Annotated in this window: 46 protein-coding genes, 1 pseudogene and 3 riboswitches (1 of these 50 running past the window's edge); of the genes and pseudogenes, 19 read left to right on the top strand and 28 right to left on the bottom strand. The window is 69.2% G+C overall.

Annotated elements, in window-relative coordinates:
• The 5 genes from ODE13_RS07895 to ODE13_RS07875 all read right to left on the bottom strand — a co-directional run.
• A protein-coding gene (locus ODE13_RS07895) for an amidase (RefSeq protein WP_322478782.1) crosses the window boundary here: on the bottom strand, positions 1 to 1,253 show its 5' portion. The gene continues 268 nt to the left of window position 1, outside the view; 1,253 of the gene's 1,521 nt are visible here — the first part of the coding sequence; its start codon is at positions 1,251 to 1,253; its stop codon lies beyond the left edge, outside the window.
• Positions 1,250 to 2,599 (bottom strand): M20 family metallo-hydrolase, encoded by a 1,350-nt coding sequence (locus ODE13_RS07890; RefSeq protein ID WP_322478781.1) that lies wholly within the window; start codon positions 2,597 to 2,599, stop codon positions 1,250 to 1,252. Before ODE13_RS07890 ends, ODE13_RS07895 begins: the two co-directional genes overlap by 4 nt.
• A gap of 96 nt (positions 2,600 to 2,695) precedes the next feature.
• Positions 2,696 to 4,210, bottom strand: a complete 1,515-nt coding sequence (locus ODE13_RS07885; protein WP_322478780.1) for a sodium:solute symporter family protein — start codon at positions 4,208 to 4,210, stop codon at positions 2,696 to 2,698.
• The gene (locus ODE13_RS07880; protein WP_322478779.1) at positions 4,210 to 4,491 is read right to left on the bottom strand and encodes a hypothetical protein; all 282 of its coding nucleotides are present in this window, start codon (positions 4,489 to 4,491) and stop codon (positions 4,210 to 4,212) included. The genes ODE13_RS07885 and ODE13_RS07880 overlap by 1 nt, the downstream gene beginning before the upstream one ends.
• Before the next feature lie 252 nt (positions 4,492 to 4,743).
• Positions 4,744 to 5,661 carry a LysR family transcriptional regulator gene (locus ODE13_RS07875; RefSeq protein WP_322478778.1) on the bottom strand — a complete coding sequence of 306 codons (918 nt, stop codon included), beginning with the start codon at positions 5,659 to 5,661 and terminating at the stop codon, positions 4,744 to 4,746.
• 137 nt (positions 5,662 to 5,798) lie between these two features.
• On the opposite strand from ODE13_RS07875, the gene mmsB reads away from it, so the two are divergent.
• The 4 genes from mmsB to ODE13_RS07855 all read left to right on the top strand — a co-directional run bounded on the left by mmsB (position 5,799) and on the right by ODE13_RS07855 (position 10,652).
• A complete protein-coding gene (mmsB, locus tag ODE13_RS07870; RefSeq protein ID WP_322478777.1) occupies positions 5,799 to 6,788 on the top strand; it encodes a 3-hydroxyisobutyrate dehydrogenase in 990 nt (329 codons plus the stop codon).
• 5 nt (positions 6,789 to 6,793) lie between these two features.
• Complete coding sequence (locus tag ODE13_RS07865) at positions 6,794 to 8,335, top strand: CoA-acylating methylmalonate-semialdehyde dehydrogenase (RefSeq protein ID WP_322478776.1); 1,542 nt, start codon at positions 6,794 to 6,796, stop codon at positions 8,333 to 8,335.
• A gap of 74 nt (positions 8,336 to 8,409) precedes the next feature.
• Entirely contained in the window at positions 8,410 to 9,951 is a 1,542-nt protein-coding gene (locus tag ODE13_RS07860; protein ID WP_322478775.1) for a GntP family permease, read from the top strand.
• 296 nt (positions 9,952 to 10,247) lie between these two features.
• On the top strand, positions 10,248 to 10,652 hold the full coding sequence (locus ODE13_RS07855) for a hypothetical protein (protein WP_322478774.1): 405 nt from the start codon (positions 10,248 to 10,250) through the stop codon (positions 10,650 to 10,652).
• A 69-nt stretch (positions 10,653 to 10,721) separates the two neighbouring features.
• Here ODE13_RS07855 and ODE13_RS07850 read toward each other — a convergent pair whose 3' ends face one another.
• A complete protein-coding gene (locus ODE13_RS07850; protein WP_322478773.1) occupies positions 10,722 to 12,152 on the bottom strand; it encodes an LLM class flavin-dependent oxidoreductase in 1,431 nt (476 codons plus the stop codon).
• A gap of 338 nt (positions 12,153 to 12,490) precedes the next feature.
• Here ODE13_RS07850 and ODE13_RS07845 point away from each other — a divergent pair, with 338 nt between their 5' ends.
• Genes ODE13_RS07845 through ODE13_RS07835 form a run of 3 tightly spaced genes read left to right on the top strand, consistent with a single transcriptional unit; the run spans position 12,491 to position 15,303 of the window.
• The gene (locus tag ODE13_RS07845) at positions 12,491 to 13,633 is read left to right on the top strand and encodes a hypothetical protein (RefSeq protein ID WP_322478772.1); all 1,143 of its coding nucleotides are present in this window, start codon (positions 12,491 to 12,493) and stop codon (positions 13,631 to 13,633) included.
• Positions 13,634 to 13,649: 16 nt separating this feature from the next.
• On the top strand, positions 13,650 to 14,801 hold the full coding sequence (locus ODE13_RS07840; RefSeq protein WP_322478771.1) for a hypothetical protein: 1,152 nt from the start codon (positions 13,650 to 13,652) through the stop codon (positions 14,799 to 14,801).
• 22 nt (positions 14,802 to 14,823) lie between these two features.
• A complete protein-coding gene (locus tag ODE13_RS07835; protein WP_322478770.1) occupies positions 14,824 to 15,303 on the top strand; it encodes a GNAT family N-acetyltransferase in 480 nt (159 codons plus the stop codon).
• 107 nt (positions 15,304 to 15,410) lie between these two features.
• Here ODE13_RS07835 and ODE13_RS07830 read toward each other — a convergent pair whose 3' ends face one another.
• From ODE13_RS07830 to ODE13_RS07800, 7 genes are read right to left on the bottom strand one after another with little or no spacing between them, the layout of a single operon-like run.
• Positions 15,411 to 16,805, bottom strand: coding sequence for an LLM class flavin-dependent oxidoreductase (locus ODE13_RS07830; RefSeq protein WP_322478769.1), 1,395 nt, complete (start codon positions 16,803 to 16,805; stop codon positions 15,411 to 15,413).
• Positions 16,802 to 18,094: an acyl-CoA dehydrogenase family protein gene (locus ODE13_RS07825; protein ID WP_322478768.1), complete on the bottom strand. Its 1,293-nt coding sequence runs from the start codon at positions 18,092 to 18,094 to the stop codon at positions 16,802 to 16,804. Before ODE13_RS07825 ends, ODE13_RS07830 begins: the two co-directional genes overlap by 4 nt.
• Positions 18,091 to 19,017 carry a MetQ/NlpA family ABC transporter substrate-binding protein gene (locus ODE13_RS07820; RefSeq protein ID WP_322478767.1) on the bottom strand — a complete coding sequence of 309 codons (927 nt, stop codon included), beginning with the start codon at positions 19,015 to 19,017 and terminating at the stop codon, positions 18,091 to 18,093. Before ODE13_RS07820 ends, ODE13_RS07825 begins: the two co-directional genes overlap by 4 nt.
• Positions 19,014 to 19,913, bottom strand: a complete 900-nt coding sequence (locus ODE13_RS07815; RefSeq protein ID WP_322478766.1) for a MetQ/NlpA family ABC transporter substrate-binding protein — start codon at positions 19,911 to 19,913, stop codon at positions 19,014 to 19,016. The genes ODE13_RS07820 and ODE13_RS07815 overlap by 4 nt, the downstream gene beginning before the upstream one ends.
• On the bottom strand, positions 19,910 to 20,866 hold the full coding sequence (locus ODE13_RS07810; RefSeq protein ID WP_322478765.1) for a MetQ/NlpA family ABC transporter substrate-binding protein: 957 nt from the start codon (positions 20,864 to 20,866) through the stop codon (positions 19,910 to 19,912). Before ODE13_RS07810 ends, ODE13_RS07815 begins: the two co-directional genes overlap by 4 nt.
• 60 nt (positions 20,867 to 20,926) lie before the next feature.
• Positions 20,927 to 21,589, bottom strand: a complete 663-nt coding sequence (locus tag ODE13_RS07805; RefSeq protein ID WP_179541762.1) for a methionine ABC transporter permease — start codon at positions 21,587 to 21,589, stop codon at positions 20,927 to 20,929.
• Positions 21,589 to 22,521, bottom strand: coding sequence for a methionine ABC transporter ATP-binding protein (locus tag ODE13_RS07800; RefSeq protein WP_322478764.1), 933 nt, complete (start codon positions 22,519 to 22,521; stop codon positions 21,589 to 21,591). Before ODE13_RS07800 ends, ODE13_RS07805 begins: the two co-directional genes overlap by 1 nt.
• Before the next feature lie 7 nt (positions 22,522 to 22,528).
• Positions 22,529 to 22,643, bottom strand: a riboswitch (SAM riboswitch).
• Positions 22,644 to 22,845: 202 nt separating this feature from the next.
• A riboswitch (SAM riboswitch) is annotated at positions 22,846 to 22,962 on the top strand.
• Positions 22,963 to 22,972: 10 nt separating this feature from the next.
• On the opposite strand from ODE13_RS07800, the gene ODE13_RS07795 reads away from it, so the two are divergent.
• The 7 genes from ODE13_RS07795 (at position 22,973) to ODE13_RS07765 (ending at position 30,940) form a co-directional block, all read left to right on the top strand.
• Positions 22,973 to 23,578 (top strand): flavin reductase family protein, encoded by a 606-nt coding sequence (locus ODE13_RS07795; protein WP_322478763.1) that lies wholly within the window; start codon positions 22,973 to 22,975, stop codon positions 23,576 to 23,578.
• A gap of 121 nt (positions 23,579 to 23,699) precedes the next feature.
• A riboswitch (SAM riboswitch) is annotated at positions 23,700 to 23,819 on the top strand.
• 10 nt (positions 23,820 to 23,829) lie between these two features.
• Positions 23,830 to 24,702 (top strand): ABC transporter ATP-binding protein, encoded by an 873-nt coding sequence (locus tag ODE13_RS07790; protein WP_322478762.1) that lies wholly within the window; start codon positions 23,830 to 23,832, stop codon positions 24,700 to 24,702.
• A gap of 146 nt (positions 24,703 to 24,848) precedes the next feature.
• Positions 24,849 to 25,940 carry an aliphatic sulfonate ABC transporter substrate-binding protein gene (locus ODE13_RS07785; RefSeq protein WP_322478761.1) on the top strand — a complete coding sequence of 364 codons (1,092 nt, stop codon included), beginning with the start codon at positions 24,849 to 24,851 and terminating at the stop codon, positions 25,938 to 25,940.
• Positions 25,940 to 26,851, top strand: a complete 912-nt coding sequence (locus tag ODE13_RS07780; RefSeq protein ID WP_322478760.1) for an ABC transporter permease — start codon at positions 25,940 to 25,942, stop codon at positions 26,849 to 26,851. The genes ODE13_RS07785 and ODE13_RS07780 overlap by 1 nt, the downstream gene beginning before the upstream one ends.
• Before the next feature lie 83 nt (positions 26,852 to 26,934).
• Positions 26,935 to 29,025, top strand: coding sequence for an acetate--CoA ligase (gene acs / locus ODE13_RS07775; protein WP_322478759.1), 2,091 nt, complete (start codon positions 26,935 to 26,937; stop codon positions 29,023 to 29,025).
• The gene (locus ODE13_RS07770; RefSeq protein WP_322478758.1) at positions 29,022 to 30,395 is read left to right on the top strand and encodes an O-acetylhomoserine aminocarboxypropyltransferase/cysteine synthase family protein; all 1,374 of its coding nucleotides are present in this window, start codon (positions 29,022 to 29,024) and stop codon (positions 30,393 to 30,395) included. The genes acs and ODE13_RS07770 overlap by 4 nt, the downstream gene beginning before the upstream one ends.
• A complete protein-coding gene (locus tag ODE13_RS07765; protein ID WP_322478757.1) occupies positions 30,395 to 30,940 on the top strand; it encodes a CoA-binding protein in 546 nt (181 codons plus the stop codon). The genes ODE13_RS07770 and ODE13_RS07765 overlap by 1 nt, the downstream gene beginning before the upstream one ends.
• 19 nt (positions 30,941 to 30,959) lie before the next feature.
• On the opposite strand, the gene ODE13_RS07760 is transcribed toward ODE13_RS07765, so the two are convergent.
• From ODE13_RS07760 to ODE13_RS07715, 10 genes are all read right to left on the bottom strand, one after another.
• A complete protein-coding gene (locus ODE13_RS07760; protein WP_322478756.1) occupies positions 30,960 to 32,153 on the bottom strand; it encodes a hypothetical protein in 1,194 nt (397 codons plus the stop codon).
• A gap of 26 nt (positions 32,154 to 32,179) precedes the next feature.
• Positions 32,180 to 33,661: a Wzz/FepE/Etk N-terminal domain-containing protein gene (locus ODE13_RS07755; protein WP_322478755.1), complete on the bottom strand. Its 1,482-nt coding sequence runs from the start codon at positions 33,659 to 33,661 to the stop codon at positions 32,180 to 32,182.
• The gene (locus ODE13_RS07750) at positions 33,658 to 35,040 is read right to left on the bottom strand and encodes a HEPN domain-containing protein (protein ID WP_322478754.1); all 1,383 of its coding nucleotides are present in this window, start codon (positions 35,038 to 35,040) and stop codon (positions 33,658 to 33,660) included. Before ODE13_RS07750 ends, ODE13_RS07755 begins: the two co-directional genes overlap by 4 nt.
• Positions 35,041 to 35,138: 98 nt before the next feature.
• Positions 35,139 to 36,716, bottom strand: a complete 1,578-nt coding sequence (locus ODE13_RS07745; RefSeq protein ID WP_322478753.1) for a sugar transferase — start codon at positions 36,714 to 36,716, stop codon at positions 35,139 to 35,141.
• Positions 36,713 to 37,570, bottom strand: a complete 858-nt coding sequence (locus ODE13_RS07740) for an ATP-grasp fold amidoligase family protein (RefSeq protein ID WP_322478752.1) — start codon at positions 37,568 to 37,570, stop codon at positions 36,713 to 36,715. Before ODE13_RS07740 ends, ODE13_RS07745 begins: the two co-directional genes overlap by 4 nt.
• Positions 37,567 to 38,925 carry a hypothetical protein gene (locus ODE13_RS07735; protein ID WP_322478751.1) on the bottom strand — a complete coding sequence of 453 codons (1,359 nt, stop codon included), beginning with the start codon at positions 38,923 to 38,925 and terminating at the stop codon, positions 37,567 to 37,569. Before ODE13_RS07735 ends, ODE13_RS07740 begins: the two co-directional genes overlap by 4 nt.
• Complete coding sequence (locus ODE13_RS07730) at positions 38,918 to 39,904, bottom strand: glycosyltransferase family 2 protein (RefSeq protein ID WP_322478750.1); 987 nt, start codon at positions 39,902 to 39,904, stop codon at positions 38,918 to 38,920. The genes ODE13_RS07735 and ODE13_RS07730 overlap by 8 nt, the downstream gene beginning before the upstream one ends.
• A complete protein-coding gene (locus ODE13_RS07725; RefSeq protein WP_322478749.1) occupies positions 39,901 to 40,620 on the bottom strand; it encodes a WecB/TagA/CpsF family glycosyltransferase in 720 nt (239 codons plus the stop codon). Before ODE13_RS07725 ends, ODE13_RS07730 begins: the two co-directional genes overlap by 4 nt.
• A gap of 379 nt (positions 40,621 to 40,999) precedes the next feature.
• Entirely contained in the window at positions 41,000 to 43,516 is a 2,517-nt protein-coding gene (locus ODE13_RS07720) for a LuxR C-terminal-related transcriptional regulator (RefSeq protein ID WP_322478748.1), read from the bottom strand.
• On the bottom strand, positions 43,513 to 46,053 hold the full coding sequence (locus ODE13_RS07715) for a helix-turn-helix transcriptional regulator (RefSeq protein WP_322478747.1): 2,541 nt from the start codon (positions 46,051 to 46,053) through the stop codon (positions 43,513 to 43,515). Before ODE13_RS07715 ends, ODE13_RS07720 begins: the two co-directional genes overlap by 4 nt.
• 603 nt (positions 46,054 to 46,656) lie before the next feature.
• On the opposite strand from ODE13_RS07715, the gene ODE13_RS07710 reads away from it, so the two are divergent.
• From ODE13_RS07710 to ODE13_RS07690, 5 genes are all read left to right on the top strand, one after another.
• The gene (locus ODE13_RS07710) at positions 46,657 to 47,976 is read left to right on the top strand and encodes a HEPN domain-containing protein (RefSeq protein WP_322478746.1); all 1,320 of its coding nucleotides are present in this window, start codon (positions 46,657 to 46,659) and stop codon (positions 47,974 to 47,976) included.
• Positions 47,977 to 48,109: 133 nt separating this feature from the next.
• The gene (locus tag ODE13_RS07705; RefSeq protein ID WP_322478745.1) at positions 48,110 to 48,742 is read left to right on the top strand and encodes a SipW-dependent-type signal peptide-containing protein; all 633 of its coding nucleotides are present in this window, start codon (positions 48,110 to 48,112) and stop codon (positions 48,740 to 48,742) included.
• Complete coding sequence (locus ODE13_RS07700) at positions 48,739 to 49,377, top strand: SipW-dependent-type signal peptide-containing protein (RefSeq protein WP_322478744.1); 639 nt, start codon at positions 48,739 to 48,741, stop codon at positions 49,375 to 49,377. Before ODE13_RS07705 ends, ODE13_RS07700 begins: the two co-directional genes overlap by 4 nt.
• Before the next feature lie 5 nt (positions 49,378 to 49,382).
• Positions 49,383 to 50,777 (top strand): signal peptidase I, encoded by a 1,395-nt coding sequence (locus ODE13_RS07695; protein ID WP_322478743.1) that lies wholly within the window; start codon positions 49,383 to 49,385, stop codon positions 50,775 to 50,777.
• Complete coding sequence (locus ODE13_RS07690) at positions 50,774 to 51,244, top strand: hypothetical protein (protein WP_322478742.1); 471 nt, start codon at positions 50,774 to 50,776, stop codon at positions 51,242 to 51,244. Before ODE13_RS07695 ends, ODE13_RS07690 begins: the two co-directional genes overlap by 4 nt.
• A 345-nt stretch (positions 51,245 to 51,589) precedes the next feature.
• Here the strand turns inward: ODE13_RS07690 and ODE13_RS07685 are convergent, their stop codons facing one another.
• The 5 genes and pseudogenes from ODE13_RS07685 to ODE13_RS07665 all read right to left on the bottom strand — a co-directional run.
• The gene (locus ODE13_RS07685; protein ID WP_322478741.1) at positions 51,590 to 52,807 is read right to left on the bottom strand and encodes an HTTM domain-containing protein; all 1,218 of its coding nucleotides are present in this window, start codon (positions 52,805 to 52,807) and stop codon (positions 51,590 to 51,592) included.
• A complete protein-coding gene (locus tag ODE13_RS07680) occupies positions 52,804 to 53,616 on the bottom strand; it encodes a DUF5819 family protein (protein WP_322478740.1) in 813 nt (270 codons plus the stop codon). The genes ODE13_RS07685 and ODE13_RS07680 overlap by 4 nt, the downstream gene beginning before the upstream one ends.
• A 123-nt stretch (positions 53,617 to 53,739) precedes the next feature.
• Entirely contained in the window at positions 53,740 to 54,885 is a 1,146-nt protein-coding gene (locus ODE13_RS07675) for an HTTM domain-containing protein (protein WP_322478739.1), read from the bottom strand.
• A 1-nt stretch (position 54,886) separates the two neighbouring features.
• The gene (locus ODE13_RS07670) at positions 54,887 to 55,714 is read right to left on the bottom strand and encodes a DUF5819 family protein (RefSeq protein ID WP_322478738.1); all 828 of its coding nucleotides are present in this window, start codon (positions 55,712 to 55,714) and stop codon (positions 54,887 to 54,889) included.
• 117 nt (positions 55,715 to 55,831) lie between these two features.
• Positions 55,832 to 56,855 (bottom strand): annotated as a pseudogene (locus ODE13_RS07665) (hypothetical protein); the annotation flags it as partial.

Genomic DNA, 56,855 nt, shown 5'->3' with positions numbered 1-56,855 from the left:
GCTGTCGCGGGGAGGGACGCGATCGCCGAGACCGGGGCGACCAGGGCGTCCGTCCCGGCCATGGCGGAGTGCAGCTGCTCCTGCATGAGGCGCTCCCGGTCCACAGACTCGAACAGGGAGATCCGGCGCGCCTGCCGACACGCGTCCTCCATGAACCGCAGGGTGTAGTCCTCTGCAGTGTCCTCCCGACCCCGGAGCAGCTGCCCCATGCCGTCGGCGAGAAGGTGCCCGAAATGCGCCATCGTCACCTCACGGATCTCCGCCGTCGTCCACGGCAGCTCGACCTCGACGATCTCCGCCCCTGCCGACTCCATGGCGGCCACGGCCTCATCGACCTGCCGCCGCACACCGCGCTGGACGGGATAGTCGCCCAGCGACGGCGAGTAGACGATCCTCCGCCCGCGCAGATCCTCCGGGGCCTGCTCGAGCGTCATGGTGGGGACCGCACGGGTGGGCACCGTCGCGTGGTCGGAGGGATGCGGCCCGCGCATCACCTCGGTGAGGAGCGCGACGTCACTGACCGTCCGGGCCATCGGGCCGTCCCCGCGATACCAGTCTGCAGCGAAGGGACCGGCCCCCGGCACAGCTCCGTACGGTGGCTTGTAGCCGACCACGCCGGCGAAGGCGGCCGGGAGGCGGGTGGAGCCGGCGATGTCAGAGGCGGTCGCCAGCGGTGCCATCCCCGCGGCGAGCGCCGCGGAGGCGCCGCCCGAGGAGCCTCCCGGGCTCAGCTCCCGGTCCCAGGGGTTTCGTGTCACGCCCCAGAGCCGAGTGTGGGTGAAAGTCGCGCAGGAGAACTCCGGCGAGGCTGTCCGGCCGTGGACGATGCCACCATGACGGCGGATCCGTTGCACCACAGGATGGTCCGAGTCGGCGATGACGTCGGCGTAGGCTCGCATGCCCTGGCTGTGGGACCTGCCCGCCAGAGCATGCTTCTCCTTGGTGGCCACGGGCAGTCCGAGGAGACGACGGTCGCCTGATGGGCCGCCGGGGCCCTGCTCCGACGGGGTGCGCAGATAATGGCGGTCCGCCTCCTGCGCCAGCTGGCGAGCCTCCTCGTGGAGCACCTCGGTGAAGGCGTTCACGGGCCGGGGCTCGGCCTCGTCGTCCTGGATCCGCCGGAGCAGATGCTCCAGGTACTCGCTCGGCGCCAGCTCTCGACGAGCGAAGCGTCGCAGCACCTCCACGGCGGAGACGAGGCCCAGCTCCTCGGAGTCGTCCACCGTCGTCGGGCTGGGACTCTCTGCCGTCATCCTCGTCCGTCCTCCCGGTCATCCGCCGCGCCGCCGCTCTCATCGGAGCCGCCGGGCGCCGTATCGGCCAGCTCTCCGGCCACGAGGCGTGTCACGACACCGGTCAGCACCCGCAGGCCGGTCACCAAGTCTTCGTCGGAGGTGAACTCCCGCTCGCAGTGGGAGACCCCATCGGCTGAGGGGACGAAGAGCATCACCGAGGGCACGATGCGGTTCATCGGAACGGAGTCGTGACCGGCCAAGGTCGCCAGCACGGTGGAGTCGACGCCCTGGTCGCGGCTAGCCTTCTCGGCCAGCTCCACGCCGTCGGCGGGGAACCTCTGCACTGGGCGGACGTCGAAGTCCTGGGCCTCGATCTCGACGTCCCGGCGGCGAGCGATCCCCTGGAGGCGCTCCAGGAGCAGACCGCGTGCTCGGTCGACGTCGCTCGCCCGGTCCGCCCGCAGATCGACGACGAGGTCGACCTGACGCGGCACGACGATCGGAGAGTTGGGCTGGACGTCGAACTTCCCCACCGAGGTCACAATGGTCTCCGGCTCGAACTCCTCGACCACCTCCTCCACGGCCACCACGACGTGCGAGGCGGCGATCAGGGCATCGCGGCGATCAGCCATCAGCGTCGCGCCGGTGTGTGACTGCTCTCCGATGACGCTGACCAGTAGCTTCTGGGTGTGCCAGCTCCGGTCGACGATCCCGATCGGCACGCCCGAACGCTCGAGGCGTCGCCCCTGCTCGATGTGGATCTCCGCATAGGCGGCGGCCTGCGGGGCGGGGTCGACCCCCCGGCGGCCGGTGGCCTCCAGGGCCTGGGCGACGGTGACCCCCTGAGGATCCGTGGTCTGCAGGGCGACCTCAAGGTCCAGGATCCCCGCGTGGACCGAGCTCCCCATGATGGACGGGGCGAATCGGGCACCCTCCTCGTTGAACCAGTCCACTGCGGCCACGTTGTACCGCGGATCCAGAAGTCCTACGGAGACTGCGGCATCAGCTGCGGCCACCGCATGCAGGGCCGCGACGACGCCGTAGGTCCCGTCGAAGCGCCCGCCCCGAGGCTGACTGTCCAGATGGGACCCCACGAGGACGAACGGAGCGCCGGGCACCCACTCACGGAGTGCATAGATAGTGCCGATCGCGTCGGTGACCACGCTGAGCCCCAGCTGGCCGGCGCGCTCCTCGAACCAGCGACGCACCTGGCCGTGCTCTGCGGTGCCCGCCTGGCGGTCGATCCCACCGGCCGGCGTCGCGCCATAGCGGGACGTGTGGTGGAAATCCCTCAGGAACTCTCGATCCTGTGGTCTCACAGAGGGGTCGCCGGAATCGGCTCCCGCTGCCGGCAGGTGCGCCATGGGTCTCATCGTCCTTTCCCGTGCATGCGCGGTGCATGCGGTGGTTGCGAGCAGTTCTCGTCCTGCGGCCGGTGCGCGGCCCGCGCCTCCCGGCGGTCAGCGGCGCACGAGCTCCTCCTGCGGTGAGTCGGAGTCCCAGCGTCCTCGATCGAAGTCGCGGGTGCGCGCCGCGAGCCTCGCCAGGATGCCGGTCTCGCGGGGTCGGGTCACGAGGCTGACTCCGATGAAGACCACGAGGTTCAGCAGCAGGGAGAGCAGGCCCCCACCTCCGTTGGCGAAGGGGCCCGGAACCGTGGCCGGCAGCGCGGTGAACAGCACCAGGCTGCCGACGCCGACGACGAGCCCCACGGAGGCGCCGGTGACGCTGGCCCGCTTCCAGAACAGCGCACCCAGGGTGGGAATGATGACCTGCGCCAGACCGGCGAAGGCGACCAGCCCGATGGTGACCAGCAGCCCTGGCACGTAGAGGGTCATCACGTAGGCGATCGCGGAGAAGACCAGGATGGCCCAGCGCCCCACCCAGACCCGTTTGTTCTCGGGGAGGTCCTTCTGCACGTACCTCTCGTGGAAGTCGATCGTGTAGCTCGCCGCCATGGCATGGACCTGGGAGTTGGCGGTGGACATCGCCGCCGCCGCACCACAGGCGATCAGCACCAGGGCGAGGACCACCGGAGCGTACTCGAGAAGCATGACGGGCAGCACCTGATCCGCCTGCTCGACGTCGGGATCGAGGACCACGGCGGAGTTGCCGATGAGCATGGAGCCGACATAGCTGATGGCCGCCACCGCCAGAAGGAAGGGCATCAGGTCGAACAACCGTGGTGACCGGGTGGCGTACATGCGGGTCCACATCTGGGGGCCCATGAAGGCGCCGAGCGGTGTCACCACGAACATGGCGATCCAGGCCATCCAGGCTCCGTCGGCGAGGATGAGGTTCTCCGGCTGGATCTGCTCGATCTCATCGAACATGGTCCCCATACCGCCGACCTCGCCGACCAGGAAGATGCCGGCGGTGATCATCCCGAGGAACAAGAGCACCCCGTAGAACACGTCGGTCCAGGCCACTGCGCGGAGCCCGCCGGACCAGACGTAGATGATGATGACCAGGTAGAAGAGGAGGCCGGCGAGCCAGAACGGAAGCGCCCCGTCGGAGGCGACCTCCATCAGGTACGCGCCGCCGGTCAGCTGGATCTGCAGATGCGGAAGCGTGAACACCAGCAGGATGACGGCGATGAAGGTGCCCAGCCTGCGTGAGCCGTAGAGGTCGACGAAGAAGTCCCGCGGAGTGACGTAACCTCCGCGCTTGCCGTGGAACCAGATCCTCTTGCCCACGACGTAGTACATGACCCCGAAGAAGATATTCCAGGCGATGGCGGTCCAGTACAGCGGCCCGTCCAGATAGAAGCTGGCGTTCGACCCGAGGAACGCGAAGGCGCTCCACCATGTGGCGGCCACGGTGAAGAACACCGCCACGGATCCCATGGCCCGCCCCTGGAGGAAGAAGTCCTCCGCCGTGGCCGTCGACTTCCGTGAGGCGAAGGCGCCCATGGCCAGGGGGACGAGGAGGAAGGCGGCGATGACGATCAGTCCGGCGATCTCAGTGGCGGACATCAGCGTGCACCTCCGGTCGGCTCGGCAGCGGGGTCCGGGGCATCCGATTCATCGTCCTCCGACGCGGCACGACGACCCCAGTGGGTTCGGTACCCGATGAACAAGACCACACACATGAACGCCCAGATGACGACGTTGAAGCCGTAGATGAAAGGCATGCCGAAGATGCGGGGCTCCACCATGTCATGGAAGAAGAGCACCCCCGGGAACTCCATGAGGGCGAAACCGGCCAGGATGCAGGTCCACAGGACCACAGCCAGCCGGGTGGGCTTCTTGATCATCTGCTCGGGCCTCCTTCGATAGGTCTGACGCTCATCACCGCTTCAGGTCTACGCGATGCCCATGACTTCCTTGTTGAGGACTCATGACGTGAGGGTTTCCCGGCCTGCGCCCGAGCGCGAGCGGTGCCGACGCCGCACCGGGAGCAGCTCTGTGAGCCATGCCACCATGCTCCCCCCGCCCGGGCGGGACCGAGGGGGAGCAGACTGTCAGGTGAACCGCCTCTGCGCCTTACACGTTGTCATTCCGCGGCGTCAGCGGCTCAGCTCGTCCTCCATGCGCTGACCGCGCTGGCGCAGCGCGGCATAGACAGCCTGCACCGCGGGGTTGCGCAGCGCCTCCTGTCGACCGACCGCCCAGTACGACAGGTCGTGGGCGTACTCCTCAGCGAGCAGCCTCCGCAGCCGAGGCTCATGGTCGGCCACATAGTTGGGCAGCAGCCCGACACCGGCCCCCGCGGTGGTGGCGGTGACGTGGGAGAGCACATTGGTGGAGGCGATGCCTCGGCGCATGGCGGGAAGCGCCTCGGTGGCCCGGTCCAGGTCGTCGATGGTCAGCACGGCTTCGACATAGTAGTTGAGCCGATGTCCGGCCAGCTCAGCGATGCTGCGCGGCCGGCCGTGCCGCTGCAGGTAGTCCTCGGTGGCGTAGAGGCCCAGGGCGTAGTCCATCACCAGCTCCGCCTGGGCCCGGTGGACCTGCGGCCGACCGACCACGATCTCCAGGTCCAGTCCCGAGCGGGTCTGCCGGGCCCGTTGGGTGGCGCTGATGAGCTCGATGGCGAGGTTCGGGCTGGCACGCTGCAGCCCCGCCAGCGCCGGGGTCGCCACGTGGACGGCGAAGGCATCCGGGGAGCCGAGGCGGACCACTCCGGAGATCCGACCGGCCTGCTCCCCGTCGCCGGACAGCGAGGCCAGGGCGTCCTCCACCCGCTCGGCCGCGGCCAGGACCCGCTGCCCCAGGGCCGTGACCTCCCAGCCGGAGGGGGTGCGCGCCAGCACACGGCCGCCGAGCGAGCGCTCCAGCGCGGCGATGCGCCGGGAGACCGTGGAGTGGTTGACCCGCAGCACGTCGGCGGCGGCGGTGTAGCGGCCCAGCCGGGCCACGTGCAGGAAGGTCATCAGGGGCTCGAGGTGCTGGTGCGGCGGCTCCGCGGCCTGCTGGTCACGCATGCCCGAGTGTGCACCAACGCACATCGGTCGTGCAATCTTGCCGCTCCCTCGTGCATTGAAGTCGAGACTTCAGACTCCTAGTGTGATCCACGACACATACCCGCCCTGCGGGGTGCCCGCCACTCGAGGAGGAACACATGGCCGTATACGGATGGATCGGACTGGGAAACATGGGCGGGCCGATGACGAGGAACCTGGTGGCCGCCGGCCACACGGTCCGGGGCTTCGACCTGGACTCCGAGGCGGTCTCCGAGGCCGCCGCGCACGGCGTGGAGACCGTGGGCAGCATCGCCGAGGTCGTTGCCGGCGCCGACGTCGTGTTCACCATGCTCCCCCGCGGCGAGCACGTCCGCGCGGTCTTCGGCGCGGAGGACGGCATCTGGGCCACTGCTGAGACCCGCACGCTGCTGGTGGACTCCTCCACCGTGGACGTCGAGACCTCCCAGCACTGCCATGACCTCTCCGCACAGCACGGATTCCGCTTCGTGGACGCCCCGGTCTCCGGAGGCATCTCCGGAGCGACCGCCGCCACCCTGGCCTTCATGGTCGGCGGCGAGGACGAGGCCGTGCGGGAGGCCACCGCGCACATCCAGCCGATGGCCGGCACGATCATCGCCGCCGGGGCGGCCACCGCCGGCATCGCCGCGAAGATCTGCAACAACATGATGCTGTTCATCGATCTGATGGCCGCCTCGGAAGGGTCCCAGCTGGCCGAGCAGCTCAGCCTGGACCCGAAGGTCTTCTGGGAGATCGCCTCGGTCTCCTCCGGGCGCTCCTGGGCGCAGCAGACCTGGTACCCGATGCCCGGGATCGTGGAGTCCTCGGCCGCCAACCGGAACTATGACGCCACCTTCCGCGCCGATCTGGCGCTCAAGGACGTCAGCCTGGCCCTCGATGCCGGGGAGAGGACCGGAGTGAAGCTGCAGGCCGCCCAGCTGGCCCAGCAGAGGTTCGAGCAGCTCATCGACGAAGGCTTCGCGGACAAGGACTGCTCGCTGATCGTGAAGTACTCCTCCCCCGACGGCGGCGCCCCCGGCTGGGACGGCAGCGGCACCTCCACGACCCCGTCCAGCTCATCATCCAGCACAGCTCAGGCCGCACCCGCGGCCCAGACCGGAAAGGCCTGACCACCATGACACCTTCCTCCCCCGCCGGCTCTCCCACCGGAGCCGCCCGCGGCATCGACGGCGAGCTGCCCGTCATCGGGCACCACATCGGCGGCGAGACCATCTCTGCGGGCCAACGTCACTCCCCGGTCCGCAATCCGGCCACGGGACGGGAGACCGGGCGACTCGCACTGGCCGACGCGGACCAGGTCCGCGCCGCCGTCGTCGTCGCCGCCGAGGCGCAGCAGGCCTGGCGGCGGACCGGGCTGTCCCGACGGACCCAGATCATGTTCCGCGCCCGGCAGATCCTCGAGGAGCGGCGGGCCGAGCTGGCGGCCACGATCACCGCCGAGCACGGCAAGGTGCTCTCCGACGCCGACGGCGAGATCACCCGCGGACTCGAGAACGTGGATTTCTGCACCGGGCTGATGCATCACCTCAAGGGCGAGTACGCGGAGCAGGTCTCCACCGGCGTGGACGTCCACCAGGTGCGCCAGCCGCTGGGGGTCGTCGCCTGCATCACCCCCTTCAACTTCCCGGTGATGGTCCCGCTCTGGATGGTCACCACCGCCATCGCCGCTGGCAACGCGGTGATCCTCAAGCCCTCCGAGCGCGACCCCTCGGCCTCGCTGCTGATCGCGCAGGCCTTCCGCGACGCCGGGCTGCCCGACGGCATCCTCAACGTGGTCCACGGGGACAAGGAGGCCGTGGACGAGCTCCTGGTCCACCCGGAGATCTCGGCGGTGTCCTTCGTGGGCTCCACGCCGATCGCCAAGCACATCTACGCCACCAGTGCGGTCCATGGGAAACGGGTCCAGGCGCTCGGCGGGGCGAAGAACCACATGGTGGTCATGCCCGACGCCGACCTGGACTCCGCCGCCGACGCCGCGGTCTCTGCGGCCTACGGCTCCGCCGGGGAACGCTGCATGGCGATCTCGGTGGTGGTCGCCGTCGGAGACGTCGCCGACGGCCTGGTCGAGCGGATCCGCTCCCGAGCCCAGGGGCTGAGCATCGGCGACGGGGCCGACCCGGCGTCCGAGATGGGCCCGCTGATCACTCCTGAAGCCCTGGAACGGGTCACCGGTTATGTGGCAGGCGCCACCGCAGAGGGGGCCACCGTGGTGCTCGACGGCCGCGAGCAGACGTTCGACGGCGAGGGGTACTTCATCGGTGCCTCACTGATCGACCACGTCACCCCCGGCATGAAGGTCTACGACGACGAAATCTTCGGCCCGGTGCTCTCCGTGGTGCGCGTGGACAGCTACGACGCCGCCGTCGACCTGATCAACGCCAGCCGATACGCCAACGGCACTGCGGTGTTCACCCGCGACGGCAAGACCGCCCGTGAGTTCGAGTTCGACATCGAGGTCGGCATGGTCGGGGTCAATGTGCCGATCCCGGTGCCGGTGGGCGCCTTCAGCTTCGGCGGCTGGAAGGACTCGCTGTTCGGCGACACCCACATGTACGGCCCGGAGGCGTTCAACTTCTACACCCGCCGCAAGGTGGTCAGCAGCCGCTGGCCCGAGCCCAGCGAGTCGCAGATCAGCCTGGGCTTCCCCACCCATTGACCCGTCCGGCGCGCGTTCCCGACCCTGCCTGGCGGGGCGAGAACGTGCCCGGACCCTGACCCTCGGGAGAACCTGTGACCCTCGGACTCGTCGGCATCCTCGTCTCGCTGGTGCTGCTGATCACCCTGGCCTATCGCGGAGTGACGATCGTGGTGGCTGCCCCGATCTCCGCACTGGTGGCGATGGTGTTCTCCGGTGCGCCGATCCTGGCCAACTACACCGAGATCTTCATGCCGGCGCTGGCGAACTTCATCGGTCAGTACTTCCCGATGTTCCTCACCGGAGCGATCTTCGGGAAGCTCATGACGATGGCGGGATATGCCACCGACATCGCTCGGGTCGTCACCCGATGGCTGGGCCCGAACCGGGCGCTGCTGGCCACCGTGCTGACCACCGCCCTGCTGACCTACGGCGGAATCAGCGTCTTCGTGGTGGTCTTCGTGATGTTCCCGCTGGCCAGGGAGCTGTTCCGCGCCGCGGACATTCCGCGGCGGCTGATCCCCGGCGCCATCGCCCATGGCATGCTCACCTTCACCATGACGGCGCTGCCGGGTTCTCCGCAGGTGCAGAACATCATCCCCGGGCAGGCGTTCCAGACGAACACCTTCGCCGCGCCGGGGGTGGGCATTCTGGGAGGGACGGTCATCTTCATCCTGGGCATGCTATGGCTGGAGCATCGGAAACGGCAGCTCGCGGCACGCGGCGAGCACTTCACCGATCCCACCGCCCTGGAGCTGCGCAACGGCGCAGGTGCGGACATGGGTGCGGGCGCCGCGGAGATGTCGGTGGGTGATGGATCGTCCCCGGGCTCCTCCGCCGGGCAGACGAGGACCTCGCACGGGCCGGGTGCCGCAGTTGCCCACACGACCGACAGCACCTCTCCGGCCCCGACGGGCACGCCCGGCATGCTCACCCCGCCGAACCATGTCTTCCCCTTCATCCCGGTGCTGCTGGTCTTCGCCCTCAACTTCGGCTGCACGATGCTGCTGTTCCCTGCGATGGACTGGGGGCACCTGCAGGAGGACAAGTACGGAGGGATCGGGCTGGATGACCGGACCGGGTCCTGGGCGGTGCTGTGTGCGCTGGCCGGTGCGATCGTGGTGATCCTGCTGATGAACGTCCGTCATCTGCGCTGGATCCTACGTGGGATCACCGACGGGGCGCGCAACGCACTGCTGCCGATCTTCAACACCGCCTCCGAGGTCGGGTACGGCGCCGTCGTCGCCTCCCTGGCAGCCTTCATGGTGATCCGCGACGGCATCTTCGGCGTCAGCGAGAATGCCCTGGTGGCCTCGGCGCTGTCGACCTCAACCATCTCCGGGGTGACCGGCTCGGCCTCCGGCGGGATGACGATCGCGCTCAACGCGCTGGGTGAGGAGCTGCGCGACCTCGCGGTGGACCAGGGGATCAGCCTGGAGGCGATGCACCGGATCACCGCCATGGCCTCCGGCGGGCTGGACTCGATGCCGCACAACGGCGCGGTGATCACGCTGATCATCGTCTGCGGGATGACCCACCGAGAGTCCTATAAGGACGTCGGGGTGGTCTCCCTGGTGATCCCCGTGCTGGTGACCGCCGCACTCATCCCGGTGGTGCTCGCCGTCGGCAGCTTCTGAGGCGCACGGGCCCGGACGGCACCGAGGACCCCACCGAGGACCCCACCGAGGACCCCACCGTGGATCCCATCAGGGATCACAGGGCTCTCGGCGCAGGCTGATCAGGGTGGTGTCAGGGTCGAATCCGGGTCGGATCCGGGTCGTGACCTGGTGACACGACCCCGCCCTCGCCAGTAGTTTCGAAGGACCGGCGGGGCCGGAGGGCCGCCGGATCGGCACGCACGACACGCACGACGCCGAGACCGGCATCTCCTCCCCGCACCGACCAAGGTCATGACGGAGCGAAGGAGTTGACGATGGGACTGCTCTCACTGGGTGTCGGCATGGCCGTGGGCTATGTGATCGGCACGAAGACCGGCAGGGAAGGCTTCGAGAAGGCGCGCAGGTCCGCCTCGGAGGCCTGGAACGACCCCGACCTGCAGGAGAAGATCCAGGACGGCGTCGCCTCGGCGACGGACACTGCCAGCAAGGTGGCCCAGGATGTCGCCGAGACGGCCAAGCGCGCCGCCACCGCGGCCGCGGAGGCCGTCAAACAGGGCACCGCCGAGGCGACGGAGATCTTCGACGAGGAGTTCCACGCCCCGGAGACCGTCCCCACCAGCCATGGCGACGTCGACAGCGACCCCGGGCTGAGCACCGAGAAGGACGGCAGCGACTGGGCGCAGGAGGGTGGCAGCCCCGGCACCCGCGAGGGCGGCTGACCGGGACCGGGCCTCTCCGACCCGCCTCCCCCGCCCGACGCGTTGACTCCGGCGTGGGGAGGCGGAGCCTCAGACCTGCGCGGTGTGGCGACGGCGCAGCTGGAACTGTGCGCCGTGGTGGCGCTCCGGCAGGTGATCCCCAGCGCCGAAGAGCTTGTTCCGCAGGGTTCCCGGGGCGTACTCGGTCTTGTACCGGCCCAGCTTCTGCAGCTCCGGGACCACGAACTCCACGATGTCCTCGAAGGTCCCCGGGGTGATGTGGTACGCCAGGTTGAACCCGTCGATGTCGGTCTCGTCCTGCCACTCGGCCAGCTGCCGGGCCGCAGACTCGCCACCGCCGACGATCACCGGGCCGAACCCTCCGACGCCGACCCACTCGGCCAGCTGCCGCACGGTCCACGGCTCCCCCTCCCGACCGGAGGCCTTCTGGAAGGTCTCCACCGTGGACTGGATCGCATTGGACTCCACATCCCCGATCGGCTGGTCGAGGTCGAACTGGCTCAGGTCCAGACCCATCCACCCCGACATCAGCACCAGGCCGCCGATCGGATCGATGTACCGGGTGAGCTCCTCATACTTGGCCTGCGCAGCGGCGTCGTCGGCTCCGGTGACCACTGTCTGCATGGCGAAGATGCGCACGCTGTAGGGGTCCCGGCCGGCGTCGACCACGCTCTGGCGGATCCGCTGCACCGACTGGCGGGTCAGCTCCTTGGTCGGCGAATTGATGAACACGGCCTCGGCGTGCTTGCCGGCGAAGGCGCGTCCACGGGTGGAGGCCCCAGCCTGGTAGACCACCGGCATCCGCTGCGGAGAAGGCTCCACCACGGAGATGCCCGGAGTCTTGAAATGCTGGCCCTCATGCTCGATCCGGTGCACTTTGGAGGCATCGGTGAACACGCCGGTGGACTTGTCCGCGACGACGGCGTCGTCCTCCCAGGAGCCCTCCAGCAGCTTGTAGACCACGTCCATGTACTCGTCGGCGTGGTCGTAGCGGGCGTCGTGCTCCAGCTGATCGTCCTGGCCCATGTTCTGCGCCGCCGAGGGCAGGTAACCGGTGACCACGTTCCACCCGACACGGCCCCCGGTGAGGTGGTCCAGGGTGCCCAGTCGGCGGGCGAACGGGTACGGGTGCTCGTAGGCTGTGCCGGCGGTGAGCCCGAAGCCGAGGTTCTCGGTGACAGCGGCCATCGCGGAGACCAGCAGGAACGGGTCGTTCACCGGAACCTGGGCCCCGGAATGGAGGGCGGCGTCGGGGTCGGCGGCGAAGACGTCATAAGGGCCCAGCACGTCAGCGATGAACAGGCCGTCGAAGAGGCCCTTCTCGAGGATCTGGGCGACGTCGGTCCAATACCTGAGCGTGTTGTACTCCCGAGCGCGGTCCTCCGGGTGGCGCCACAGCCCGGGAGACTGGTGCACCACGCAGTTCATGTCGAAGGCGTTGAACAGGATCTCGCGTCGCCCGGCGGGCGTCGTCGGCGGCTGGATCTGGTGGTCGGTCATGCGTTCCTCCTCGTGGCTCGCCGATGCAGCACTCGAGACAGTGCACCCTGCGCGTCGGATGCGCGCAGGAGAGGAGTCCTCCATCGGTCCTGGCATGAGCACCCCGGCGCTCCGGAGCCCGCCCCGTGGGACGCCCGACGGCGATGCCGCGAGCTGGGGCCGGGCCCGGACCGCCTGTGTCACCGTGACGGTCGGGTTGCTGCGGCGTCGTAGAGCCAGGTCTCTCAGCCGCTCTGGATGGTACGGCTCGCACTCTACCGTCCAGGCCGGGAGCACGGGGAGGACGCTTCACATTTCGACGCCGTGCATGTGCCCGGCCGGGGGATATCCTGGTGCGCATGGCCAGCCACGGGAACGCCTCGCAGTCGACCTCCGACGCCACCACCGACGTCACCTCCGACGCCGATGCCGGGCCGGCCGGCGTCGTGCTCGGTGAGGACCCCACCGCTCTGGAGCGGTTCATCGCCCATCAGGTGGAGCCGCGCGCCGAGGAGCTGCGCGAGGTCTCCCAGGTCCCCGGGCACCTGGCGCTGCTGCGGCATGAGCTGGCCCGGCGCAGCGTCAGCGTCCGCGACGTCGGCGAGAAGAACTCGGTGCTCCTCTTCGGAGGGGTCGTCGTGGGAGGCATGGACCACACGATGACCACGCTGGTCAGCGCGAACGCGCGGCGGATCTCCCGCAACAAGGCGCTGACCCGACGCCACCTCGAGCTCCAGGAGCTTCCTGTGCCCGCCGGGCGCACGTTCAGGGAGGACGAGATCACCGAGGCCGCCAAGTACCTGGGATCGCTGCCCGGGATGGGGGTGCTCAAACCGGTGACCGGACGATCCGGGCACGGGATCAGCACGCACCTGAGCAATGCCGACGATCTGCAGCGCGCCTGGCCGCTGGCCCTGGAGGCCCGGCTGACCCAGGATGCGCCCAGCAGGAAGCTGCTCGTGGAACTGTTCCACGACGGCCTGGACCTGCGGGCGTTCGTCGTCGGGGACAAGCTCATCTCCGCGATCGTGCGAGTTCCGCTGTACGTGGTCGGCGACGGGTCCTCCGAGCTGCGCACCGTGCTGGAACGCACCTTCTCCCGACGCCAGCGCCACCGCAGCCTGGCCGAGAACATCCCGGAAGTCCGGGGGGAGGACCTGCACCCGATGGGACTCTCGCTCTCCACCATCCTGGAGGAGGGCCAGCTGGTGATCCTGAACCAGGCGGCGAACCTCCGCGCTGGGGGTATCCCGGTGGATGTCACCGATCAGCTCAGCGAGGAGATCGCCGACCTCGCCGTCGACGCCCTGTGGTCGATCCCGGGGCTGCACGCGGCGGGCATCGACCTGCTGGTGCCGGACCTGGGCACCACCGAGGGCGCCGTGGTGCTGGAGGCCACCGTCGGCGCAAGCCTCACCCCGCACCATTTCCCCGCCTACGGACGCCCCCGGAACGTGGCCGGGGCGATCGCCGAGCAGATCCTGCTGACCGCCTCACGGTGAGGATATCCTGAGAGCCATGTCCTCTGACTCCTCCTCCCGTGCGGTCAGCCCTGCCTCCGAGCACGCGGTGCCCGAGGCCGCCGCACGCCGCCCGGCGCGGCCCGCACCAGTGCTCTCCGGCTCCGCCGACGTCGTCGAACGCTTCATCGCCGAGCAGGTGGAGCCCCGGGCGGATCAGCTGCGCACCTGGAGCAGCACCTCCCAGCATGACCAGCTGCTGGCCGCGGCCGCCAAGCGCAGGAAGATCACCGTCAAGACGATCAGCGACTCGAACCGCCTGCTGTTCCTCTCCGGCGTGGTCATCGGTGGGATGGACTCCATCATCACTTCCCTGGTCAGCCACCAGGCGCGGCGCGTCTCCCGGTCGAAGCAGATGACCAAAAAGTACCTGATGGCCTCGGAGGTGCCCACCCCGCAGGGTCGGGCGATCAGCCCGACCGAGTTCTCCCGCGCGGTGAAGTACATGAAGGCCCTGGGCGGCCCGGTGGCGGTGAAGCCCTCCGCCGGGCGTGCCGGCAAGGGCATCAGCACCGCCGTGCGCACCGAGCCGGAGCTGCGCCAGGCCTGGCAGCGGGCGATGGCCTCACGCTCGGCCACCGCGGACTCGAAGTATCAGATGATCGTCGAGGAGCATCACCCGGGACTGGACGTCCGTGTCTACGTGGTGGGAGAGAAGGTCGCGGGAGCGATCGTGCGGGTGCCGTTCCATGTGGTCGGCGACGGCGTCTCCACGGTGGGCGAGCTGGCAGAGGCGGAGATCAGCCGACGCGGGGACAACGCCTACCTGCGCCCCCGGCAGCCGAAGGTCACCGACGAGTTCCTCGAACCGATGGGCCTGACCAGGGACGCCGTGCTGGAGTCCGGGCGAATCCAGCGGCTCACCGAGATCGCCGACACCTCTCGTGGAGGCGGCCTGGCAGTGGACGTGACCGATGAGCTGCCCGAGACGCTGCGCGAGCTCGCCGTGGACGGGCTCTGGTCCATCCCCGGGCTGAGCGCCGCCGCCGTCGACCTGCTGGTCCCTGACCTGGAGTCGGGCGAGGGCGCGGTGGTCCTGGACGTCAACCCGTACGCGAACCTCATGCAGTTCCGCTACCCGGCCTACGGACAGCCGCGCATGGTCCACGACGCCATCATCGAGCAGATCCTGCACCGCGCCTCGAAGTGAGGCGCTGAGGGGAAGTCCGGGGATGAACGACGACGGCGCCCAGGTGCGGCGGGCGGGACCGGAGGACGCTGACGTCCTCGCCCGACTGCTCGACGCCTTCAACACCGAGTTCGGCTCCCCCACACCTGGCACGGCGGTGCTGGCCCACCGGCTGCGGCGGCTGCTCGCCACGGAGCAGACCCGCGCCTGGCTGGTGGCGGAGCAGGCCTCCGGGCGCCAGGCGGGCCTCGCCCTGGTCACTCGGCGTCCGAACGTATGGTGCGACGGCCCGGTGGATCTGCTCGATGAGCTCTACGTGGCCCCCGCGCAGCGTTCCTCAGGGCTCGGAAGCCTGCTGATCCAGGCGGTTCTGGACGACGCCCGGGCCGGTGGAGCCGACCTGGTGGAGGTTCCGGTGGACGCGCCCGACGTGGACGCCCGCCGCTTCTACCGCCGGCACGGATTCCAGGAGATCGACCCGGACACCGGCGATCTGGCCCTGTTGATCTGGCAGGAGCTCTGAGCGCTCGGCCCGCATCCAGCCGTGATGAAGGCTCCCGACGCCGGCCACGCGGCCATGCCCAGTGAAACCACGGGGCCGACGTCGGGAGAGTCTCTGTGGTGCTCGGCTCAGCGGGCGAGCGCCTCTCCGGCCGGGGTCGCAGCCGGGATCACAGCCCGGCGCGCCGGGTGGTCCTCGGCCAGGTGAGGCCCGGCCCCGCCGAGCTGCTCGCGCAGCGTCACCGGCTCGTGCGGCCGTTCGGCCAGCAGCCCGCGACGGTGCAGCTCGGGGGTGACCAGATCCCGGAAGCGTTCGAAGTCGGCCGGTCGCACTGCGGCGGAGACGTTGAACCCGTCCACTCCGGTGATCTGCTGCCAGCGTTCGAGCTCGTCGACCACCTGGGTCGGATCCCCGACGATCAGCGGCCCGCGGCCACCGATGGAGATGAACTCCGCGGCGTCCCGGACGGTCCACCGCTGGGTGGGGTCCTTGGTGAACATGGCCAGCGCGGACTGGTTGGCCTCGGTCTGCACGTCGGCGATGACGTCGTCCTCCTGAAGCCCGGAGAGGTCGACGCCGGTCCAGCCGCCGAAGAGCGTGAGCGCGGCCTCGGTGTCCACGTGCTCGCGATACTCCTGGAGCCGGTCCTGAGCCTGGTCCTCGGTCTCGGCGACCACGATGGTCACCATGGCGAAGAACTGCACGGACTCCGGGTCTCGACCGGCCGCCGCGAGGGCCTCACGCGTGGCGGTGACCTGCTGGGCCAGCTTCTCCGGACGGGAGCTGATGACGAAGATCGCCTCGGCGTGGTCCACCGCGAACTGCTGGCCGCGGGACGAGGAGCCGGCCTGGAACAGCAGCGGGGTGCGCTGCGGCCCCGGGTGGGTGAGCATCTCCCCGGGCACCGAGAACCAGCGGCCCTCGTGCGCCACCGGGTGCACCTTCTCCGGGTCCACGAACACTCCCCGCTCGGCGTCGGCGACGACGGCGTCGTCCTCCACCGAGTGCTCGAAGAGCCGGTACATGACCTCCATGTACTCGTCGGCGCGGTCGTAGCGCTCGTCATGCGGGATCTGCCCCTGCATCCCGAGGTTCCGGGCCGCGGAGTCCTGGTAGCTTGTGACGATGTTCCAGGCGATCCGTCCGCCGGTGAGGTGATCGAGGGTGGCGAAGCGCCGGGCCAGCAGGTACGGCGCCTCGTAGGTCACCGAGGCTGTGACCCCGAAGCCCAGGTGGGTGGTGGCCGCTGCGAGTGCGGGGACGATCACCTGCGGGTCCAGCAGCGGGTACTGCACTCCCCCGCGGGCTGCGGCCTCGGCGCTGTCGCCGTAGACGTCATAGATCCCGGGCACGTCGGCCAGGAACAGGCAGGAGAAGCCGGCGTCCTCCACCGTGCGGGAGAGCTCGGTCCAGTACTCGAGGGTGTCGAACTGGGTGATGCGCGAGTCCGGGTGGCGCCACAGCCCCGGCGATTGGTGGACGGGGACGAGCATGTCGAAGGCGTTGAAGATCATAGTGTTCATCGTCGTGCCCCCGTGGCCTCACCGATCGCGTTGAGCCCTTCGGGCAGGGTTCCGTTGATCTCCCAGTCCCCGATGGACCGGGCACGGAAGACGATGGGGTTGTGGGTGGCGATGGTCTGGGCGTTGCGCCAGTGCCGGTCCAGGGCTTTGGTGCGCAGGGTGGCCGAGGCGCCGACGGTCTGGAACAGCTCCTGGGTCACCCCGATGACGATCTCCGGGACGGTGACCTGGGCCTGCTCCACGGCGATCTCAGCCGCATAGACGGCCTGCGGCAGCTCGTCCTCGAAGGCTGCCTCATGGGTACCCACGGCGAAGCCCGCTTCCAGAGAGCGGTCATGGATCCGGGCGACCTCCAGCACGGTGGCCTCCGCGGCGAAGGCCTTGGCGGACATCGTGCCGATGATCTGCTGGATCAGCGGGTCCTCGCGGAACAGCTGCCCGGAGCCGGAGGTGTTGAAGGTCCGGGTCCGCTTGGCCACCAGCGCGACGGCGTCGGCGACGGCGGCACGGGCGATGCCCACCTGCACGGCGAGCAGGTACAGCTGGAAGAAGGCGGCCTCATGGATCGCTTCGTGGGAGCCGGGCACCCGGTCCAACACCGCGACGTCCTCGACCGGAGTCCCGTGGAACCGGGTGGTGCCGGTGCCGGTGAGCTTCTGCCCGAAGCCGTCCCAGTCGTCGATGATCTCCACACCCTCCGCGTCGGTCGCGACGACGGCGAACCGGCGGCCCTCCTGACCGGCCCGGGAGGCGGAGACCCGCGTGTAGTCGGAGAAGATGGTGCCGGTGGAGTAGAACTTCTCCCCGTCGAGGCGCCAGCAGCCGTCGTCGTCCTGGGTGAGCACCGTGTTCAGCGTCCCCAGGGCGTTGCCGCCCTTCTCGGTGGAGGCGTTGCCCACCGTGCCGCCGGCCAAGACGCGTGGATACCAGGCCTGCTGGATCTCGGCGGGCTGGAAGCGCAGAGAGTCCACGAAGCCGAAGTGTCCGCGGTAGAGGTGTGCCACGTTGGAGTCCGCCGCCGCCAGGCGGATCACCTGCCGGACCAGGTCCTCCACGGTGCCACCGGGCCCGCCGAACTCTCGCGGGACCCGCAGCGCCCCGAAGCGGGCCTCATCGAGCTGTCGGACGGGCTCGAAGGGCAGCTCGCGCTCCAGCTCGCGGTGGACCGTGCCGGCGGCGATGGTCTGCAGCAGCTGATCGGTCAGCTCGGCGCCGGGCAGCGCGGCCTCACGGGCCGCGGGTCCGGTGTGGGTGATGGTGTCGGTGGTGGTGTCGTTGGTGGTGCTCATCGGCTGTTCACGTCCTCCCAGGCGGAGTGGATGTCGCGGTCGAAGGCGGGGGTGAGGATCCCGTCCAGGTAGTCGCCGTACCAGGCGGCGATCTCCTCGTCGTGGAAGGCGCTGGTCAGCGCCTCGAGCTTCTCAGGCTCCTCCTCGGCGAAGCCAGGGCGGGCGCAGACCGCCAGGGCGAAGGGCAGCGCCTCCTCGGAGGACTCCATGATGAGGACCTCCTCGGGCATGACGTTCACCTCGGCGAGCAGCCGGGCGAAGCCGAACACGGCGTCCACGTCCGGGTAGATCTGCCCGACCGACTGCTGGTCCACCTCCACGAACTCCAGGTCCAGCGGGTTGGCGGTGATGTCATGCACCGAGAGGGCGGCCACATGCGTGGACTCGTCGATCTCGATGAGTCCCCCGCGGGCCAGCAGCCGGATGCCCCGGCCGTTCGTCGCGGTGTCCACCGGCAGCGCGATGCGCGCTCCGGCAGGGATGTCCTCGAGGGTGTCGTGGAAGGCCGAGTAGATCCCGGAGGGCTGTTCGAACATGAAGAACAGCGGCTGGATGTCGAGGTCGTTGTCCTCGTTGAACTGCCGCAGGTAGCTGATGTTCTGGAAGAAGTTCACGTCGTACTCGCCGTTGCTCACCGCATGGTTGGGCTGGATGATGTCGGTGACGTAGGTGACCGAGACGTCCCAGCCGTCCTGCTCCAGGATCTGCTCAGCGAGCTTCGTCGGCTCCTGGAACGGCGCGGACTCGGTGACGATCAGCCGCAGGGGGCGGTCGTTCCCGAGTGCGCCGGCGATCCCGCAGCCGGAGGTGAGACTCCCGACGCCGGCCAGGGCGGCCATGCCCAGTGAACCGCTCAGCAGCCGGCGCCGGGAGAGTCTGGTGTCCCCGTCCCCCGTCGGGGTCCGGGTGGGGCGGTCACTCATCCGGCCAGCTCCGCCCAGGCCTCATCGACATCGACGTCGAAGGCGGGGTCGAGCACGCCGTCGAGGTAGTCAGCGAACCAGTCGCGGACCTCCTCGAATTGGTAGGCCCGTTCGAGCGCCTCGGCGGCCTCCGTGCCGGCGAAGTCCGGGGCGGCGGCGACCACACAGGTGAAGGGCAGCGCCACGTCCTCGTCTTCTAGCGCGAGGGTGTCCTCGGGCCCGAGGCCGATCTCGGAGGCCAGCCGCAGGAAGGCGAAGGCGGCGTCGACGTCCTCGATGCTCTGCGCCACGGACTGCTGGTCGACCTCCACGAACTCGAAGTCGTGCGGGTTGTCCTGGATGTCCCGCTGGGAGAGTTCGGTGACGGCGACCGACTCGTCGATCTCCAGCAGGCCCGCGTCCGCGAGGAGCTTCAGTCCGCGCCCGTTGTTGGCCGTGTCCACCGGCAGGGCGATCTGGGCTCCGTCGGGCAGGTCGGTCAGCTCCTCATGCTGGGTGGAGAACAGCCCGCCGGGGGCCTCGTAGACGGCGAAGACCGGTTCGATGTCCAGTCCGTGGTCGGCATTGAACTGGTTCAGGTAGGCGAAGTTCTGGAAGAAGTTGGCGTCGTACTCCCCCTGGGCCACCACCTGGTTGGGCTGGATGATGTCGGTGACGTAGGTGGTCTCCAGCTCCCAGCCTTCCTCGGCCAGCAGCTCCTTGGCGATCTCGGTGGGCTCCTGGAAGGGCGCCGACTCGGTGACGATGATGCTGATGGTGCGGTCCTCCTCGCCGCCGTCGGCCAGTCCGCAGGAGGTGAGGCTCCCGACGGCGGCCAGCACGGCGATGCCCAGTGCACCGTGCCGGGCCCGCCGTCGGGAGGGAGCGGGGGTCCGGGAGATCGGGTCGTGGCTCATGCGGAGAAGTCCTCCCAGACGGCGTCGACAGAGTCGACGGTGAAGTCATCGGTGAAGTCCAGGGATCCCTCGAGGTACTCGTCGAACCAATGCTGGACCTCCGCGGACTGGAAGGCCTCCTGCAGGGCGGCGGCCTTCTCCGTGTCCCGGAAGCCGGGCGCCCCGGCGACCACGCAGGTGAAGGGGATGCGGACGTCGTCGTCCTGCTCCAGGATCAGCGCGGTCTCGTCGACGTCGTGACCAGCCTCGGCCACCAGCCGGGCGAAGGCGAAGCCGGCGTCGACGTCGGGCAGGGTCTGGGAGGTGGACTGCTGGTCCACCTCGATGAACTCGAAGTCCTTCGGGTTGGCCGTGATGTCCCGCTGGGAGAGCTCGGTGACGTCCTTGGAGTCGTCGATCTCGATGGCGCCGGCGTCGGCGAGCAGCTTGATCCCGCGGCCGTTGTTGGCGGTGTCCACGGCCAGCGCGATCTGGGCGCCCTCGGGCAGATCCTCGATGCTGTCATGCTGCAGCGAGAAGATGCCGCTGGGCGCGTAGTAGACGGAGAAGGCCGGTTCGACGTCGGTGCCGTTGTCCTCGTTGAACTGGCGCAGATAGGCCAAGTGCTGGAAGAAGTTGGCGTCGAACTCACCCTGGGCCACGACCTGGTTGGGCTGGATGATGTCGGTGACGTAGGTGGTCTCCAGGGTCCAGCCGTCCTCGGCGAGGATGTCCTTCACGATCTCGGTGGGGTCCTGGAAGGGTGCCGACTCGGTGACGATCATGCTGATCGTCCGGTCATCCTCTCCGACGGCCTCGGCGAGTCCGCAGGAGGTCAGGGCGAAGGTCCCGACGGCGGCGAGGCCGCTGAGCAGCAGGCTGCGGCGGGCGAGGCCGGAGGAGGCCAGGGAGCCGGAGCTGGTGATCGATCCGGACACTCCGGGAGATCCGAAGGTCGTCAGTGTGCTGGGCATCGTGGAGTCTTTCATCTCAGAGGTGCAGGTGTTCTGCGGAGGAATGGGACAGGGGCGCCGTCAGGCGCGCTTGTCGGTCAGCCGCGCGACGCGGGTGCCGCTGAACTGGACGAAGGTGACCAGGGCGATCATCAGCACGATGGCGACCATCATCACGGCGGTCTCGTAGCGGTAGTAGCCGTAGCGGATGGCGAAGTCGCCGATGCCTCCGCCGCCGACCAGCCCGACCATGGCCGAGTAGGAGATGAAGCTGACGGTGGTGATGGTGATCGAGCCGATGATCGCCGGCTTGGCGTCGACCAGCAGCACGTTGCGGATGATCTGGCCGCGCGTGGCTCCCATGGCACGGGAGGCCTCCACGGCCCCGGAGCCGAGCTGAGTGATGTTCTGCTCCACCAGCCGGGCGAAGTACGGGATGGCGTTGATGGTCAGCGGGACGATCGCCGCCGCGGTGCCCACGGTGGTGCCCACGATCAGCCGCGTGAAGGGGATGATCGCGATCAGCAGGATCAGGAACGGGAAGGACCGAACCATGTTGACGATTCCGCTGACCACCGCGTGGGTGCGCGGCGTCGGGGCGATACCGCCGGGAGCGTGGAGAAAGAGCCAGATCCCCAGCGGGGTGCCGAAGAGCACCGCCAGCGGGATGGCCACGCCGATCATGACGAAGGTCTCCAGCATGGCCTGGACCAGCTCGGGCTGCAGCTCGATGAGGCGTTCCATCAGCGGGGACCCCCTTCGGACGAGGCTGTCGCGGCGACCAGCCCGGAGGCGGTCCTGGCTTCCTGCCCGGACGCCGGCGGATCAGCGCCAGGTCCCTGGTCGGCACCTTGATCGGCGCCTGGGTCAGCAGCGGGCAGCTCGGAGCCGGCGCGCACGCCGCCGCCCCGACGGTCCACGGAGATCCCGTCGCTGACCAGGTAGCGACCGATGGAGGTCCGCGGGGCGAAGCCCTCACGCCGCAGCTCGGCGGCGTGGAACTGCTCGACCACTCGGCCGGACTCCATGACCGCAACGTGGTCGGCCAGGGCCTTGATGACCTCCATCTCATGGGTCACGATGACCACGGTGATGCCGAGCTCGCGGTTCACATCGGCGAGGTACTGCAGCACGGTGGCCGTGGTGATGGGGTCCAGGGCCGAGGTGGGCTCGTCGCAGAGCAGCACCTCCGGGCGGGTGGCCAGCGCGCGGGCGATGGCCACGCGCTGCTTCTGCCCGCCGGAGAGCTGTGCGGGGTAGACCTTCGCCTTCTCGGTGATGTCGACGATCTCCAGCGCCTCCGCGGCGCGCTCTCGACGCACCCTGCGGTCCCTCTCCCCCGCGAACTTCAGGGAGAGCTCCACGTTCTGCGCGACGGTCAGGTTGTTCACGAGGTTGAAGCCCTGGAAGATCATGCCGATCTGGTGACGAGCGCGGCGCAGCGCCTCGCCTCCGAGCCCGGTGAGCTCCGTGCCGCCCACGCGCACCTCCCCGGAGGTGGGGCGCTCGAGCAGGTTGATGTTGCGCAGCAGGGTGGACTTGCCGGCCCCGGAGAATCCGATGATGCCCTGGATGCTTCCGCGGGGGATCTCCAGGCTGACGTCGTCGACGGCATGGATGGGGTCCTTGCCCCGTGCGGCGGGGAAGGTCGTGGACACATGGCGCAGTGAGATCATCGGGCATTCTCCATCGTCTCTGGCGTTAGCACCGTTCCCCGGTCCGCGCCGTGATGGCGTGGCTGCTCGGGAGGTTGCTGCGACGTCGTCGAGCCAGATCTCTCAGTCGCTCTGGATGGTGTGGCGAGCACCAGACTACGCGCTGTCGATGAACACTCGTCAAATCTCATCGATAAGTTCATGTCACGAGGCGTAAGAATGTACGGACATCTGCGAGGTCACCGGATCTGCGACGGCGCGGGTCGCCGGTCCTGATGTCTCCATGTGTCACTCCCCGAACATCCCTTTGATCGTGCTGTGCTGCGCGCGTACCCTGGAGCGACGAAACCATCCCGAGCGGCCGAGAGATCTGGCTCGACGACGCCGCAGCAACCTTCGGATGTGCTCCGCCTCTCCCGGCGGACGCCTCAGAAAAGGTGCTACCGCCAGGGCCGATGGGAGTTGATCAGCCATGAGCACAGCACTGGCCACCGACGAGAGCCACCCGATCACCGTGGAGGCCGCCGTGCACCACACCACCGCCGACGCCGCAGCCCGCCGCGTGCCCACCAGCCTGGTCGGCATCGATCCGCTGGAGCTCCGTGAGGCCTTCGGCCACTTTCCCCAGGGGGTGGTCGTGGTGGCCGCAGAGGTGGACGGACGCCCTGAGGGCCTCGTCGCCTCCACGTTCACCGTCGGGGTGTCCCTGGAGCCGCCGCTGGTGACCGTGGCGGTGCAGCACAGCTCGACCACCTGGCCGAAGCTGGCCGGTGCCGGCGCCGAGCTGGGGATCTCCCTGGTAGGCCACGGGCAGTCCGCCCTGTGCCGGAAGATCGCCTCGAAGGACCGGGAGAACCGCTTCACCGGCCTCCGCGTGACCACCGGCGAGGGCGGTGCGGTCACCCTCGACGGCGCCCCGGTCACCTTCACCACCCGCATCCACGATCAGGTCCGCGCGGGTGATCACGACATCATCGTGCTCGAGCTGCTGGACCTCGCCGTGGAGGACCGGTCGCAGGCGCTGGTGTTCCATCAGAGCGAGTTCAAGGCCCTCGGTCCGCTCGACGCCGACGCCTGAGCCGCGGGCCGCACCGTGCCGCGCCTCTGCGGCTCCCCTCCTCCGGCGACGTCTCAGTGATGTCTCATACTGTGACATCGCCGTTGCCCAGGCGGCGCGGTTGTGCGTAGGGTTGAAACTGCCACCATCCCGAGCGGCTGAGAGATCTGGCTCGACGACGCCGCAGCAACCTTCGGATGTGCCGATCGGCCGTTTGTGCCCGGCGCATCAGAAAAGGTGCTACCGCCAGGATCGATGGGAGAGATATTCCTATGGGTTCCTCTGCACCCACACTCGCAGCACGCGAGTCTGACCTGCACACCTCGGCACACTCCGGCGGCACCGCCGTGCTGGACCGCCCCGCCGCCGCGCCCACCCACTCGCTGGACGTGCAGCTGCGTGGAGTGGGACGCAGCTTCGACGGCCGCACCGTGCTGCGCGACGTCGACCTGCACATCTCCCCCGGTGAGGTGGTCGCCATCCTGGGCGCCTCCGGCTGCGGGAAGTCCACCCTGCTGCGCGCCGTGGGCGGCCTCGACGCCGGCTTCTCCGGCGAGGTCGTCATCGACGGCGCCGGGGTGCACACCTATGACGAGCGGACCGCCGTCGGCTTCCAGGAGCCGCGCCTGCTGCCGTGGCGCTCGGTGCATCGCAACGTCTCACTGGGTCTGCCCCGCACGGTGTCCAAGGCGGAGGGCCGGGCCCGGGTGGACGAGCTGCTCGAGCTCGTCGGCCTGGCCGACCGTGCCCAGCTGCGCCCCCGGGAGATCTCCGGAGGGATGGCCCAACGCGCCTCGCTGGCCCGGGCCCTGGCCCGCCGCCCCGGAGTGCTGCTGCTCGACGAGCCCTTCGGCGCCCTGGACGCACTGACGCGCCTGAAGATGCAGGACCTGCTGCTCGACGTCCACGCCCAGACCGGCACCACGGTGCTGCTGGTGACCCACGACGTCGACGAGGCTCTGCAGCTCGCCGACCGCATCCTGCTGCTCGGCCCGGATCCCTCCGGCGTTGCCCGCGAGGGGGCCACCGTCTCGCGGCTGCTCACCGTTCCGGGCAGCCGCCCGCGAGATCGCGCCTCCGCCGAGCTGGCCGCCCTGCGCGGCGAGCTGCTCACCGGCCTCGGCGTCGACGCCCACGCCCACTGACCCCTGCCCCGAGCTCCGGGAGCCTCCGGAGATGACCCACGCTCGGCCGCACCAGTCCGGCCCCAGCCGGGTGGACCCTGCCGGGTCCGCCGGTCGGGAAGCGGACGGAGCGGCACCCGACACCGCACGAAAGGCCGCTTCATCACATGCCCAGTCTGACCAGCACCTCCCCCAGCCCTGCCCGCGCCACCATCGGCCGCACCTCCCGCGCTGCGGTCGCCGGCCTCGCCGTCACCCTGATGGCGGCCGGCTGCGTGGAGGGCGAGGGCTCCGGCGACGCCGCTGACGGCGAACTGGCGACCCTCAGCATCGACTTCGCCACCTACAACCCGCTCAGCCTGGTGATGATGGAGCACGGCTGGCTCGAGGAGGAGCTGGCTGATGCCGGCACCGAGGTCGAGTGGATCCAGTCCCACGGCTCCAACGACGCCAACGAGAAGCTGCGCGCCCAGGCCATCGACATCGGATCCACCGCCGGCTCTGCGGCGCTGCTGGCCCGGGCCAACGGCACCGAGATCCACACGATCCTCGTCGAGAACCAGCCCGAGTGGGCCGCGCTGGTCACCTCGCCGGATTCCGGGATCTCCTCGGTCGAGGATCTGGACGGCGCTTCCGTGGCCGCGACGCTGGGCACCGACCCCTACTTCTTCCTCGTCCAATCCCTGCAGGAGGCCGGCCTGGAGATCAGCGACGTCGACGTCCAGAACCTCCAGCACGCCGACGGACGGTCCGCCCTGGGCAACGGGGACGTCGACGCCTGGGCCGGTCTGGACCCGATCATGGCCGGCGCAGAGGCCGACGGCGAGGAGCTCTTCTACCGGAACGTGGACTTCAACACCTACAGCGTCATCAACGCCACCGAGCCCTTCATCGAGGATCACCCTGAGGTCGCCCAGACCGTCGTGGACGTCTACGAGCAGGCTCGGCAGTGGGCGCTGGAGAACCCCGAGGAGACCGCGGAGATCCTCGCCGAGTACGGCAACATCGATCAGGAGGTGGCCGAGACGGTCATCCAGGAGCGCTCCAGCTTCGACGTCGACCCCGTCCCGGGCCAGGCCCAGCACGACGTGCTGGAAGAGGTCGGCCCCATCTTCCTGGACACCGGGGACGTCTCCACCCAGGAGAGCATCGACGAGGCGCTGGAGAGCCTGTTCCACCCGGAGTTCGCAGAGAATCGTGAGGCCACCGAGGCAGAGGGAGCCGAAGGCGAGGCGACCATCATCGAGGATGATGAGTGATGAGCCAGACCCTGCCCGATGATGCCCGGACCCGGACCGAGGCGGGCCGTTTCCAGGAGGAGGCGCCGGCACAGGTCGTCGGTGAGCGCGGCTCCTCGGCGCCCCGGCCGGTGACCGGCCCGGAGAGCCCCCGCGCAGGGGTCCCGGCTCGGGTGCGCCGGATCCCAGGCGGCCGGTTCCTGCTCGGCGCGCTGGTGCCGATCGCTCTGCTGGGTCTCTGGTACGGCGTCGCCGCGGCCGGGGTGTTCTCCGCCGTGCAGCTGCCGGCCCCGCAGACGGTGCTCAGCGCCGGGGCGGAGCTCTTCGAACGCGGCGAGCTCTACCAGCACATCGCGATCTCCGTGCAGCGTGTGCTGATCGGCTTCGGCATCGGCGCCGGCCTGGGCCTGGCGCTCGGCTCGGTGCTGGGGCTCTCCAAGGTCGCCGACACCCTGCTGCACCCCACCATCGGGGCGTTCCGCGCCGTCCCCTCGCTGGCATGGGTGCCGCTGCTGATCCTGTGGATGGGCATCTACGAGGACTCGAAGGTCACGCTGATCGCGATCGGCGCCTTCTTCCCGGTCTTCACCGCCGTGCATTCCGCGCTGCGCCATGTGGACCCGCACCTGGTGGAGGCCGGCCGCGCGTTCGGCTACCACGGACTGCGGCTGCTGGTCACCGTCCAGCTGCCTGCGGTGGTGCCCAGCGTGTTCTCCGGGCTCCGCCTGGCGCTGGCGCAGGCCTGGCTGTTCCTGGTGGCCGCCGAACTCATCGCCTCCTCCATGGGGCTGGGCTTCCTGCTGACCGATTCGCAGAACAACGGACGCACCGACCGGCTCCTGCTGGCGATCATCCTCCTGGCGGTGCTGGGCAAGCTCACCGACGCCCTGCTGGGCGTGGTGGAGAGGAAGGCGCTGAAGACATGGGCCTGAGCACCACTCCCCGCATCGAGCGGTCAATTCGGAGCGATATCGAGGCCTCAGACGCCTCAGAATCCCTCCGAATCGACCACTCGATGCCGCTGCACCCTCTGAACGCCGATGTGCACAGCTGGGCCGACCCGGCCACAGAGGCCGAACGGCTGAGCTTCTGGTCCCGGGCCGCCTCCCTGCTGGACTGGGAGACCCCCTGGCACACCACCCATTCCTGGACGGATCCGGACCCGGTCACCCGCCGCGGCCCGGACATCCGCTGGTTCGACGGCGGCACGCTCAACGCCGCCGTGAACTGTGTGGACCGACACGTCGACGCCGGGCGCGGAGACGTCGTCGCCCTGCATTTCGAAGGCGAGCCGGGGGACCGAGAAGACGTCACCTACGCCCAGCTGCAGCAGAAGGTGAACCAGGCGGCGAACGCGCTGACCACCCTCGGGGTGGGCCGCGGAGACCGAGTGGTGATCTACCTGCCGGTGCTGGTGGAGACTGTGGTCATCACCCTGGCCTGTGCCCGCATCGGGGCCGTCCATTCGCTGGTCTTCGGCGGATTCTCCGCCGAGGCGCTGCGCTTCCGGGTGGAGGACACCGGCGCCAAGCTGCTGGTCACCACCGATGGCCAGTTCCGCCGCGGGAAGGCCGTGCCGGTGAAGCAGCAGGCCGATGCGGCCGTGTCCGGGCTGTCTGCGGCAGAGGGCGGCAGCCTCGCCCATGTGCTGGTCATCCGTCGCACCGGCTCGGAGATCACCTGGACCGACGAAGACCTCGCCGGTGACGGGATCGGCCGGGACGTGTGGTGGCACGAGGTCGTTGAGACAGCCTCCACCGCGCACACCCCCGAGTTCTTCGAGGCCGAGCAGGACCTGTTCATCATGTACACCTCCGGCACCACGGGGAAGCCCAAGGGCCTGGTGCACACCACCGGCGGGTACCTGACCGGGGCGCTGTTCACCTACCTGCGGCTCTTCGCCCACCCTGATCCGGCCCGCCGGGCGCAGGACGTCCACTGGTGCACCGCCGACCTGGCCTGGGTCACCGCGCACACCTATGAGATCTATGGGCCGCTGGCCGCCGGCGCCACCCAGGTGATCTTCGAGGGCACTCCGAACACCCCGCATCCGGGCCGGCACTTCGAGATCATCCAGCGTCACCGGGTCACCACCTACTACACCGCGCCCACCCTGGTGCGCTCCCTGGTGGGATGGTTCCCCGAGGGCGTGCCGGAGGAGTACGACCTCTCCTCTCTGCGCCTGCTGGGCACCGTGGGCGAGGCCGTGAATCCGGAGGCCTGGACCTGGCTGCGCACCCAGCTCGGCCGCGACACCCTCGACGACGACGGCGCCCCAGCCGTCCCGATGGTGGACACCTGGTGGCAGTCGGAGTCCGGCTCCACAGTGCTCAGCCCTCGCCCGGAGGACAGCGGGCTCAAACCGGGCTGCGCGACGCGGGCGATGCCGGGAGTGTCGGTGGAGGTCGTTGACTCCGGGGGCCATCCCGTCGCGCAGGACGTCCAGGGTGAGATCGTGCTGACCAGCACGGGCCCTTCCATGGCACGCACCGTATGGGGCGACCCGGAGCGGTACTACACCTCCTACTGGGAGAAGCACGCCGCTCGAGGCTGGTTCCTCGCCGGCGACGGCGCCAAGCGTGACGCCGACGGCGACATCTGGATCCTGGGCCGCATCGATGACGTCATCAACATCTCCGGACACCGGCTCTCCACCATCGAGATCGAGTCCGCCCTGGTGGCCCACCCGGAGGTGGTGGAGGCGGGAGTGTGCCCCGTGCCCGACGCGACCACCGGACACGCCGCCGTCGCGTTCACGGTGCTCACCGGCCCCGCCCGTGCGCGGCTCACCGGGGAGGACGGCGTGGTGGACGCTGCGGCCGAAAGCGCGCTCCTGACCGCACTGCGCTCCCATGTGGGAGAGGTGATCGGCCCCGTGGCGAAACCGCGCACGGTGATCCCGGTGCCGGAGGTGCCGAAGACCCGCTCCGGGAAGATCATGCGCCGACTGCTGACCCAGCTGCATGAGGGCGATGCCCTCGGCGACACCACCAGCCTGCAGAACGAGCACTGCGTGCCGCAGATCGCACAGATCTGCCAGGAGCGCGACACCGCGGCTCCCCTGAACCATCCATCAACCCACCCCTCGACCCAGGAGCTTCCATGAGCGATCGACAGTTCGGGTTCCGCACCCGGGCCCTGCATGCCGGGGCCGTGCCGGATGCCGTCTACGGCAGCCGGGCGGTGCCGATCCACCAGTCCACCTCCTTCGTCTTCAAGGACACCGACGACGCCGCCAACCTTTTCGCGCTGCAGAAGTTCGGCAACATCTACTCCCGCATCGGCAACCCCACGGTGGCCGCCCTGGAGGAGCGCCTGGCCTCCTTGGAGGGTGGCATCGGGGCAGTGGCGACCGCCTCGGGAATGAGCGCGGAGTTCCTGGTCTTCGCGGCGCTGTGCGGCCAGGGCGACCACATCGTGGCCTCCTCGAAGCTCTACGGCGGCACGGTCACCCAGCTGGACGTCTCGCTGCGCCGTTTCGGCATCGAGACCACCTTCGTGGACTCGGACGAGGCGGAGGACTTCAAAGCCGCCCTGCAGGACAACACCAAGCTGATCTTCACCGAGGTCGTGGCCAACCCCAGCAGCGACGTCGTCGACCTGCCCGGCCTGGCCGGGGTGGCTCACGAGCACGGGGTCCCGCTGGTGGTGGACTCCACGCTGACCACCCCCTACCTGCTGCGCCCGATCGAGCACGGTGCGGACATCGTCACCCACTCGGTGACGAAGTTCCTCGGCGGACACGGCACCACCCTGGGCGGGGTCGTCGTGGAGTCGGGCACCTTCCCCTGGAACAACGGGAAGTTCCCGCAGATGACCGAGCCGGTGGAGTCCTACGGCGGGCTGTCCTGGTGGGGGAACTTTGCCGAGTACGGCTTCCTCACCAAGCTCCGCGCCGAGCAGCTGCGGGACTTCGGGCCCTCCCTGACCCCGCAGGCGGCGTTCCAGCTCATCCAGGGTGTGGAGACACTGCCGCAGCGCATGGAGGAGCACACGGCCAATGCGCAGAAGGTCGCCGAGTGGCTCGAGGCCGATGAGCGCGTGGAGTACGTCAACTACTCCGGGCTGCTCTCCCACCCGCATCACGAGCGGGCCAAGGACCTGCTGCCGCTGGGCACTGCCTCGGTGTTCAGCTTCGGGGTGAAGGGCGGCCGCGAGACAGGTGCCCGTTTCATCGAGGAGCTGCAGCTGGCCAGCCACCTGGCCAATGTGGGGGACGCCCGCACGTTGGTGCTGCACCCGGCCTCCACCACGCACCAGCAGCTCACCGAGGCTCAGCTGACCGCCGCCGGGATCCCGCAGGACCTGATCCGGATCTCGGTGGGCCTGGAGGACGTGGAGGACATCATCTGGGATCTGGACCAGGCGCTGGACCGTGCCCTGGCCGCCCAGCAGGACACCGAGCAGGAGACCCCGGCCCCCGTCCGCGCGGGAGCCGGTGCCAGCGGTGCGGCACACGACGGAGGCGAGGCCTGATGACCACCACCCCTGAGACACGCACGAACACGGAGACCACCGCCGGTGACGAGCACCCGCACGGGCTGTGGGAGGAGCCGGGCGCGGCACGGCGCCTGCAGCTGCTGCGCGCGGCGAAGTCCGTGGCGATCGTGGGCATGAGCGACAAGCCCGCCCGGGCCAGCTACTTCGTGGCCACCTACCTGACCTCGGACTCGTCCTACCAGCTGTACTACGTGAACCCCCGGATCACCGAGGTGCTGGGTGAGCCCGGCTACGCCTCGCTGCAGGATCTGCCGGAGGCTCCGGACATCGTGGTGGCCTTCCGCAAGCCGGCGGACCTGCCCGCCCTGGCCGAGGAGGCCGCCGCCGTGGGCGCCCAGACGCTGTGGGTGCAGCTGGGCATCCACTCCGCGGAGGCCATGCAGCGCGCCACGGACCTGGGGATCAACGCCGTGCAGGACCGGTGCATCAAGATCGAGCACGGCCGTTTCCACGGCAACCTGCACCTGGGCGGCTTCGACACCGGAGTGATCAGCGCCAAGCGTCAGCAGTTGGACGGCTGAGCACCGAGACGCCACACGCTCAGAACAGACGACGGCGGGGACCCGCCTCAGCACCGGAGACGCGGATCTCCGCGCCCGGGAGCCGGGACCGGGTCCTCGCCGTCGTCGTGTCTGCGGGTCTCCTCGCGGTGAGGATCGCCAGAAGGAACGGCAGCGCGACGTAGGGATTGTTGAACCCGCTGACCGAGAGGCTGTTGGTGAGGGCGATCGCCATCAGGGTGAGCGTGAGCAGAGCTGAGACGCCGGCGCGGCGCAGAAAGATCCAAGGCAGGACGAGGACCAGGACGGCTCCGAGGATCCCTGCGTCGAACATCAGCCGCAGGACGAAGGCATGCAGTATCACGGAGTAGCACGTGCCGTCCCCCTGGGCCGAGTACAGCACGTCGTAGTACGCCAGCTCCTCACAGGTCGCCGGATTGAGCGGAGTGAGCGGAGGCGTCCCCACCAGCCAGTTCAACGGCCCCCAGTGCTGCGTCTCCCGGAGGAAGAAGTCGAGGAACCGGACCCTGTCGATCACCTCCGACTCATCCGCGCGTTCCCGGAAGATCACCAGCGGGATCACCGCGACCACCGCCGGCACGGCCACGGACGCCAGGCGCAGGAAGACGTCCCTGGTCTCGGTGCTCAGCATCGCGTACAGCACGCACAGCACGTACGCCACCGCCCCGCTGCGCGATCCGGAGAGCACCGTGAGCAGACCCAGCAGCAGGAGCAGCCACAGACGCGAGCGGGGTGATCCGCGGTGGACGACGGCGGTCAGCCCGCTGAAGAGCGCGAGCTCGAAGTTGTTCTCCAGGAAGAGGCCGGGACGCTCGCCCGAGCCGTACATCACCCACGTCACGGCCGCCTTTGCCGTCGCCAGGGAGATGAGCCACCAGGTCAGCGTCGTCAGTCCGCCGGGACGTGTCCACCTCTGCCCGACCGCGACGGCCAGGGCCACCAGATACAGCAGCCAGCGGTAGGCCTGGAAGAAGTCCTCCCAGGCGGCGCCGGTGGCCCAGACCCCCATGATCCGTGTGTACGTGTAGATCGCCAGGATGCTGAGCGGGAGCAGCGTGGCGAGACGGCCGCGCCGGACCACGGCGACGATGAAGACGATGATCCACAGGTCCAGGAGCATCGTCATCGGAAGCGGGGAGAACTCACCCACGAAGAGGACGCTGATGGCCGCGCAGAGGATCAGCCCCCAGTGCAGGGACCGCTGCAGGCTCACCGGCAGGGCACCTTCCGGCCGGATCGTCATGTGCGCCGCCGGCGCGACCGGGCCCTCCGACCGAGGCGCCTCGCGGCCCGGCTGGACGGCGGACGTGATCCCACCACGATGGTCCCGGCGAGGGAGCGGGTCAGCCCCTCGAGCAAGTCCAGGGCACCGGACAGGTCGTCCATCAGCGTGTGTCCGGCGCGGACCACGAGCCAGGTGGCGTCGGCGTCGCCGGCCAGCCCGAGCCCTCGGGCATCGGCGGTCACCGGTGCCGCACTCAGGATCACCAGGTCGCAGGCCGCGCGGGCCCGGTCCAGCGTCTCCCGGGTGTGCAGGAGGTCATCTTCCAGCGTCCCGATCGGATGATCCAGGCTCATCACGTCGATCCCGGCTGCGGCGTTCCGCCGCCGTCCCCGCGACATCGGCGCCCGGCCGTTCACCGCGACCTCAGCGGCCCGCGAGAAGCCGGACCCTGCCCAGGCGTTGCCCCCGGAGGTCTCGATCAGCAAGACGCGGAAGCCGTCCTCGGCCGCCGAGCGAGCCAGCCGCTCCGCCACCTCGGCCGAGATCACCTCCGGATCCACCGAGGCCACCAACGTCACCGGCGCGGGCCCGTCGGCGCCTCTGCCTCCGGACCGGGCACGAAGCGCCTGCATCGGGGCGAGGATCCGCCTGACGGCGGGCGTCAAGGTGTCGCCGTCGTCGGCCCCCAGGTCCATCTCGAGCACGGGAAGCGACGAGGCGACCTGCACGTCGTGGCGGTCCCGCACTCGTCGATTGAGACTCTCCCGCAGGGCGGCGACACCGAGCCCCAACGCGGCCCCGCCTCCCAGCGCTCCCCCGAACACCATCAGCGGTTGCGGTGAGGTGGGGACCTCCGGGATCACGGCCGGCTGCATGATGCTGACCGAGATCAGGTCCTGGGGTGCGCCTTGCATCTCCTCGAGATCGCCGATGAACTCCACGAGGCTGTCCGTCAGGGCCTCGGTCCGCGCGGCCGAGACCTCCGGTGTGGAGGCCCGCACCGAAACCTCCAGCAGAGTGGTCCCCTCGACCACTGAAGCGTCGACGGAGTCCGCGAAGTCAGCCAGGGGCTCCTCGGCTCCCACCTGCTGCATGACCGGCTCCAGGACGACGGCGGTGCTCACCAGATCCGCGTAGCTGGCCACGATCTGCTCGGAGACCGAGCGTCCCAGCTGCAGCTGAGAGAGGTCGTCTCCGGTGGCGGTGGTCACGTAGATCCGAGCCGTGGAGGTGTACTCACGTGGTGCCAGGACGAAGAACGTGACGCCGACCAGCAGCCCCAGGATGAAGAGCGCGCAGGCGGATCTCCAGTATCGGCGCACCACGCGCAGCATGTCCCACACCGTCATCTGCGATTCCTCCTGCCGGGCGTGCCGGATCGTCGGGTCTGGGGATTCGCCGCTCCCGGGGGCGTGACGGCCGCCGAGTGCGAAGATCTCGTCTCTGGCGTCACGGTGCGGATCCGCATATGCCGGGGATGTGCTGGCGATGCTCATGGTGCTCTCCTCGCTGGCCTCTGGGGCCGGGTTCCGACGTCACGAGGGGTCGGGGTCTTCCCCCCGCGTGCTGGTGGCCGTCCCTGGGCGGGGTCGCCCCGGCCTCGCTCGGGCGTTCCCCGAGGTGTGGGCATGTCGTCCCGCAGGGCCAGGTGGCCGCGCAGTCGCTGCCGCCCCTCCACCGCGGGGATGCCCAGCTCGCGCAGCAGCGCCAGGACCACCACGCCGGCGGTCAGCTCCGCCATATGACGCAGCTCGGTCCGGGACCCGGAGTCAACCCGCCCGCTGTGCGTGAAAGTGCTCCGCAGCCTGGCCGCCTGCTCCGCCCATACGGCGGCGGTCACCTGGTGCGGCATGACCTCGTGGAAGCTGACACGGTCGGCAAGGTGCTCCAGCTTCCGCCGCAGGGTCGAGTCCTTGATCTCCCGGCGCCGCAGGCCGGAGGAGGTGGCGTAGAGCGCCTCCGCAGAGCCGAGCAGGACCAGCAGCGCAGCCTCTTGGAACTCCACGGGGAGCGCCCTGGCGGCCACCAGCATCGTCAACGAGGTGCGGTGCCGGATGCGCAGGACGCGCCAGGCCTCCAGCAGCTTCTCGAAGGGCCGCTGCTCGCTGGTGAACAGCGGTCCGCCGACGCGCGGGCGTGCCCGCTCTCCTGCCCCGAGATGCGTCCCCGGTGCGGAGCAGGTCACCCGGTAGTCGTCGAGGAGGCGACCGTCGTCGCCGTGGACCCTTGCCTCGAAGATGAGCGCGGGGGACGTCTCGAGCCAGGCGAAGGCCAGCAGATCAGTGACGGACCTCAGCTGCTCGAGGATCTCCGGCACAGAGGCCGCTCGGCTCGGCAGGATATGCAGCCGCATCACCGTCTCGGACTCCTCCACCCGCTCCACGAGGATCCGCGAGCGTCCTGCGTCCGAGGCTTGACCGGTGCCCACCGGGGGTGCGGAGTCGGAGACGTCCCCTCCCAGCGGAAGCGAGCCGGTCCAGGGCCCGGCACCCACCAGGACCTGCCCCACCTGGGAGCCGTCGAGACGCATCTCGGCCTCCTGCAGACGCCGATCTTCGGAACCCATGAGATGCGCTCCGATCAGGAGCACCTCGAGCTCGACGTGCAGGGTGCCGGCCTCCGTCTTGGCTTCACGGGTCCAGGCCGTGGCGGCCCGGCCGTCGAGGAGGCCATGGAGCACCGCCGGCGGGCGGCGCAGGGCGGCGATCATCGCCTGCGCGCTCTCCGGTGCGGACGCCTCCAGGGTCAGCCGAAGGCCCGCGGGGGGCGCTGCCTCACCGAGCAGCGCACCGGTGACCGCGCCGGACAACGCCGACCCTGGCGCTCCTGCCGGCCACCAGCAGCCGGCGGCCTCGCGGGATGAGTGTGGTGTCATGGGGTTCCCCTGATCGTCGTCACGTGGGTGGCCGGCCTGTCGGTCGGCGACTCTGAGCGTCGGTTCACCGGCGCGGGTCCTACGGTCCCTGCCGAGGCTCAGTAGGCGCCCGCCCCCCGCAGGACCGCACGGAGGGTCCGCAACACGATGCCGACGTCCCCGGCCAGCGACCAGTTCTCCACGTAGTAGAGGTCCAGGCGGACCGAGTCCTCCCAGCTGAGGTCTGAGCGGCCGCCGACCTGCCAGAGCCCGGTGATCCCGGGTTTGACCAGCAGGCGCCGCTGGGAGTTTTCGTCATAGGCCTCGACCTCGCTGACCAACGGCGGCCGCGGTCCGACCACGGACATCTCTCCGCGCAGCACGTTGAGGAACTGTGGCAGCTCGTCGATGCTGTATCTGCGGATGACTGTCCCCACCCGGGTCACCCGAGGATCGCGACGCATCTTGAACATCACCGCGTTGCCCTCAGAGACGCTCAGCAGCTCCTCACGACGCGCCTCCGCGTCGACCACCATCGAACGGAACTTCAGCATCTGAAACGACGAGTGACGCAGGCCCACGCGGGTCTGGGAGAAGAACACCGGCCCCGGTGAGTCGAGCCTGACGGCCACTGCCGCGGCCACCAGCACGGGAGCGATGGCCAGCAGGGCTGTCAGGGCGAAGACGATGTCGAAGGCCCTCTTCAGCGCCGCGGCGCCGCCGCTGAGCCGCGGGTAGTCCACGTGCATCAGCGGCATGCCGTCCACGCTGCGCGTATGCAGCCTGCCCTGGCTGATCTCGCTCAGGGAGGGTGCGACGACGAGGTCGACGTCGAGCGCGGCCAGCGCCCATCCGAGTTCGCGCAGCGCGCGGGGCGTGAGCTGGTCGGCGCTGGTGAGGATCACGGTGTCGACGGCGTCGCGGGTGATCGCGTCCCGTGCGTGCCGGATGATCTGCTCAGGATCCGCGGCCTCGGTCTCCGTGAGTCCTGCCAGGGTGGACGGGGCGAGAGAAGAGAGGGGCTGCCCGGCCTCGCGGACGAGCAGCTCCACCACCTGGTAGCCGCTGACCGGTCCGAGGCGGCGCAGGTGGTCGGCGATGTGCCGGGCCTTGCCGTCCTCCCCGATGACCAGTGCGCGGTGCAGCCCCACACCGGTGTCCCAGTGGCGGCGCAGGCGATGGCGCCAGATGAGCCTGCCGACGAGCAGCAGGAGGGCTCCGGCAGGGACGGCCAGCAGCGCCCCGGCCCGCAGCGAGTCCTCGTCGAGGATCAGACTGCCCACCGCCGTCATCCACATCACCGTGGCCGAGACCGCCGCGAGGCCGAGGAACTCCTGGGCCCCGGATCCGAGGATCCGGGCGTTCCGGGTGCGGCAGAGGGCCAGCAGGAGCATCCACAGAGCCAGCACACCGCCGGAGGCCAGCAGGCCCTGCGCGGTGGAGGTGAGGGCTCCGGCCAGGTGCAGGCCTCCCAGGACCAGGAGGATGATCAGGCCGTCGCTGACCGCGATGCGCCGGGCCAGACCCCGTCTCCAGCGCCGGAGTTCGCTCGTCCCGCCTGGCGTCGTCCCGAGGCCTGCGGGCAGACCCTGGACCTGCAGCGGCGGGACCACCCGCCAGGCGGAGGGCGGGCGGAGGTCGACGCCCGGGTGGCTCAGGCTGCGGTGCTCGGAGGTGGGCAGCATCTCGAGGCTCATGAGATCCCCGCCTTCTGCCGACCCGTCCACCATCGACCCATCTCGAGGTCGACCTGCTCCGGTTCGAAGGGGTCCATGCCGCCCGAGGGATAGGGAGTGAGTTCACCGAACCAGGGGACGCCGTCGATCTCATAGAGGTCCACGCGCATGAACTCGAACCCGCGGGCCAGAGTCTCGGTGAGCGCCACCATCTGCTTTAAAGAAGCCGGGGCCGGGGACTCCGGCTCCTGGGAGACGCCGTTGAAAAGGTCCAGCACCTGCCAGTCCGGGGAGTAGAAGCGTTCCCGATGGCCGGCGGTGAACCGGCCCGAAGAGCGGTGCAGCATCTTCACCTCGCCGTGGAACACGTAGAACTTGTAGTCCACAAGATCCCTACCCCGGTCCTGGCTGATGTCGGGCTCGACGAGCAGGGAGTGGTCGGCCCAGCGATAGGCCCACTCCCCCAGTGCCGCCCGGTCATAGGTGCGCAGCCACCCGCGGGTCATGCGTCGAAGCTGCGCCGGCGTCGTCTCCCGGTCCCCGAAGGCGACCATGCCGCTGGCGTGGTTCGGCTTGATCACCCAGCGGTCCGGCAGACCGGACAGATCGAGGTCGGCGAGGTCGTAGCCCCGCCAGAGCGTCTCGGGCACGCGCAGGTCCGGGCAGATCCGGAGGGCATGGGCCTTCATCCGGACCTTGTCACAGGTCCAGGCGATCTGCTGGCTCCGTTCCTGCAGCATCCTCCGGGTGAGGAGCTCAGTGAACCGGGGCGCGTCACGGAAGTCTCCCCAGCGGCCGAAGCGACGGCGATACATCATGTGCCGCACCAGCGGGTCAGGCACGGGGCCCAGGAGACGTCGCAGAGTGGTCCTCATCGGGGGTTGCTCCTTGTCAGGTCCTGAACGGTCGCGGGGTCGGGAGGGATGTCAGAGATTCTGGGTGCGGACGAGCTGACCCGTCGAGCGGCCACCAACATCCCGGGGATGACCTGCAGCACGACGATCACGGCGATCATCGCCACCGCTGGGGCCGTCGCACCGAGGCCGTGATGGACCCCCAGGAGGGTCAGCGGCACCACGCACACCAGCGCCGAGCAGGACATCGCGGCCTGGCGGCGGTATCCAGGACGGTCGGTGAGCAGGTTGACCTGTGTCAGGTGCGCGGACTGCGCCACCAGCAGGACCGTCATCGCGATGGTCAATGACCAGGAGGGCTGCAGCTCTCCACCGCTGATCAGTCGAGAGACCGGGCGGGCCAGGCACAGGTACCCGACGGCGGCGGCGCTTCCCAGGCCGATCAGTGCAGCGTTGGCGCGCAGCCACAGGCCACGGTCCAGCGAGACGGAGAATCGCGGCCAGAAGACGATGGCGGCCATGTGCATCACCGAGTAGATGGGCATGTACAGCTGCAGGGCCAGCGCGTACTCGCTGAGCTGCTCGGCGGTGGCGGTGGCCGCCAGCACGATGCGGCCGTGCTGCTCCAGCAGGACCAGTCCCACCGAGGCCAGCAGCACCGGCAGTCCACCGCGCAGGATGTGCGTCATCGAGGGGCCCGCCGTCGCGCGGCCGCTCCCGGCGGTCCGGACTGCCGTGGGATAGTCCGCCGCCCGGCGGCAGAGCAGCAAAAAGATGACCATTCCCAATGGCAGTCCGAGGGCCAGCCACATGGGGCTCACCCCGGCCACGCCGGCGGCATAGACATAGGCCAGGGTGATCACACCGGGGACGAGCCCCAGGAGCACGAGAAGATCAGCGCGGTCCTGGCCGACGAGGACTCGTTCGGCCAATCCGAGCGGCAGGGTGAGGAAGAACAGCACCAGCGAGATCGTCATGGCGACGTCGAGCTGACCGTGCAGCGCCTCCGGGGCGCTGAAGAGCCAGGACCAGAATCCGGCATACCCCACCAGGACGGCGGCGAAGGTCCCGATCAGACCCACGATGCCCAGCAGCCGGCTGGTGCGGCGGATCAGCTCCGCCACTGCTCGATCCGCCTCCACTGAGGAGTCGGCCTGAGCCACCGCCCGGGAGACGGCAGCGCCGAGCCCCAGGTCCGCGAAGGGCAGCGCCATGCGCAGCTGGGCGACCAAGGTGATGAGCCCGAAGGCGGCCGCGCCGGCGAAGTGCATGGTGAGCGCGGCGCTGGTCAGCGTCAGCACCGCCGAGAGCGGCAGCACGGCGACGCGCAGCCCGGCGGTGCGGAGGAAGGCGTTCGCCCAGCTGCGCTCAGCCATGACGGGCTCGCCTCGTGACAGCCAGTCCGCTGAGCCCCACCAGCAATGCTGCCGGGTGGGCTCCGGCGCGCAAGCCGCTGAAGAGCTCGCCGAGACCACGGCTCACGTCGCCGGAGGCGAGCGCTCCGCGGGCCACCACGGAGGCGGTGAAGTCGGCGCGGGCGGCCGGTGGGACGTCGCCCGGAGTCAGAGAGTCCAGCCAGGCCCGGCTTCCCAGCCAGTTCGCACTGCGCGAGACGGAACCCGGACTGCCCTGCTGGACGCGCACCAGGATGTCCGGGGCTGTGTCGATGTGGACTCCGGCGCTCTCGAGCCGGATCAGCCAGTCCCAGTCCTGGTGGCGGTTCAGCTCCTCGCGCCACGGCACGTCCAGGGCGGTCTCCCGCGCACAGAGCAGGGTCGAGGTCTGCAGGAAGTGCCGGCGCAGGCGCACGGTGGAGCGGTCCAGCACATAGGCGCCCACTCCGGGCGCGACGCCGCCCAGCTCGTCCTTCCCGGATCGATAGGGTCGCTCCGGCACCGCCCGAGTGCCGGCTCCCATCAGGAGCGCCCGGCAGGAGACGGCCACGTCAGCGGGTACCGAGTCGGTGCCCGGGGCGCCGTCCTCGGACCTGCGAGCCGTCGTGGGCGCGCGACCCAGCAGATGCTCGATCTGCCGTTCGGACTTGTCGGCGACCCAGTCGTCATCATCATCCAGGAACGCCACCCACGGGGTCTCGGCGAACTGCACGCCGAGGTTGCGGGCGGCGCCGCCTCCCTGACGTCCCGCGGTGGAGACCAGCCGATAGTCGAGCCCGCGGAGCCGGGTCTGGACCACGGAGAGTGCATCCAGATCATCGACGACGACCAGCGGCTCGGTCGGGATCGTCTGGTTCAGGGCCGAGCGGACCGCGGCACGCAGACTCGGGCGGCCGACAGTGGGGATCACCGCGGTGACCTGGGGTGTGGTGAGCGGGTGTCCGTTGCTGGGGGCGCTCATGCCGCACCTCGCAGGATCAGCCTAGCCAGCTGGAACGGCTCCACCAGGTAGCGACCGGCGAATCGTCGCGGGTCGGAGGCCAGCCGCCAGGCCCACTCCAGACCGGTTCTGCCGATCCAGCGAGGCGCCAGGGACTGTGTGCCGGAGAGCTGGTCGATCGCCCCGCCCACTGTGGCGATGACGGCCGCACTGGTGCGGGCACGCAGCGCTGCGGCGAGACGCTCCTGCAGCGGCATACCCATGCCGATCAGCAGCAGCTGCGGCCCGAATGCCCGGATCTGCGCCGCGACGGCGTCGAGGTCCTCAGGATTCCAAGGGTCGGCGGGGATGCCGAGCAGCTCGGTCTGCTCGGCCCTCTCTCCGAGCTTCTGCACCGCCTGTCTGTTGGAGGCCTCGGAAGCGCCGAACAGCACGATGCGACGGACGCTCGGCAGGTGCATCACCTGGGGGATCCAGTCAGTAGATCCTAGGCGGTGCCGCGAACCCCACCGGGGGCGCCCGCCGCACAGGGCGGCGAGGTCAAGAGCGGAGAGCAGGGGCATGCCGTCGATGAGCCTGACTTCGGCATCCTCGTAGAACCGGCGGAACTGCGCGTCGGTTCGCGTGAGGTAGACGGAGTGCAGATTGTGGCCCGCAATGGTCAGCCGGCGGCCTCCGGCGATCACCGTGGCGACGCTGCTCAGCAGCTGGTCACGAGCCAACGGAGTGACGTTCACATCCAGCACCGGAACGCGTGCGCTCTGCGTGCAGGCTCCGGAACGAGCCTGATCAGGGGGATTCCCACCCATCTCATCTTCCCTTCGGTCGTCGTCGATCGGCGACCGAAGCGACACTTCTCAACCTAGGGCCGGGCGGGAGAGGGCGGAATCCGCTCTTGCACCAGGGTCGGTAGCCGGGCCCTGCGTCTTGACCCGCGGGGTCGTCGACGCCGTGTGCGCCTTGCCCGAGGGTGAGGTCGGCAGAGGATCCCGAGGAGAACCATGCGGGCAGAGGCCGCCCTGCGCACTCTCCGCATCACGGCAGGTCAGCAGGACGCACCGCAACGGCAGGGGCATCACAGGGGCGGCCGGAGGGGCCCGCCGAGGAGCGGGCCGGCTAGGTCCGCGCTCCGAGGTGGAGGGAGAGAAGCTCCATCCGATTGTCGCAGCCGAAGCGGTGCAGCAGCGCGGAGATCGCGGCTTCGACAGTGCGCGGCGACAGGCTGAGCCCGCGGGCGATCCGGGAGATGGGATGTCCGGCGCGCAGCCCTTCAAGGACGGCTCGCTCCCGGGCGTCGAGCTCGAGGTCGAAGGTCCTGCTGAGGATGCTCGGGTCATCGCCCTCACGGCGCTGGGTGTCCAGCACCAGGTTGATCAGCCGGATCCGCAGTGAACGCTCCAGCTGCGCCCGGCGGTCCCACAGGCGCGCGAGCACCGAGAGCCCGAACAGTCGTGAGTGTGTCACGAGGAGGTGTTCGGCGACGTCGAGCGTCCGTTCTGAGTCCCCCGTGCCCTGGGCCTCGGCGAGCAGAGCGGTCAGCCGGGCTCGGCCCGGATCGTCCTTCCACGGGGACGCCATCACCCAGTGCGCGGCGGCAGGGGACCCGCGCAGCAGCGCCAGCAGCAGGAGCACCTGGGCCTGGATCGTCTCCCCCGCCTCCTCGGCCTCTGCGGCGAGGCCTTCGAGACGGGTTCTGAGCTCCTCGGGAGAATGCCCTGCGGCCAGGTGCCTCAGCCCTTCGCCGACCAGCCGCAGCCAGGGGAAGCCCTCAGCGGGACCCAGCGCATCCACAGGGCTCTCCTCTCGGGCGATTGAGCGCCCCGGCATGCACCCGGCCGCACCCACGGCCAGAGCCTGGCTGAACCAGCGCAGGCCGAAATTGTCTCCGCGCGCATGGATCCGAGCCGCAGAGGATGCGTGCCGATGCGCCAGGTGCAGCCTGTCATCATGCAGAGCCGCGACGGCGGCCAGCTGGTCCGCGACGCCGGCGAGAGCGGGGTTGCGCAGGCGCCGCTCGTTCCAGACGTCCGTCTCGACCCGGAGCATGTCGATCCGCCATCCGGAGGTGGCGGAGATCAGCAGCAGCACCGCCACCGCACACTCCTCCAGGTCCGGATACCCGCCCTCCCGGCGCAGGGCGTCGACCAGCGTGGAGAGGACCTCCCGGCCGATGTCGGGCTGGTGTCTGAAGCCGAGCAGGACCCCGGCCCAGAGCAGGCTGACCAGGGACTCCTCGCAGTTCACGACAGCACGCAGGCCGCGAAGCTCCTCGAGAAGCTCGTCAGTGCCGCCGACGTCGTGGGCGAGGGCACGGATCCTGTCCAGGACAGGTGTAGGAGACTCGTCGCCGGCACGCCGGCGCAGCTCGGCCACGACGGCTCCGGCACGCTCCGGGTGGAAGATCCGGATCCGCTCGGCGACCAGGATCGCCTGGCGGATCTCTGCGGAATCTGCGGCAGAGGGCAGCGTGGCGAGCCGACGCAGGGCGGAGTCGACATCCCCGAGGGCATGGTCGGCGCGAGCTGCCAGCACAAGCAGCGTGCTGGACGGGGTGTCGGTCAGCTCCACGAGCTCCCGCACCATCCGGTACCAGGAGGCGGCGAGGCCCTGGCGCGCCAGCTTCTCAGCGGTGGCGACGTCGATCGGGCCTGTGGCCCGGACCCTCCACCAGGTCAGCGCGGTCCATGAGGCGCTCCCGCCGGAGTCCGCCGGAACGTGACGACCTCTCTCGTACCACCAGCGCAGGTGATCCGTCCACCGCATCCTGGTGAGGATCATGGAGCGCACGGCTTCGGCGCTGATCCTGATGTCGGCGAAGCCACGGGCCGCCTGTGCCTCGCGGGCCAGGATCCCCTGGGCCATGAGGCTCCGGAAGGCCCGGTCGCCCGAGGCGGTCACGGCGTAGCGCTCGGGGATCCGTCCGGCGACGGCGACCAGGGTGAGGAGCTCCAGCTCCTCCTGGTCGAGCCCCATCAGCACGCCGTCCGCCACCTCGGCCAGGGCGTCGTGCAGCGCGTGCTCGCCTCCGTCCCATTCCCAGTACCCGGAGAACGTGCGGATGACGCCGACGTCCTGGGCCAGTTCCAGCAGCCTGTCGGCCAGCACCGGCCGTCCGGCCGAGAGACGGTGAAGACGGCGCAGCACCATCAGGGACATCGGTCCGCCCAGTCTCCGGCGGGTCTGCACTCCCAGGTCGCGGACGCTGAGGGTGCCCGGGATGACGCTGCGCAGCCGGCCGGCGGTCTCGAGGTCGGCCAACCTGGTCGGGAGGTCGTGGAAGGACCGGACCATGACGAGCAGGCGGCGTCGTCCGGTCAGGAACAGCCTGAGAACGTCGTCCAGGACCGCATCATCGAGGAGCCCAGGCCAGAGCAGGACCACTGGGCCTGCCCCCGCCTCCCGCGACAGCCCGGAGGGGGCCATCTCCGGCGGCGCGGGCATGGTGCCGCCGATGCCGTCGATCACCGCCACCGGCCCCGCGCGATGAAGCTCCTCGAGCACGCCGTCCACCCCCCAGTACCCAGGAAGATGGAGGACCCAGGAGTCTCCCGACGGGTCTTCGAGGAATCCGCGGGAGAGCTGGTGCGGCAGCTTCAGCCCAGTGATTTTGATGTGAAGGGGCAGCTGAGTCATCGGAGATCCAGGGACGTGTCGACCAGCCGGGCCCGCAGCTCGGTGCGTGACCTGACGTCCAGCTTGCGATACGTGTTGCGGACGTGGCTCTGCACCGTGCGGATGGAGATCCGCAGGGAGTCTGCGATCTCGGCGAGCGAGAGGCCTTGGAGGACCTGCTCGGCGACCTCCTGCTCTCTCGCTGAGAGCATGGCGAGCTGCTCTCCCGTCGTCGCGGGGATCGCCGCGGCTCTCCGGAGACCGCGGAAGCGCCCTCGGATGCTGCGGCCGAGGCCGCTGCGGGGCCAGTGGGCCTCCACCGCTTCGGCTGCCACGGCGAAGCGCGGCCCGTCTCCTGTGAGCCGCGCCGTCAGCAGGTCGAGGATCTCCTCCTCCACCCCCACTGCGCGCCCCTGGACCTCCAGCACGACCAGAGCCGCGTCATCGAGGTCATGGATTCCACGTAATACCACGCACCGGATGACCAGTCTGCGCATCACCAGGCACGCGGGTGCGAGCTCTCGTGCGACGTCGACCTGACTCACGTCGCCCCGGGCCGCGAGACCCAGTACTCGGCCCACCGCCGTGAGCACGTGTGCCCAGGAAGCTTCGGTGATGGAGCCGGTCTTTCGGGGGATGAACCCGGTCGGGCCGAGAAGGTCCTCCGTCCGGCCTCCCTCGACGGCGAAGTCGAGGGCCTCGAGGAGGGGACGGCGCAGGAATCCCTGGGGCAGCCCACCCTCGTACTGCGCCCAGAGGTCCTCCATGCGGCGCCGAAGATCATCAATGCCCTCCCCGGACATCATCGCGTGCAGCATCTCGAGCGCCTCGGTGGCGTTGACCCGCAGGAGCGACCTGCCCGGAGGCTCGTCGCGGAACCATCTCTCGGGGAGGATGTCCTCCTGCGGCACAGTCAGCAGACGGGCAGCCGCCAGACAGGAGATCGCCCAGGAGACACAGACGATCGGGACCTCGCGGAAGGAGATCTCTGAGATCTTCGCGACTCTCACGGGGGCGGACGGGGCCTGCCCGGAGGCCACCGAGAAGGCCTCCAGGACCTGCAGCAGCACGCGGCCCAAACCCGCCAAATCGATTCCGGACGTGGCCGGGGTCCGGCAGGGGCTGGTGACCTCAGTGCGGGCAGCCGGCTGGACGTGCTCCTCCGGGACCGTATTGTGGTCCATGTCCTCGCGGAGTGAGCGGTGGATCTGCCGGAGCGCCTCGATGAGGTCCTGGACCTCCGGCGCCTCGCCGGCCATGGCGGAGAGGTTCGAGAGACTCTGCGCCCCAGCCACGGTATCCTCGAGCACCGTCCCGTGGATGAAGGCGATCAGTGCGGCAGCGGTCAGGTCACCGGCCGCTGCGATCGGTACGAGCTGACGCAGTGCTCTGCGCGGAGCGCCGGCCACCAGGTCACAGCAGGCCTCGAGGGCCCCCCGTGAGGCGTCCTGGGTCGGCAGCACCTCCACGACGAACCGTGCCTGCTCCAGCAGGCCCCGTTCGAGCAGCGCCCAGCCGGTGCGGCGCGCCGCCTCGCTGGTGATCTCTGCACCGACGGAGCGTGCATGGAGAACACCCTCGGGGGTCGAGGGCGGGTCAGAGACGGGCTCGCGGGCCATGATGAGAGCCTGGCGGTGGCTCTCGCGTCGAATCGAGACGCCCTCCGGCCTGATCGTCAGGAGGCCGGACTCCTCCAGGGCGAAGATGGCATCGCGGGGTTGAAACACCGACATCGCCTCATCCAGCGGCATCTCGCCGCGCAGGGCCAGGGCCCGCAGGACGTCGACCACGACGCCCCCGACTCTGGTGCGCAGGCGATCCAGGCTGGCCTGAGCCTCCAGGTGATCCATCCATGACGGCGACCCCAGCACCACGCTGCGCGCGTCCACCGAGGCGATCCATCCTTCGGCGAGTCCTCTCCGGGCCAGGCGCATGAGACTTTCCGGGGCTCCGTCGGAGCATGTGTGGAGATACCGGGTCAAGGCCGCCGTCGGAGGCTCCTCGAGCTGCTGGGCCAGACGGTGATGCGTCTCCTCCAGGCTCAGCGGGGCCAGCTCCAGGTGGAGGCCGCGTGGGCTGTTCAGCACTCGCGCGAACCGCAGGGCGAGCCGAGACGGTGCCATGCTGGAGAGCAGGACGACGATTTGCTGTGTGCGGACGACCTCGTCGACGACCATCAGCGACTCCTCGTCGAGCAGGTCCGCGTGAGGGAAGACGAAGGTGCGCTCCAGGTCGGGATCGGCAACAGGGTGCGTCAGCAGCGACCTGGCCGCTTCGTGAGCTGTTCCTCCGACGGTGTCCAGGATCTCGAGCCGACGCGCGAGCGGGGCACCGGGGATCTCCCGGGAGGCGACGAGCTCCACAGCGGCCCAGCCCCGGGGAGCGGTGTAGGAGATGAGCCCGGCCCGCTCCGTGCCGTACACGCCCGAGATCAGCACCACCGGGGCGACGACGTCGGCGCAGTGTTGGCTCAGAGCAGTGCGCGCGAACGCGAAGGACGCTCCACGGCGCAGGCAGTGGGACCCCTCGACGCCGACCTGGTGAGTCTCGAGCATCATTCGTCCTTGATCGCTGATTCCCGGCGACCCCTGCAGCCGGGAGGAAACCCGCTCTAGTTCGGATGCCCCGGCCTGGAACGCGAAGAACAGGCCACCCATCTCAGCCGCAGGACAACTCGATCAACCCGAAAAGTTGGTTCCTGAAACGAAATAAATCACCTTTAACTATGCCAAGACTACATCAAACTTTGAACGAATAGATGAAACTCTAGAGCCTTTCTGTTACCTCTGTGCGAGCCCCCTGATCTCCCCTGAAGCGGACCCCGGCGTGGACTCCACACCCCGCCCTCCTGTACCGGCGCAGCTCGACATGGACCTGCACCCCCCCCCCGTGACTCGCGCACGCCTTTTTGAGTCTCCGCGCGCCGCTCGAGCCCCAGGTCAGGAGAACGTGACTGGCGAGTTTCGACCCCGGCCGCCGAGTGGTGCTTCAATGAGCGCATTATGACGGTCGCCCCGTCGTCTGACTACGCGCGTAAGCTGAGGTCTGGCACGCATTCGTGACACGGCTGGGGCGACACTCCCGACCCTGCCCGCAACCCCGCCTGCGAGGTTCACTCTGCGGGACTGCGACATACCCTTCCGCTCTGAGGAATCCCTACTGTGACCCTGCACCATCGACTCTCGGGCACCTGGTGGCCCGCGGCCGCCGCGACTGACCCTCGCGGCGGCATTCTGACCTTCAGCACGTCCACCGGCGGCCGGCTCATGCTGGGGGAACCGTCGGCGAGCTCCACACGCGCACCCGAAGCGTCCGGCGCTCCGACAGCCGATGACGCGGTCTGCCACGGGGAGACGGACTCGTCCGCCGGGCAGCTCGCCGGCGAACCGATCACGCTGCTGGGTGTCACAGGGCTGGAGTTCGCCGATCCCGAGGACAAGGCCTCCGCAGAGGATCTGGTGGCAGATGTGGTGCTGCGCGGCGCACGCGTGGACTCGGCCGACGAGCATTCCTTCCAGGAGGCCGTCGCCGAGATCCCGGAGCTCGCCTCATGGATGACTCCCACCGGCTCGGCGACGACGCACGACCCCGACGCAGGGCCGATCAATCCCGTACGGATCGCTGTGCCCTGCCTGACCACGCAGGCCCGCGATGCCCACTCCCTGCATTTCACCGTGGAGCGCGCCGCCGCAGGCCCTTCAGGAGCTGCGGGCCCCGGCGAGGACCTGCTCGGTCCGGAGGCGCTAGACCGGCCGGCTCCGCTGTCGATGCGGCTCAGCGCAGAGGGCCCAGGGCTGTCCGTCGACGAGGTCCGCCAGCACTTCCACGCCGTGCAGGACCTGATCACCTTGGCCACCCTGGCGCCCCCCGCTCCCCTATGGGCGCAGCTCCGCACGGACCAGAACTCCTTTGACTCCGCCCTGTTCTGGCGACAAGGCCTGGCCCACGCCGGGCCGCCCGCCGGCGGCGGCGCCCTGGTGTTCTCCTCCGCTGACGCCCCCTTCGAGACCCTGCTTCCCCGGTGGTATGCCCTCCGGCTCCAGCATCGGGTCGCCGTGGATCTCTTCATGGGCGCGCTGCGCTCACCGCACCGCTTCACGGAGATGAACCTCCTGGTGCTCATCGCCTCGGCCGAGGCCCTGTTCGCCACCACTGACGGCCGCTCCAAGCGCCAGCGCAAGGACGCCACACTGCGGATCAAGCTCGCCGCCATGGCGGAGCGGGTCTCCTTGGACGAGACCATAACCGTCAACCTGCCGGCACAGGAGTGGGCGGACCGGGCCGCGCGGGTCAGGAACTCCTTCACCCACACCGGGGAGGCCTCCGGGTACTCAGCGGCCCAGCTGCAGGAACTGGTCGGCATCACCGCCGCAGTGGTGGTGCTGAACCTGCTGCGTGACCTGGGCGTGCCCTCCAGTGCGTGGGCACGTGGCCTCGCACGGAACCCCCTGCTGCGGCGGCTCGCACCCGCCCTGGACTAAGCCACCGGCCATAACCCCTTGCCGGGATCGAGTTACGCGCATTACATTCAGGAGACTCTCCCTGGAGCGCTATGGGCTTCCGGGCCGCATAGGCACGCATGTGGGAGAGCTTCACCACGATGAGGGGAACCCCATGACCGAGAACCGTACACCCGAGCAGAAGACCACCCGACGCCGCAAGGTCCAAGCCGTGCTCGCCGGTGGCCTGGTCCTCGGCGTCGGCGCCGCTGTCACGCTGGCGGCCTGGAACGACTCCGAGTTCGCCGAAGGGCTGTTCGGCTCGGCCTCGTTCAATCTGGAGGGGTCCACCGACGGCAGCGACTATGACGATCACGACACGGCCGACGAAGCGGCTCAGCTGACCTTCGACGCGGACAACATGACTCCGGGCCAGACGGTCTACGCCCCGTTCTATGTGCGGCTGGACGCAGACACCACGATCAACGGCACCGTTGAGGCCTCTGACGGCATCGGCGTGGTCTCCTCCTCCGGTGAGAATGCTGACCACATGTCCTACGAGGTCTATGCGGACCCTGACAACTGCAATGCCGCCGACGCCTCCTCCGGCACCTCGGTGGCCTCAGGTGCGGACCTGAGCACCGGAATCGGCAGCACCACCACCTTCGACCTCACCGCCGGTGACGGAGCCGCCGGGACCCCGGTGCTGCTGTGCTTCGAAGTCTCGGCCAGCGACGATGACTTCGTCCAAGCTGACACCACCGAGGTGATCTGGGAGGTCACCGCGACCTCTGTCGACACTCCATGACAGACCAGGCGCTCACCACTCGCAGGGAGCGCCGTCGTCGCCGGAGCCGGCGCCGTCTGTCGAGACAGGTCCGGGCGCTGCTGGCCAGCGGCCTCGTCCTCGGCGTCGGCGCCTCGGTGACCCTGGCGGCGTGGAACGACTCCGAATACGCCGGCGGGACCGTCTCTGCGGGTCACTTCACGCTGGAGGGCTCCCCCGACGGCGCGAACTATTCGACCACGACCGCCGACGCCCCCCACCAGCTGAGTTTCTCGACCACCAGCAACCTCACCCCGGGGTCGCGCACCTACGCCCTGTTCAGCGTGCGCACCGCCTCCGGCTCGGTCGGCGGCACCGTGCAACTGCAGGGCGACGACGGCAACACCGGGACACTGTCCTCCGCGATGACCTACGGAGTGCGCACCGTGGCCGGGACCACCTGCAACGCGTCCACCTTCGAGGGCGGCGCACAGGTGATCCCGCGCGGCACGTCACTGATCGGTGACGCCGGTTCGAGCCAGTCGGTGGCAGGGGACCAGGGTGCGGTGGTCCATTACTGTCTGGAGCTGACGCTGTCCTCCGAGGCTCCGAACTCTGTCCAGGGCGCCACGGCCACGCCGCTGTGGCACGCCGTGGGCACCAGCTCGAGCGAGTGATTCCGATGTCCCGAGTGCGGCACGTGCTGGTGGAGACACTGCTGTGGGTGGCCTCCGTGGCAGGGCTGGCGGCGATCGTGCTGGTCATCTGCGCCCATTTCTTCAGCATCTCGCTGATCCTGTTCCGCACCGGCTCCATGGACCCCACGATCCCCCAGGGCTCCGCGGCCGTGGTGCGGGAGATCCCGGCCGAGGAGATCACGGTGGGCGACGTCGTGACGGTGGACCGGCCCGCGGCGATGCCGGTGACCCACCGAGTGACCTCGGTGACGCCTGGTGAGACTGACGCTGAGCGCGTGATCACCATGCAGGGGGATGCCAACGACTCCGAGGACCCCCACCCCTACACGGTGACGGAGGTCCGCGAGGTGCTGTGGTCGGTGCCGGGTCTGGCCCAGCCCATCAACCGGATGGGGGATCCGTGGATGATGGGCACGATCACCGTGGCAGCGGCACTGCTGGTGGGGTGGGCGTTCTGGCCGCGGGGCGGAGCCTCCTCCCGGAACGGGCCTGATGATGACGCCGACGGCGGCGACCCCCCCCCCGATGCTCCGCATCGACCCCGGCACGCAGGCAGCATGGGCGCCAGCGCTCTCCTGGTCTCCACGGTGGGGCTCGGGATGGCCGGACTGTCCCCAGGGGCGCCTGCCCAGGCTGGCATGGCGAGTCGAGAGCAGCCCGTGGTGGAAGTCGTCCAGGGCGAGCATCTGCGACTGACCTCGGCCTACCGGCCGGAGTCGTCCTTGAATCTGGCGCCGGGCACCTCAGCGCTGTGGGAGGTCGGCGTCTCCGTGGAGGCCCCTGATCCGGGGGTGGTGCGGACCGGGATCAGCAGCTCCGGGGAGTTCCCGCTGCACGTGCAAGTGGAGTCCTGTGCCCAGCCGTGGGAGGACGCCGAGGGCCTTGAGGCCCCGGAGGACACCGACAGTTCGTTCTGCGGGTCCGGGCATCAGGTGCTGCGATCCAGTGGAGCAGTGGGCCGCGGTGACTCCGTGGAATGGATGATGGAGCACAGCACCGAGCAGGACCGGTGGCTGCGGCTGGTCATCTCCTTGCCTCCAGGCGCCGGTCCGGGGATGCAGGGCCTGGTGTCGAGCCTACGGGTGCATGCGGAGGCAGAAGGAGAGGAGCTCTCCACGACGCCGCCAGGTCCGGCCCCGTCCCCCAGCCCCTCCCCTGGCCCCTCCACGCCGCCTGCGGACGACTCTGACGCAGGGTCAGACCCCGAGGCGGCACCAGAGGTCGAGCAGGATGAAGGCTTGGCCAGCACAGGCATCTCGGCGCTGGTGCTGCTGGCGGCGGCGCTGCTCTCTATGCTGTTGGGCAGGATGTTGCTGCGCGCTCGGAAGAATCGTGAACGTCGGCGGCAGCTCCGGATGAATCAGGGGGTGGGCTCATGAGACGCGCCCTGGCCGGCCTGGCGATGCTGGGCCTGGTCGCTCTGGGAGTCTCCGGGACGGCGGCCCCGGTCGAGCAGACCGAGGCCTCCTGGACCCATCAGCAGCCGGCCCGCTCGGCCACGCTCTCCGCGGCGACGGTCCCGCCGGTAGCGAGCCTGACCTGTACTGGCTCTCTGCTCTTGGGACGGCTGACCATCGACTGGACCCACGCCCCAGGCACGCTTCCCCGCCAGGGCTACCAGATCCAGCGGTTCTCCTCCTCCTCGGCGACCACTCCGACCCATACGTTCACTGTGGGGCCGAATGCCACCCAATACGTGAACAGCAATCTGGCCCTGCTGACCTCCTCGCGCTGGGAGGTGCGCACGATCGGCCCCGGGGGCTGGGTCTCAGCACCGTGGGCGATGCAGGTGGTCCAGCTGGCCACCGCTCTGAACTGCACCCCCGAGTCCAGCCCTCGCACCTGAAGAACCGCACGGGCCGGGCGAGATGACGTCAGGGGAAATTCCTTGAGAAACCTGAGCGCGAACTGTTGCCTTGATGAATGAAAACTTGTCAGGATGGCAGTGCTCTCAGCAGATGAGGGCATGATCACTCATCGAGCAGGGGGGAATCCCTGGCTTTGACGAAAGGGGGGTGGTCTATGGATGGATTCGTTGGACCTTGTTCTCGGGCGGGTCGACATGATCCTCGGACTGCGTGACGGTCTGGGGCTCTGAGTCACCGCCGGACTGAACAACTCTCGCTGGCCCGGAACCTAGTCCCCCTGAGGTTCCGGGCCAGCGGTGCGTCTGGGCCATGGTGAGCTGCGCTCAGCGGCGATGGGATCCCGCGTCGACGGCCTCGTCCTTCGGGACTTTGCCCTTCTGGTCCTGGTCCTTCGATTTGTGGCCCTTCGGCTGCTGGACTTTCTTCTGCTTCTTCAGCTCCCCCTGCTGTGCCGCGGCCTCGTAGCCTGGGGACGTCTGGTCACTCTGCCCCTGGGGCGGCGGGAGGAGCCGTTTGAGGGGCCCGGGAAGGCGCGCACGCAGCGGCGCCCCGGCGGCGGCTGCCAGGCGCTCCAGGAACCGGTAGGTGCGGTCTGAGACGAAGATGGCGTCGAAGGCGAGCATGGCCAGGGAGAACCAGGGCAGACCCATCATGACGGCGATGCCTCCGTGGAGGAGGACGATTCCGATCAGGGCGAGCCGCCGGGTGACCGGGTGCAGGAGCCCGACGGCGAAGAACAGCTGCACGTAGACGGAGAAGTAGGTCAGCGTGGTCAGCAGCACGGGGTTGCCCGTGACCAGGCTGTTCAGCCACGGGAAGACGCCGTACTCGTGGAGGCTGAGCGGATAGTAGAGGGCGGTGCCGGCCTGCCAGGTGGAGCCCTGGACCTTGTACAGCGCCGAGGCGGTGTAGAGGATGAAGATCTGGCAGGCGAGGGCGATGAGCGCGCCGTTGTGGAGGAGGTTCGTCCACCACGCGGGCAGCACCGGCATGGAGTGCCAGAGCCGCATGCCCACCGAGAGTTCGCCCCGGGCTGCCCGCTGCTCGCCGAGGCGTCGTCGTCGGGCGTCCAGGGACCAGTGCTCTGCGGTGCTCATCAGCACCATGAGCAGCAGGCCGATGCGGGCGATGTTGTCACCCTGGTCGCCCATCGGTGAGGCGCGCTCCACCAGGGCTGCCATGCCCAGGGCGAGGAGCAGCGTCGTCAAGCGGGTGCGCCAGCCGATGATCACGGCCACGGCGACGCCGATCAGGGCCAGGTACATGAGGGTGAACAGGGCGGGGGACTCGACGCCGAAGAGGTCGACCAGTCCCCCGAACGCGTTGGTCTCGCGGTACGGCTCGGCCCAGAAGGATCCGACGCCCCACAGCACGTGTCGGGAGCCGAAGTTGGTCAGCAGCACTCCCAGCATGGCGACGCCGACGAGGATGCGGGTGGCGGAGAGCCCGTACAGGGCGTTCTTGCGCAGCAGGAGCCAGCCCTGGCTTCGGAGGGTGCCCTCCTGGATCGGGCGGAGGAGCTGATCGCGGATCGTGGTCATCGCCAGTCGCCTCCCTGCTCGAGGTAGGGGCCGAAGTGCTCGATCTGCTGGTCAGTGAGCTCGACGGCGGAACGCCACCCGTAGTCGCGTTCGGTGCGGGTGGTGTCGTCGATGGTGCTGTCGCTGTCCCAGGAGGGGGCGGGGCGGGTGCTGGTGCGGTATTGGATGTAGAGGATCTCCGCCTCGTCGCCCCATTCGTTCTCCGCGAAGCCGGTGGCGATGGCCGTGGCTGCGGCGTCGGCGGTCATGTAGCGGTTGATGTCTGCGGTTCCGGCGCCGCCGTCGGCCTCGGCCAGACGCTCCCTGAGCTGATCCACAGGGGTTTCGACGTAGTTCGCCTCGAGCCATTCCCGCTGCTCGGTGCTCATACCGCTGATGGCACTGTGCAGGCGGTCGGTGGTGCGGCGGGTGATCTTGGCGGTGCGGGCGGGGAACGGGTTGCCGGCGACGATCCCGTCCTCGTTGTCGATGAGATCCACCCAGTCGGTGGTCTGCTCATCTCCGGTCTCTGGGTCCCGGACCGTGGCGCGGACCTCGAAGGTCACGGCGACCCGGCGCGGGTTGGGAGCGAAGATGGACCAGTTCTGGCTGAACCAGGGCTGCACGTACTCGCGCACGCGGTCGGCGCCCAGACTGTCCCGGGCCGGGTTGTTGGGGGCCACCCACAGACCGATCATCAACGTGTGGATGAGCACGATGGCCACCACGGGCCAGGTGAGCGCCCGGGCGCCGAACGGCAGTCTCTTCAGGTCACGGCGAGTCCGCGCCAACTGCGGATCGCTCCGATCTGAGGTGTCGGGTCTGCTCACGGGGCCTCGTCATTCTGGGTGCGATGGGAGAAGTTTCGGAAACAGATCAGCTGGCGACACCTCTGCTTGTCAAGCGGTGACGCCTCCGGCCGTCTGTGATCCGGGGCGGCGCATCACCTCATGTCAGCGGTTCTTCGTCACCGCTCGCCGCTCTGCGATCGTCTTGCCGGCGTGCTGCTCCTCGGTGGACTTGTCGGACCGGCCGGCCTGTCTGGGGGCGTCCTCCGGCGGGTCCGAGTCAGGGCTGAAGCCGAGACGACGTCGGAAGTCGGCGGCTGCTCTGGCAGCCAGCCCTTCGATTCGGCGATAAGTCCGATCGGAGACGAAGATCGCGTCGTAGGCGAGCATGGCCAGGGAGAACCATGGGATCCCCATCAGCACGGCGATGCCGCCGTGCAGTCCGATGACTCCGAGCAGGAACAGACGCCGAGTGATCGGGTGGAGCAGACCGACGGCGAAGAACAGCTGTACGAAGACCGAGAAGTACGTCATGATCGTCAGCAGGATCGGGTTGGCCGAGAGCAGCGCGTTGATCTCTGGGAAGACCCCGAACTCGCCCAGGCTGAGCGGGTAGTGCAGTGCGGTGCCGTTCTGCCAGAGCTCTCCCTGCACCTTGTAGAGCGCCGACGCCGTGTAGAGGATGAAGACTTGGCATGCGAGTGCGATCAGCGCGACGTTGTGGATCAGCGCCGTCCACCACCCGGGCAGCAGTGGCAGCCCGTACCAGACCCGCTGGGCGACGGTGAACTCCTCACCGGCAGCCTCACGTGCACGAGCCCTGGCCCGGCGCCGAGCGTCCAGCGACCAATGTTCGGATGTGCTCATGAAGAACAGCAGGGTCAGACCGATGCGCAGGATGTTGTCACCCTGATTGCCCAGCATGTCAGCTCGCTCCACCAGCCCGGCCATACCGATGACCAGGAGGATGTTCATCAGCCGGGCACGCCAGCCGATGAGGAAGGCGATCGCCACCGTCAGCAGCAGGAGGTACTTCAGCGTGAACACAGCGCTGGAGTCACCGGCGTAGAGGTCCAGCAGGGACCCGAACTCGCTGTTCTCCCGGTACGGTTCGGCCCAGGATGAACCGGGCCCCCAGATCACATGGCGCGAGGTGAAGTTCGTCAGGAGAATCCCGACCGCAGCGATGCCCACCAGAATGCGGGTGGCGGCGAGTCCTCGCAGCGCACGGCGCTCGGAGAGCAGCCAGGAGTAGAGATCCCGGATCCCCACGACGATCGGATCGATGAGGTGACGCGTCAGGAGGCTCATGTCAGTCCACCTCTGTCTCGGCGTAGAGGGTGAACAGATCGAGCTCTTCCTTGGCGATGTCCACGCTCGGACGCCAGCCATAGTCTCGGACGCCGGGCTCCACGTCCGCCAGCGTGCGGTCAGAGTCGGGATCGTAGTCCGGCACGCGCCGGCTGCTGGTGCGGTACTGGACCCGCGTGACATCTCCCTGGTCGCCCCAGGTGATCTGGGCGTAGGCATTGGCGATGAAGGTCGCCGTGGCGTCAGCCCGCATATAGCGGTCCACGGTGCCGACGTTTCCTTCATCTGCCTCGAGCAGCATCGTTCGCAGTTCTTCGACGGGGGTGTCGATGAAGTTGGCTTCCAGGAGTTCCAGCTGCTCGCTGTCCATGTCTCGGCGTGCGGTGTGCAGATCGTCGGCGGTGCGCCGTGTGAGCTTCATGGTCCTCGGCGGGGTCAGATTCCCACGCACGAGGGCATCTTCGATGTCCGTGAGCATGACCCAGTCCGTCTCTTCCTCCTCACCGGTGTCGGCATCGACCACGGAGGCGCGGACTTCGAACATCACTTCACCGCGGCGGGGAGTGGGAGCGAAGAGGGACCAGTTCTGTTCGAACCAGGGATAGATGTATTCGCGGACGCGGTCAGTGCCGACTGCGTCGCGGAAGGCTGTTGAGGGGGCGACCCACAGGCCGATGATCAGCGTATGGACCAGCACGATCGCCAGTAAAGGCCAGACGAGGACGCGGGCGATCTTCGGCGGACGTGGTGTCGCGTCGCCGCTGGTGGCGACGTCACCCGGCGCGGTTTCGCAGGCGTCATCCTGTGCGCGGGGCGTGGGGGTGTTCATGGCGTGTGCTCGTCTCCACGAAAGAGGTCTCGGAGAACAGACGAGCTGGCGGCGTCATCACCCATGGGTGATGACGCCGCCAGCGTCGTATTGATCAGCCGTTCAGCTCATGGCGTCTCAGCTGGTGCGGCGAACCTTGGCAAAGGCGACCACACCGGAACCGACAACGACCAGCAGCAGGGCCATCAGGGCCAGGCCGACCGCACCGGAAACACCGGTGGAGGCCAGACCGTCGCCAGGCTTGCCAGCGCCGGGCTTGCCGTCGTCACCGGGCTTACCAGTGCCCGGATCGGTGGTTCCAGCGCCGTCCTCGCCGGCAGCTGCCGACTCAGCGACGGTCACGGTGGCGGAGGCCGAGATGTCCTCGTCATCGTCATCCGTGGCGGTAACGGTCAGCACGCCGGGCTGGGTGCCCTCAGGCACGGTCCAGTCCACGGAGAAGTTCCCGTCAGAGTCCACCTCGACACCCTCGATGGTGCCGATGACGTTGCCGTCAGCGTCGGTGATGACCACAGTGACCGTGGAGTCCGGCACGAAACCTTCACCCTCAACGGTGATGTCGTCACCAGGCAACACGGTATCCGGCTCGACAGTGATCGACGGGTCCTGCTCAACTCCGTCGTCAGTGCCGTCCTCGACACCGTCCTCAACGCCGTCCTCAGTGCCGTCGACCTCAGTGCCGTTGTCATCCTCGATCACGGTCACGGTGTCAGAGGCCGAGATGTCCTCGTCATCGTCATCCGTGGCGGTAACGGTCAGCACACCAGGCTCGGTGCCCTCAGGCACGGTCCAGTCCACGGAGAAGTTCCCGTCAGAGTCCACCTCGACACCCTCGATGGTGCCGATGACGTTGCCGTCAGCGTCGGTGATGACCACAGTGACCGTGGAGTCCGGCACGAAGCCTTCACCCTCAACGGTGATGTCGTCACCAGGCAACACGGTATCCGGCTCGACAGTGATCGACGGGTCGTACTCAACGCCGTCGTCAGTGCCGTCCTCGACACCGTCTTCAACGCCGTCCTCGACACCGTCTTCAACGCCGTCCTCGACACCGTCTTCAACGCCGTCCTCGACACCGTCTTCAACGCCGTCCTCGACACCGTCTTCAACGCCGTCCTCGACACCGTCTTCAACGCCGTCC

The organism is Nesterenkonia sp. HG001, from assembly GCF_034438835.1.
Classification (GTDB): domain Bacteria; phylum Actinomycetota; class Actinomycetes; order Actinomycetales; family Micrococcaceae; genus Nesterenkonia; species Nesterenkonia xinjiangensis.
The sequence above is the reverse complement of the archived record's forward strand: the minus strand, read 5'-3'. Positions and strand labels throughout refer to the sequence as shown.

Bases quoted from the DNA above. Each gene is read 5' to 3' on its own strand.
- ODE13_RS07890 (WP_322478781.1), bottom strand. From the start codon at position 2,599: ATGGCGCACCTGCCGGCAGCGGGAGCCGATTCCGGCGACCCCTCTGTG.
- ODE13_RS07885 (WP_322478780.1), bottom strand. From the start codon at position 4,210: ATGTCCGCCACTGAGATCGCCGGACTGATCGTCATCGCCGCCTTCCTC.
- ODE13_RS07880 (WP_322478779.1), bottom strand. From the start codon at position 4,491: ATGATCAAGAAGCCCACCCGGCTGGCTGTGGTCCTGTGGACCTGCATC.
- ODE13_RS07875 (WP_322478778.1), bottom strand. From the start codon at position 5,661: ATGCGTGACCAGCAGGCCGCGGAGCCGCCGCACCAGCACCTCGAGCCC.
- mmsB (WP_322478777.1), top strand. From the start codon at position 5,799: ATGGCCGTATACGGATGGATCGGACTGGGAAACATGGGCGGGCCGATG.
- ODE13_RS07865 (WP_322478776.1), top strand. From the start codon at position 6,794: ATGACACCTTCCTCCCCCGCCGGCTCTCCCACCGGAGCCGCCCGCGGC.
- ODE13_RS07855 (WP_322478774.1), top strand. From the start codon at position 10,248: ATGGGACTGCTCTCACTGGGTGTCGGCATGGCCGTGGGCTATGTGATC.
- ODE13_RS07850 (WP_322478773.1), bottom strand. From the start codon at position 12,152: ATGACCGACCACCAGATCCAGCCGCCGACGACGCCCGCCGGGCGACGC.
- ODE13_RS07845 (WP_322478772.1), top strand. From the start codon at position 12,491: ATGGCCAGCCACGGGAACGCCTCGCAGTCGACCTCCGACGCCACCACC.
- ODE13_RS07840 (WP_322478771.1), top strand. From the start codon at position 13,650: ATGTCCTCTGACTCCTCCTCCCGTGCGGTCAGCCCTGCCTCCGAGCAC.
- ODE13_RS07835 (WP_322478770.1), top strand. From the start codon at position 14,824: ATGAACGACGACGGCGCCCAGGTGCGGCGGGCGGGACCGGAGGACGCT.
- ODE13_RS07830 (WP_322478769.1), bottom strand. From the start codon at position 16,805: ATGAACACTATGATCTTCAACGCCTTCGACATGCTCGTCCCCGTCCAC.
- ODE13_RS07825 (WP_322478768.1), bottom strand. From the start codon at position 18,094: ATGAGCACCACCAACGACACCACCACCGACACCATCACCCACACCGGA.
- ODE13_RS07820 (WP_322478767.1), bottom strand. From the start codon at position 19,017: ATGAGTGACCGCCCCACCCGGACCCCGACGGGGGACGGGGACACCAGA.
- ODE13_RS07815 (WP_322478766.1), bottom strand. From the start codon at position 19,913: ATGAGCCACGACCCGATCTCCCGGACCCCCGCTCCCTCCCGACGGCGG.
- ODE13_RS07810 (WP_322478765.1), bottom strand. From the start codon at position 20,866: ATGCCCAGCACACTGACGACCTTCGGATCTCCCGGAGTGTCCGGATCG.
- ODE13_RS07805 (WP_179541762.1), bottom strand. From the start codon at position 21,589: ATGGAACGCCTCATCGAGCTGCAGCCCGAGCTGGTCCAGGCCATGCTG.
- ODE13_RS07800 (WP_322478764.1), bottom strand. From the start codon at position 22,521: ATGATCTCACTGCGCCATGTGTCCACGACCTTCCCCGCCGCACGGGGC.
- ODE13_RS07795 (WP_322478763.1), top strand. From the start codon at position 22,973: ATGAGCACAGCACTGGCCACCGACGAGAGCCACCCGATCACCGTGGAG.
- ODE13_RS07790 (WP_322478762.1), top strand. From the start codon at position 23,830: ATGGGTTCCTCTGCACCCACACTCGCAGCACGCGAGTCTGACCTGCAC.
- ODE13_RS07785 (WP_322478761.1), top strand. From the start codon at position 24,849: ATGCCCAGTCTGACCAGCACCTCCCCCAGCCCTGCCCGCGCCACCATC.
- ODE13_RS07780 (WP_322478760.1), top strand. From the start codon at position 25,940: ATGAGCCAGACCCTGCCCGATGATGCCCGGACCCGGACCGAGGCGGGC.
- acs (WP_322478759.1), top strand. From the start codon at position 26,935: ATGCCGCTGCACCCTCTGAACGCCGATGTGCACAGCTGGGCCGACCCG.
- ODE13_RS07770 (WP_322478758.1), top strand. From the start codon at position 29,022: ATGAGCGATCGACAGTTCGGGTTCCGCACCCGGGCCCTGCATGCCGGG.
- ODE13_RS07765 (WP_322478757.1), top strand. From the start codon at position 30,395: ATGACCACCACCCCTGAGACACGCACGAACACGGAGACCACCGCCGGT.
- ODE13_RS07755 (WP_322478755.1), bottom strand. From the start codon at position 33,661: ATGAGCATCGCCAGCACATCCCCGGCATATGCGGATCCGCACCGTGAC.
- ODE13_RS07750 (WP_322478754.1), bottom strand. From the start codon at position 35,040: ATGACACCACACTCATCCCGCGAGGCCGCCGGCTGCTGGTGGCCGGCA.
- ODE13_RS07745 (WP_322478753.1), bottom strand. From the start codon at position 36,716: ATGAGCCTCGAGATGCTGCCCACCTCCGAGCACCGCAGCCTGAGCCAC.
- ODE13_RS07740 (WP_322478752.1), bottom strand. From the start codon at position 37,570: ATGAGGACCACTCTGCGACGTCTCCTGGGCCCCGTGCCTGACCCGCTG.
- ODE13_RS07735 (WP_322478751.1), bottom strand. From the start codon at position 38,925: ATGGCTGAGCGCAGCTGGGCGAACGCCTTCCTCCGCACCGCCGGGCTG.
- ODE13_RS07730 (WP_322478750.1), bottom strand. From the start codon at position 39,904: ATGAGCGCCCCCAGCAACGGACACCCGCTCACCACACCCCAGGTCACC.
- ODE13_RS07720 (WP_322478748.1), bottom strand. From the start codon at position 43,516: ATGACTCAGCTGCCCCTTCACATCAAAATCACTGGGCTGAAGCTGCCG.
- ODE13_RS07715 (WP_322478747.1), bottom strand. From the start codon at position 46,053: ATGATGCTCGAGACTCACCAGGTCGGCGTCGAGGGGTCCCACTGCCTG.
- ODE13_RS07705 (WP_322478745.1), top strand. From the start codon at position 48,110: ATGACCGAGAACCGTACACCCGAGCAGAAGACCACCCGACGCCGCAAG.
- ODE13_RS07700 (WP_322478744.1), top strand. From the start codon at position 48,739: ATGACAGACCAGGCGCTCACCACTCGCAGGGAGCGCCGTCGTCGCCGG.
- ODE13_RS07695 (WP_322478743.1), top strand. From the start codon at position 49,383: ATGTCCCGAGTGCGGCACGTGCTGGTGGAGACACTGCTGTGGGTGGCC.
- ODE13_RS07690 (WP_322478742.1), top strand. From the start codon at position 50,774: ATGAGACGCGCCCTGGCCGGCCTGGCGATGCTGGGCCTGGTCGCTCTG.
- ODE13_RS07685 (WP_322478741.1), bottom strand. From the start codon at position 52,807: ATGACCACGATCCGCGATCAGCTCCTCCGCCCGATCCAGGAGGGCACC.
- ODE13_RS07675 (WP_322478739.1), bottom strand. From the start codon at position 54,885: ATGAGCCTCCTGACGCGTCACCTCATCGATCCGATCGTCGTGGGGATC.
- ODE13_RS07670 (WP_322478738.1), bottom strand. From the start codon at position 55,714: ATGAACACCCCCACGCCCCGCGCACAGGATGACGCCTGCGAAACCGCG.